This is a genomic window from Actinoplanes sp. NPDC026670 (assembly GCF_040638175.1).
Classification (GTDB): domain Bacteria; phylum Actinomycetota; class Actinomycetes; order Mycobacteriales; family Micromonosporaceae; genus Actinoplanes.
Genome location: NZ_JBEZXU010000043.1, coordinates 1 through 57671, shown reverse-complemented (window position 1 = coordinate 57671; position 57671 = coordinate 1). Strand labels below are relative to the sequence as shown.

The 57671-nt window shown below is 70.9% G+C and carries 52 protein-coding genes; 36 read left to right on the top strand and 16 right to left on the bottom strand.

Annotated elements, in window-relative coordinates:
* Positions 1 to 139 precede the first annotated feature (139 nt).
* From AB0E94_RS34070 to AB0E94_RS34045, 6 genes are read left to right on the top strand one after another with little or no spacing between them, the layout of a single operon-like run.
* Entirely contained in the window at positions 140 to 1111 is a 972-nt protein-coding gene (locus AB0E94_RS34070; protein ID WP_360335026.1) for an ABC transporter permease subunit, read from the top strand.
* Positions 1108 to 1977 carry a carbohydrate ABC transporter permease gene (locus AB0E94_RS34065; protein ID WP_360335024.1) on the top strand — a complete coding sequence of 290 codons (870 nt, stop codon included), beginning with the start codon at positions 1108 to 1110 and terminating at the stop codon, positions 1975 to 1977. Before AB0E94_RS34070 ends, AB0E94_RS34065 begins: the two co-directional genes overlap by 4 nt.
* 12 nt (positions 1978 to 1989) lie before the next feature.
* Positions 1990 to 3630: an extracellular solute-binding protein gene (locus AB0E94_RS34060; RefSeq protein ID WP_360335022.1), complete on the top strand. Its 1641-nt coding sequence runs from the start codon at positions 1990 to 1992 to the stop codon at positions 3628 to 3630.
* Complete coding sequence (locus AB0E94_RS34055; protein ID WP_360335020.1) at positions 3627 to 5099, top strand: xylan 1,4-beta-xylosidase; 1473 nt, start codon at positions 3627 to 3629, stop codon at positions 5097 to 5099. Before AB0E94_RS34060 ends, AB0E94_RS34055 begins: the two co-directional genes overlap by 4 nt.
* Complete coding sequence (locus AB0E94_RS34050) at positions 5096 to 5743, top strand: hypothetical protein (protein ID WP_360335018.1); 648 nt, start codon at positions 5096 to 5098, stop codon at positions 5741 to 5743. The genes AB0E94_RS34055 and AB0E94_RS34050 overlap by 4 nt, the downstream gene beginning before the upstream one ends.
* Positions 5740 to 7755 (top strand): beta-galactosidase, encoded by a 2016-nt coding sequence (locus AB0E94_RS34045; protein ID WP_360335016.1) that lies wholly within the window; start codon positions 5740 to 5742, stop codon positions 7753 to 7755. Before AB0E94_RS34050 ends, AB0E94_RS34045 begins: the two co-directional genes overlap by 4 nt.
* Before the next feature lie 196 nt (positions 7756 to 7951).
* Here the strand turns inward: AB0E94_RS34045 and AB0E94_RS34040 are convergent, their stop codons facing one another.
* Together AB0E94_RS34040 and AB0E94_RS34035 are read right to left on the bottom strand one after the other, a co-directional pair.
* A complete protein-coding gene (locus tag AB0E94_RS34040; RefSeq protein WP_360335014.1) occupies positions 7952 to 8638 on the bottom strand; it encodes a hypothetical protein in 687 nt (228 codons plus the stop codon).
* A gap of 51 nt (positions 8639 to 8689) precedes the next feature.
* Positions 8690 to 10768, bottom strand: a complete 2079-nt coding sequence (locus AB0E94_RS34035) for an alpha-glucuronidase (protein ID WP_360335012.1) — start codon at positions 10766 to 10768, stop codon at positions 8690 to 8692.
* Positions 10769 to 11022: 254 nt separating this feature from the next.
* On the opposite strand from AB0E94_RS34035, the gene AB0E94_RS34030 reads away from it, so the two are divergent.
* Positions 11023 to 13194 (top strand): rhamnogalacturonan lyase, encoded by a 2172-nt coding sequence (locus AB0E94_RS34030; protein ID WP_360335010.1) that lies wholly within the window; start codon positions 11023 to 11025, stop codon positions 13192 to 13194.
* Here the strand turns inward: AB0E94_RS34030 and AB0E94_RS34025 are convergent.
* Positions 13137 to 14345, bottom strand: coding sequence for an NAD(P)-binding domain-containing protein (locus AB0E94_RS34025; protein ID WP_360335008.1), 1209 nt, complete (start codon positions 14343 to 14345; stop codon positions 13137 to 13139). The two genes, AB0E94_RS34030 and AB0E94_RS34025, sit on opposite strands and share 58 nt — an antisense overlap.
* Before the next feature lie 2 nt (positions 14346 to 14347).
* Positions 14348 to 14893: an OsmC family protein gene (locus AB0E94_RS34020; RefSeq protein WP_360335006.1), complete on the bottom strand. Its 546-nt coding sequence runs from the start codon at positions 14891 to 14893 to the stop codon at positions 14348 to 14350.
* Between the two features lie 88 nt (positions 14894 to 14981).
* Between AB0E94_RS34020 and AB0E94_RS34015 the strand changes: the two genes are divergently transcribed.
* The 13 genes from AB0E94_RS34015 (at position 14982) to AB0E94_RS33955 (ending at position 27636) form a co-directional block, all read left to right on the top strand.
* A complete protein-coding gene (locus AB0E94_RS34015; protein WP_360335004.1) occupies positions 14982 to 16097 on the top strand; it encodes a homoserine O-acetyltransferase in 1116 nt (371 codons plus the stop codon).
* The gene (locus AB0E94_RS34010; RefSeq protein ID WP_360335002.1) at positions 16094 to 17392 is read left to right on the top strand and encodes an O-acetylhomoserine aminocarboxypropyltransferase/cysteine synthase family protein; all 1299 of its coding nucleotides are present in this window, start codon (positions 16094 to 16096) and stop codon (positions 17390 to 17392) included. Before AB0E94_RS34015 ends, AB0E94_RS34010 begins: the two co-directional genes overlap by 4 nt.
* Complete coding sequence (locus AB0E94_RS34005; protein WP_360335000.1) at positions 17389 to 17862, top strand: CoA-binding protein; 474 nt, start codon at positions 17389 to 17391, stop codon at positions 17860 to 17862. Before AB0E94_RS34010 ends, AB0E94_RS34005 begins: the two co-directional genes overlap by 4 nt.
* 91 nt (positions 17863 to 17953) lie before the next feature.
* Positions 17954 to 18790 carry an SGNH/GDSL hydrolase family protein gene (locus tag AB0E94_RS34000; protein WP_360334998.1) on the top strand — a complete coding sequence of 279 codons (837 nt, stop codon included), beginning with the start codon at positions 17954 to 17956 and terminating at the stop codon, positions 18788 to 18790.
* 133 nt (positions 18791 to 18923) lie between these two features.
* Complete coding sequence (glnT, locus tag AB0E94_RS33995; protein WP_360334996.1) at positions 18924 to 20252, top strand: type III glutamate--ammonia ligase; 1329 nt, start codon at positions 18924 to 18926, stop codon at positions 20250 to 20252.
* A gap of 16 nt (positions 20253 to 20268) precedes the next feature.
* Positions 20269 to 21120, top strand: a complete 852-nt coding sequence (locus AB0E94_RS33990) for a hypothetical protein (protein WP_360334994.1) — start codon at positions 20269 to 20271, stop codon at positions 21118 to 21120.
* The gene (locus AB0E94_RS33985; protein ID WP_360334992.1) at positions 21108 to 21770 is read left to right on the top strand and encodes a hypothetical protein; all 663 of its coding nucleotides are present in this window, start codon (positions 21108 to 21110) and stop codon (positions 21768 to 21770) included. Before AB0E94_RS33990 ends, AB0E94_RS33985 begins: the two co-directional genes overlap by 13 nt.
* Positions 21770 to 23089: an FMN-binding glutamate synthase family protein gene (locus AB0E94_RS33980; RefSeq protein ID WP_360334990.1), complete on the top strand. Its 1320-nt coding sequence runs from the start codon at positions 21770 to 21772 to the stop codon at positions 23087 to 23089. The genes AB0E94_RS33985 and AB0E94_RS33980 overlap by 1 nt, the downstream gene beginning before the upstream one ends.
* A 40-nt stretch (positions 23090 to 23129) precedes the next feature.
* Positions 23130 to 24233 (top strand): FAD-dependent oxidoreductase, encoded by a 1104-nt coding sequence (locus AB0E94_RS33975; protein WP_360334988.1) that lies wholly within the window; start codon positions 23130 to 23132, stop codon positions 24231 to 24233.
* 56 nt (positions 24234 to 24289) lie between these two features.
* Positions 24290 to 24943 carry a hypothetical protein gene (locus AB0E94_RS33970; RefSeq protein WP_360334986.1) on the top strand — a complete coding sequence of 218 codons (654 nt, stop codon included), beginning with the start codon at positions 24290 to 24292 and terminating at the stop codon, positions 24941 to 24943.
* Positions 24940 to 25605, top strand: a complete 666-nt coding sequence (locus tag AB0E94_RS33965) for a DUF4166 domain-containing protein (protein ID WP_360334984.1) — start codon at positions 24940 to 24942, stop codon at positions 25603 to 25605. Before AB0E94_RS33970 ends, AB0E94_RS33965 begins: the two co-directional genes overlap by 4 nt.
* On the top strand, positions 25606 to 26253 hold the full coding sequence (locus AB0E94_RS33960; RefSeq protein ID WP_360334982.1) for an XRE family transcriptional regulator: 648 nt from the start codon (positions 25606 to 25608) through the stop codon (positions 26251 to 26253). It begins immediately after the preceding gene.
* Positions 26254 to 26328: 75 nt separating this feature from the next.
* The gene (locus tag AB0E94_RS33955) at positions 26329 to 27636 is read left to right on the top strand and encodes an ammonium transporter (RefSeq protein WP_360334980.1); all 1308 of its coding nucleotides are present in this window, start codon (positions 26329 to 26331) and stop codon (positions 27634 to 27636) included.
* On the opposite strand, the gene AB0E94_RS33950 is transcribed toward AB0E94_RS33955, so the two are convergent.
* From AB0E94_RS33950 to AB0E94_RS33940, 3 genes are all read right to left on the bottom strand, one after another.
* The gene (locus tag AB0E94_RS33950; RefSeq protein WP_360334978.1) at positions 27561 to 28466 is read right to left on the bottom strand and encodes a helix-turn-helix transcriptional regulator; all 906 of its coding nucleotides are present in this window, start codon (positions 28464 to 28466) and stop codon (positions 27561 to 27563) included. The two genes, AB0E94_RS33955 and AB0E94_RS33950, sit on opposite strands and share 76 nt — an antisense overlap.
* Positions 28467 to 28536: 70 nt before the next feature.
* Positions 28537 to 29310 (bottom strand): SDR family oxidoreductase, encoded by a 774-nt coding sequence (locus AB0E94_RS33945; RefSeq protein ID WP_360334976.1) that lies wholly within the window; start codon positions 29308 to 29310, stop codon positions 28537 to 28539.
* Between the two features lie 104 nt (positions 29311 to 29414).
* A complete protein-coding gene (locus AB0E94_RS33940) occupies positions 29415 to 30431 on the bottom strand; it encodes a zinc-binding dehydrogenase (RefSeq protein ID WP_360334974.1) in 1017 nt (338 codons plus the stop codon).
* A 57-nt stretch (positions 30432 to 30488) separates the two neighbouring features.
* Between AB0E94_RS33940 and AB0E94_RS33935 the strand changes: the two genes are divergently transcribed.
* From AB0E94_RS33935 to AB0E94_RS33925, 3 genes are all read left to right on the top strand, one after another.
* A complete protein-coding gene (locus tag AB0E94_RS33935; RefSeq protein WP_360334972.1) occupies positions 30489 to 31376 on the top strand; it encodes a LacI family DNA-binding transcriptional regulator in 888 nt (295 codons plus the stop codon).
* Between the two features lie 221 nt (positions 31377 to 31597).
* Positions 31598 to 32464 (top strand): helix-turn-helix transcriptional regulator, encoded by an 867-nt coding sequence (locus AB0E94_RS33930; protein WP_360334970.1) that lies wholly within the window; start codon positions 31598 to 31600, stop codon positions 32462 to 32464.
* Positions 32461 to 33006, top strand: coding sequence for an isochorismatase family cysteine hydrolase (locus AB0E94_RS33925; protein WP_360334968.1), 546 nt, complete (start codon positions 32461 to 32463; stop codon positions 33004 to 33006). The genes AB0E94_RS33930 and AB0E94_RS33925 overlap by 4 nt, the downstream gene beginning before the upstream one ends.
* On the opposite strand, the gene AB0E94_RS33920 is transcribed toward AB0E94_RS33925, so the two are convergent.
* Positions 32969 to 33781, bottom strand: a complete 813-nt coding sequence (locus AB0E94_RS33920; RefSeq protein WP_360334966.1) for a hypothetical protein — start codon at positions 33779 to 33781, stop codon at positions 32969 to 32971. The two genes, AB0E94_RS33925 and AB0E94_RS33920, sit on opposite strands and share 38 nt — an antisense overlap.
* On the bottom strand, positions 33778 to 33948 hold the full coding sequence (locus tag AB0E94_RS33915) for a hypothetical protein (protein ID WP_360334964.1): 171 nt from the start codon (positions 33946 to 33948) through the stop codon (positions 33778 to 33780). The genes AB0E94_RS33920 and AB0E94_RS33915 overlap by 4 nt, the downstream gene beginning before the upstream one ends.
* Positions 33949 to 34104: 156 nt before the next feature.
* Between AB0E94_RS33915 and AB0E94_RS33910 the strand changes: the two genes are divergently transcribed.
* Both AB0E94_RS33910 and AB0E94_RS33905 read left to right on the top strand, forming a co-directional pair.
* Positions 34105 to 34410 carry a hypothetical protein gene (locus AB0E94_RS33910; protein WP_360334962.1) on the top strand — a complete coding sequence of 102 codons (306 nt, stop codon included), beginning with the start codon at positions 34105 to 34107 and terminating at the stop codon, positions 34408 to 34410.
* A gap of 158 nt (positions 34411 to 34568) precedes the next feature.
* Positions 34569 to 36050, top strand: a complete 1482-nt coding sequence (locus AB0E94_RS33905) for a glycosyl hydrolase (protein WP_360334960.1) — start codon at positions 34569 to 34571, stop codon at positions 36048 to 36050.
* Positions 36051 to 36055: 5 nt separating this feature from the next.
* On the opposite strand, the gene AB0E94_RS33900 is transcribed toward AB0E94_RS33905, so the two are convergent.
* Positions 36056 to 36910 (bottom strand): LysR family transcriptional regulator, encoded by an 855-nt coding sequence (locus AB0E94_RS33900; RefSeq protein ID WP_360334958.1) that lies wholly within the window; start codon positions 36908 to 36910, stop codon positions 36056 to 36058.
* 71 nt (positions 36911 to 36981) lie between these two features.
* On the opposite strand from AB0E94_RS33900, the gene AB0E94_RS33895 reads away from it, so the two are divergent.
* The 6 genes from AB0E94_RS33895 (at position 36982) to AB0E94_RS33870 (ending at position 42829) form a co-directional block, all read left to right on the top strand.
* On the top strand, positions 36982 to 37872 hold the full coding sequence (locus tag AB0E94_RS33895) for an EamA family transporter (RefSeq protein WP_360334956.1): 891 nt from the start codon (positions 36982 to 36984) through the stop codon (positions 37870 to 37872).
* Positions 37873 to 38414: 542 nt separating this feature from the next.
* Positions 38415 to 38855 (top strand): hypothetical protein, encoded by a 441-nt coding sequence (locus AB0E94_RS33890; RefSeq protein ID WP_360334954.1) that lies wholly within the window; start codon positions 38415 to 38417, stop codon positions 38853 to 38855.
* Positions 38856 to 39064: 209 nt separating this feature from the next.
* The gene (locus AB0E94_RS33885) at positions 39065 to 39484 is read left to right on the top strand and encodes an SHOCT domain-containing protein (protein WP_360334952.1); all 420 of its coding nucleotides are present in this window, start codon (positions 39065 to 39067) and stop codon (positions 39482 to 39484) included.
* A gap of 921 nt (positions 39485 to 40405) precedes the next feature.
* Entirely contained in the window at positions 40406 to 41248 is an 843-nt protein-coding gene (locus AB0E94_RS33880; protein WP_360334950.1) for an oxidoreductase, read from the top strand.
* Between the two features lie 28 nt (positions 41249 to 41276).
* Positions 41277 to 41867 carry a TetR/AcrR family transcriptional regulator gene (locus tag AB0E94_RS33875; RefSeq protein ID WP_360334948.1) on the top strand — a complete coding sequence of 197 codons (591 nt, stop codon included), beginning with the start codon at positions 41277 to 41279 and terminating at the stop codon, positions 41865 to 41867.
* Between the two features lie 311 nt (positions 41868 to 42178).
* Entirely contained in the window at positions 42179 to 42829 is a 651-nt protein-coding gene (locus tag AB0E94_RS33870) for a hypothetical protein (protein WP_360334946.1), read from the top strand.
* A gap of 1 nt (position 42830) precedes the next feature.
* On the opposite strand, the gene AB0E94_RS33865 is transcribed toward AB0E94_RS33870, so the two are convergent.
* From AB0E94_RS33865 to AB0E94_RS33855, 3 genes are all read right to left on the bottom strand, one after another.
* A complete protein-coding gene (locus AB0E94_RS33865) occupies positions 42831 to 43433 on the bottom strand; it encodes a helix-turn-helix domain-containing protein (RefSeq protein WP_360334944.1) in 603 nt (200 codons plus the stop codon).
* 616 nt (positions 43434 to 44049) lie between these two features.
* The gene (locus tag AB0E94_RS33860) at positions 44050 to 44631 is read right to left on the bottom strand and encodes a hypothetical protein (RefSeq protein WP_360334942.1); all 582 of its coding nucleotides are present in this window, start codon (positions 44629 to 44631) and stop codon (positions 44050 to 44052) included.
* Positions 44632 to 44710: 79 nt separating this feature from the next.
* Positions 44711 to 44908 (bottom strand): ferredoxin, encoded by a 198-nt coding sequence (locus AB0E94_RS33855; protein ID WP_360334940.1) that lies wholly within the window; start codon positions 44906 to 44908, stop codon positions 44711 to 44713.
* A 92-nt stretch (positions 44909 to 45000) separates the two neighbouring features.
* Here AB0E94_RS33855 and AB0E94_RS33850 point away from each other — a divergent pair, with 92 nt between their 5' ends.
* The gene (locus AB0E94_RS33850) at positions 45001 to 46179 is read left to right on the top strand and encodes a cytochrome P450 (RefSeq protein ID WP_360334938.1); all 1179 of its coding nucleotides are present in this window, start codon (positions 45001 to 45003) and stop codon (positions 46177 to 46179) included.
* A 43-nt stretch (positions 46180 to 46222) separates the two neighbouring features.
* Entirely contained in the window at positions 46223 to 50137 is a 3915-nt protein-coding gene (locus AB0E94_RS33845; RefSeq protein WP_360334935.1) for a PAS domain S-box protein, read from the top strand.
* Positions 50138 to 50859: 722 nt separating this feature from the next.
* Here AB0E94_RS33845 and AB0E94_RS33840 read toward each other — a convergent pair.
* Complete coding sequence (locus AB0E94_RS33840) at positions 50860 to 52179, bottom strand: ROK family transcriptional regulator (RefSeq protein ID WP_360334933.1); 1320 nt, start codon at positions 52177 to 52179, stop codon at positions 50860 to 50862.
* 46 nt (positions 52180 to 52225) lie between these two features.
* Here AB0E94_RS33840 and AB0E94_RS33835 point away from each other — a divergent pair, with 46 nt between their 5' ends.
* Positions 52226 to 53458 (top strand): MFS transporter, encoded by a 1233-nt coding sequence (locus tag AB0E94_RS33835; RefSeq protein ID WP_360334931.1) that lies wholly within the window; start codon positions 52226 to 52228, stop codon positions 53456 to 53458.
* A gap of 512 nt (positions 53459 to 53970) precedes the next feature.
* Here AB0E94_RS33835 and AB0E94_RS33830 read toward each other — a convergent pair.
* Positions 53971 to 55056, bottom strand: a complete 1086-nt coding sequence (locus AB0E94_RS33830) for a nucleotide disphospho-sugar-binding domain-containing protein (RefSeq protein WP_360334929.1) — start codon at positions 55054 to 55056, stop codon at positions 53971 to 53973.
* A gap of 80 nt (positions 55057 to 55136) precedes the next feature.
* Here AB0E94_RS33830 and AB0E94_RS33825 point away from each other — a divergent pair, with 80 nt between their 5' ends.
* Entirely contained in the window at positions 55137 to 55394 is a 258-nt protein-coding gene (locus tag AB0E94_RS33825; RefSeq protein WP_360334927.1) for a DNA-binding protein, read from the top strand.
* Here AB0E94_RS33825 and AB0E94_RS33820 read toward each other — a convergent pair.
* Positions 55342 to 56199, bottom strand: coding sequence for a Clp protease N-terminal domain-containing protein (locus AB0E94_RS33820; RefSeq protein WP_360334925.1), 858 nt, complete (start codon positions 56197 to 56199; stop codon positions 55342 to 55344). The genes AB0E94_RS33825 and AB0E94_RS33820 overlap by 53 nt on opposite strands.
* A 419-nt stretch (positions 56200 to 56618) precedes the next feature.
* Here AB0E94_RS33820 and AB0E94_RS33815 point away from each other — a divergent pair.
* Positions 56619 to 57671 (top strand): non-reducing end alpha-L-arabinofuranosidase family hydrolase (locus tag AB0E94_RS33815; protein ID WP_360334923.1); only part of this gene is annotated, 1053 nt, incomplete at its 3' end.

Genomic DNA, 57671 nt, shown 5'->3' with positions numbered 1-57671 from the left:
AACCACAAGAGATCGATGTAGTCCACTGTTGATCGCCATCCGAGGAGCGCCCTCAGCAGGCTTGACATCGATTCGTAACGGACTTAGGTTCGCCGCCATACATCCCGGTCGTTCGATGAAAGTTTCGGAAGGCTGGCTCATGCTGACAGCCCAGGCAAGCCCGTCCCGTTCCACTGAGGATCCACCCGACACCCCGATGCGGCCGCGTCGCCGCTCCTGGGCGCAGGCTCTGCGCCGGGACTGGCAGCTGTACTCGCTGGCCGTACTCCCGCTGCTGTTCTTCCTCGTTTTTCGCTATCTGCCGATGCTCGGGAACGTGATCGCGTTCCGGCGGTACGAGCCCGGCGGTGACCTGCTCGGCGAGTACTGGGTGGGGCTCCGGTATTTCCGGATGTTCCTCGCCGATCCGACGTTCTGGCAGGTCTTCACGAACACCGTGGTGATCGGCGCTCTCACGCTGCTGTTCTGTTTCCCGCTGCCGATCATGCTGGCCCTGCTGCTCAACGAGGTCCGTACCCGCTGGCTGAAGGGTTTCGTGCAGACCGTCTCCTACCTGCCGCACTTCCTGTCGATCGTGGTGGTGGCCGGCCTGATCCTGCAGACCGTCTCGATCGACGGCGTGGTCAATCAGGGTCTGCGGGCGATCGGTCAGGATCCGGTCGCGTTCATCCAGGAACCGGGCTGGTTCCGGACCATCTACGTGTCGTCGGAGGTGTGGCAGACCGTCGGCTGGGGCACGATCCTGTACCTGGCCGCGCTGACCACGATCGACAGCGACCTGTACGACCAGGCCAAGGTCGACGGCGCGAACCGCTGGCGGCAGACCTGGCACGTGACGCTGCCGGGCATCCGGCCGACCATGATCACGCTGCTGATCCTGAACATCGGCACGTTCCTGGCGGTCGGGTTCGAGAAGATCCTGCTGCTCTACAACCCGCTGACCTACGTGACCGCGGATGTCGTCGCCACGTACCTGTATCGCGTCGGCATCGTGTCGGGAAGTTTCAGTTACGCCGCCGCGATCGGACTGTTCGAGTCGCTGATCGGGCTGGCGCTGGTGCTCGGCGCGAACTCGCTGTCGCGCCGCGTGGCGGGGACGAGCCTGTGGTGACCGCGACCCGGGGCTACCGGGCGTTCCAGCTGGTCAACGGGTTCGTGCTGACTCTCGTGGTGCTGGTGACCCTTTTCCCGTTCGTCAACATCGTGGCCCGCTCGTTCAGCGGCGAGCAGGAGATCCGGTCCGGCCAGGTGAGCATCTGGCCGAAAGGCTTCAACCTCACCACGTACGAACGTGTCATGTCCGACGCCATGTTCTGGACCAACTACCGCAACACCGTGTTCTACACCGTCGTGGCCACCGCCATCGCGCTGGTCCTGACCACCTGTTACGCGTACGTGCTGTCGAAGAAGAACCTGAAGGGACGCGGCCTGCTCGTCGGGATCGCGGTGTTCACGATGTTCTTCAACGGCGGCCTCATCCCCAACTACGTGCTGGTCAGCTCCCTGGGCCTGCGCAACACGCTGTGGGCGATCGTGCTGCCCAACGCGATCAGTGTCTTCAACCTGCTCGTGATGAAGGCGTTCTTCGAGAGCCTGCCGACCGAGTTGGAGGAGGCGGCCGCGGTCGACGGCACCGGCACGTACGGCACGCTGCTGCGGATCGTGCTGCCGCTGTCCAAGGCGGTGCTCGCCACCATGCTGCTGTTCTACGCGGTGAGTTTCTGGAACTCCTGGTTCGCCGGGTTCCTCTACATGGACCGGCAGGAGCTGTTCCCGGTCACCGTCTACCTGCGCAACCTTATCGCCGGCGCGACCTCGGGCACCGACAACACCGCCACCAGCGAGGCCGCGCTGCAGATCGCCGCGAGCATCCAGGCCGTCACGATCGTCCTGATCATGCTGCCGATCATGCTCGTCTACCCCTTCATCCAGCGATATTTCGTCTCCGGCGTCATGCTCGGCGCCGTCAAAGGCTAGGAGCCCTCCCCCATGATCCAGCTGACCAGACGTCATCTCCTGACCGCCGCGGGCGCCGCGGCCGTGGCCGGGCTCGCCGGTTGCAGCGACGACGGCGGCGACACGTCGACCGAGGACAAGCGGGCCGGCGCCATGGACGGTTTCAAGGTCGGCGATCAGTTCAAGGCCACCGAGCCGCTGACCTTCCCGATCATGATGCTGAGCAACGCGGCCTACCCGTACAAGGCGGACTGGCCGTTCTTCAAGGAGCTGGCCGCGCGTACCAATGTGACGCTGGAATCGACGGCCGTGCCCGGCAGTGACTACAACCAGAAGCGCAGCGTGATGGTGAGCGCCGGGGACGCGCCGTTCATCATCCCGAAGACCTACCACCCGGACGAGGAGGCGTTCATCGCCGGTGGGGCGATCCTGCCGGTCAGTGACTACGTCGACCTGATGCCGCATTTCCAGGACAAGGTCTCCCGCTGGAACCTGCAGGGCAACCTGGACGGGTTCAAGGCCCAGGACGGCAAGTTCTACCTGCTCCCCGGCCTGCACGAGAACGCCTGGCAGGACTACACGCTGGCGGTCCGCACCGACATCATGACCAAGCTCGGCCTGACCGCGCCGGAGACCTGGGACGACCTGACCGGCGTGCTGCGCGAGATGAAGAAGGCCTACCCCGACCAATACCCGTTGTCCGACCGCTGGAGCACGCCACCGTTGCCGGGAGGCAACAACCTTCTCAATCTCATCGGTACGGCGTACGGCACCAAAGCCGCATGGGGCTGGAACCCGGTCTACTGGGACGCCACCGCGAGCCGGTTCGTCTACACCGGGGCGATGGACCAGTACCGGCAGATGCTGGAGTACGTGCACACGCTGGTGAAGGAGGGCCTGCTCGACCCGGAGAGCTTCACCCAGACCGACGACGTGGCCCGGCAGAAGTTCGCCACCGGCAAGTCTTTTGTGATCAGCGCGAACGCGCAGACCGTGGTGAACGAGGCCCGCAAGGACATCGCGAAGCTGCCCGGCGCCACGGTGGCCAAGATGATCCTCCCGATCGGGCCGGCCGGCGCCACCCTGCCCGGCGAGACCCGCCTCGAGAACGGCATCATGATCTCGAAGAAGGCACTGGAGTCGAAGAACTTCGTGGCCATGATGCAGTTCATCGACTGGCTCTGGTATTCCGACGCGGGCCTGATGTTCAGCAAGTGGGGCATCGAGGGCCAGACCTACTCCGGCAAGGTCGACGACGGCACGTTCAAACTGGACCCGGGCATCAAGTGGGCCGGCCTCAACCCGGACGCCACCAAGGATCTGCAGGTCGACTTCGGATTCTTCAACGGCGTCTTCGCGTACGGCGGCAGCACCGCCATGCTCAATTCGCAGTTCTCCGACGAGGAGAAGGCATTCCAGGCCGAGATGAACAAACGGCAGGTCCGGCCGGTGCCGCCGCCCGCGCCGCTGACCATCGAGGAACGCGAGCAGGTCACTCTCTGGGACTCCGGGCTGAAGGACCACGTCTTCCAGAACACGCTGAAGTTCGCGCTCGGGCAGCGCCCGTTGTCGGAGTGGGACGCCTACGTCAAGGAGCTGGAGGGCAAGAACTCCGGCAAGTACGTGGACACCGTGAACAAGGCGTACGACCGCTACAAGAAAGAGCACGGGTGAGCCGGTTGCCGGCCGCCTGGCGCGCGTGTGTCGGAACCGGCCGGATGGAACTCGCGCTGCGCCGGGACTATCAGGATTCGCTCGCCCTCGTCCAGCGGGAGATCGGGTTCCGGCACATTCGCGGGCACGGCCTGTTCAGCGACGGAATGGGCATCCACCGGCCGTTCCCGCACCTCGGCCACGAGCACGTGCGGCACTCGTTCACCTATCTGGACCAGGTCGTCGACGCGTACCTGGAACTGGGCGTCAGGCCGTTCCTGGAGCTCGGTTTCATGCCGGACGGCCTGGCCTCGGGCGATCAGACGGTGTTCTGGTGGAAGGGCAACATCACCCCGCCGCGGTCCTGGTCGGCCTGGGCCGATCTGGTCCGCGACACGGTCACCCACCTGGTCGACCGATACGGGCTGGCCGAGGTCCGGCAATGGCCGATCGAGGTGTGGAACGAGCCGAATCTGACCCAGTTCTGGCTCGGCGCGGACGCCTATCACCGCCTCTACGAGATCAGCGCGACCACGATCAAGGATGTGGACGCGGATCTCCAGGTCGGCGGCCCGGCCATCTCCCCCGGTTCGGACAAATGGCTGGAGACGTTCGCCGAATTCGTGATCGCCCGGGACGTGCCGATCGATTTCGTGAGCCGGCACGCGTACACCTCCGGCCCGGCCCAGCACGTGCCGTTCGGAACGCATCAGACGCTGGCCCCGGCCGCCCGTCTGCTGGAACAGTTCGCGCTGCCGCGCAAACAGCTGGCCGGCACGCCGCTGGCCGGGCTTCCGGTGCACATCACCGAATTCAACTCGTCCTACCGGCCGGACAACCCGATCCACGACACCGCTTTCCACGCCGCCTATCTGGCGCCTGTCGTCGCCTCCGGCGGCGATCACGCCGACTCGTTCTCCTACTGGACGTTCAGCGACATGTTCGAGGAGGAGGGCATTCCGGTCGCGTTGTTCCACGGCGGTTTCGGCCTGCTCACCCATCGGCAGATCAAAAAGCCGACCTTCCATCTGTACGCGTTCCTGGCGCGCATGGCCGACGAACTGCTGTCGCGCGGCCCGCACCACCTGATGACGACCGATTCCACCGGGCGGGTGACCGTTCTCGCCTGGGCGCCGGTCGACCACCAGGATCTGCGGAATTCGCCGTCCTCACATTCGTTGCGGCTGTCGGCGCCGATGACCGGGTCGTCGGCCTTCCTGATGCGCTCGTCGGTCGACGAGGACCGTGGCAACGCGTGGACGGCGTGGCGGGAGATGGGCCGCCCGGCGTCACCGGCGCACCGGCAGCTCGACGCGCTGCGGGAGGCCGCCGAGCCGGTCCGCAGCCATCGCGGGCTGCCTGTCGTCAACGGGCGCATCACGCTCGACCTGACGCTGGCCCGGCACGAGGTGACCCTGCTGGAGATCACCCCGGTGTGCGACCAGACACCGTCCTGGTGGGACGACAGCCGCCTGCTGGGGGCGTCGTGAACACCGCGCTCGGCGAACGGTTCGGAACCGGGCTGCTGTCCCAGGCCGCCGCGATGATCTACACCCTGCTCGCCGTCGGGCTGCTGACCCTGGTGACGGCCGGGCCGGGCCTGGTCCTGCTGGTGTTCCTCGACCGGGACGCGTCGAACCTGCCGCTCGCGGCTCTCGGCGTGCTCCCGGCCGGGCCGGCGCTGTCGGCGGCGATCTACGCGCTGGACCGGCGGCGGCTCGACCTGACCGATCTTCATCCGGGCGCGGCGTTCCTCCGCGGCTACTGGCTGAACGCGGCGGGCGCGTTGAAGGTGTGGGGGCTGTGGCTGCTCGTGGTCACCCCGAACCTGGCCGATCCCGGGGTTCCGCAGCTGATCGTGATCGCCGGGGCCACCCTGTGGATGCTGAACGCTCTGGTGATCACGTCACTGTTCGTGTTCCGTTTCCGTGATGTCGCGCGGCTTTCGGCGTACCTGATGATCCGCCTTTTTGGGGTGACGGTGAGTAACGCCTGCCTGATCGTGGTCGCTCTCGCCGTGGTCTGGCTGTGGTCCGAGGCCGCGCTTGCGCTGGCCGTGTCGCTGCTGGTCGTGGCGCTGCTGGGCAATGCCCGGCCGCTGGTCGCCGTGGTCCGGAAGGAGTTCGTGGCGTGAAGATCCCATATGGGGGCGACTACAACCCGGAGCAGTGGCCGAAGGATGTGTGGGAGGACGATCATCGGCTGTTCGACGCCGCACACATCGACACGCTCACGGTGGGTGTGTTCACGTGGGCGCTGACGCAGCCCGGCCCGGACGCCTACGACTTCAGCGTCCTGGACGCGATCCTCGAGCGGGCGGCGGCCGCCGGCCGGCGGATCTGTCTCGCCACCGGCACCGGCGCGCATCCGGCGTGGATGGCCCGCCGTTTCCCGTCGGTCACCCGGACCGATTTCGAGGGGCGGAAGCATCGGTTCGGGCAGCGGCACAACTCGTGCCCGAGCTCGCCGGACTTCCGGCGCTTCGCCGTGGAGGTCGCCCGGCGGATCGCCCAGCGTTACGCCGGCAATCCGGCGATCGTCGCGTGGCACGTCGGCAACGAGTACGGCGGGGCCTGCTACTGCGACCTCTGCGCCGCCGGTTTCCGGGAGTGGCTGCGGGCGCGGTACGGTTCCCTCGCCGGGCTGAACGCCGCCTGGTACACCACCTTCTGGTCGCACACGTTCACCGACTGGGACGAGATCGAACCGCCGTCGGCTCTCACCGAACACTGGCGCGGCCCCGACCACACCGCCTTCCAGGGCATCACCCTCGACTATCTGCGGTTCATGTCGGACGCGATGCTGGCGAACTACCGGGACGAGAAGGCGGCGATCCGGCGATCAGATCCGGACACGCCTGTGACGACCAACTTCATGGGGCTCTACCGGCCGATCGACTACCACCGGTGGGCGGCCGACCTCGACCTCGTCTCCTGGGACAACTATCCGCCCGATGACCGGTCGGCGGCCCGGATGGCGCTGGCCCACGACCTGATGCGCGGGATCAAGGGCGGGCAGCCGTTCTGGCTCATGGAACAGACACCCAGCGTCACCGCGTGCCGGGACGTCAACCCGCTCAAACGGCCCGGCGTGATGCGGCTGTGGAGCTGGCAGGCGGTCGCGCACGGGGCCGACGCGGTGCTGTTCTTCCAGATGCGCGCCGGTCGCGGGGCCAGCGAGAAGTACCACGGCGCGGTGATCGGGCACGCCGGCCGGTCCGACACCCGGGTGTTCCGGGAGGTCGCCGATCTCGGCGCGGAGCTCTCGGCCCTGGGCGGGATCACCCTGGGCGCGCGGACGCCGGCGCGGGTGGCGCTGCTGTTCGACTGGGACAGCTGGTGGGCGCTGGAGATCTCGGACGGGCCGTCCCGGCTGGTCCGCTACCTGGACGTGGTCACCGCGTACCACCGGGCGCTGTGGCAGCTCGGCGCCGACCTCGACGTGCTCCCGGTGACCGCCGCTCTGGACGACTACGACGTGGTGGTGGCGCCCGCCCTCCACATGATCAAGAACGACCTCGCGGACCGGCTCGCGGCGGTCGCGTTCCGCGGCGGGACGGTGCTCACCACCTTCCTGTCCGGCCGGGTCGACGAGGACGACAACGCCTTCCTGACCGACCCGCTCGGCCCGCTCCTCGGGATCCGGGTCGACGAGTGGGACGCCCGCGAAGCCGCCTACGTCAACCCGGTGACCATGAACGGCTCGACGTTCGAGTCGCGGCTGCTGTTCGAGCTGGTCATCCCGCAGGGCGCGGAGGTCGTCGGAACCTACGGGGCGGACTTCTACGCGGGGACGGCGGCCGTCACCCGTAACGCCTGGGGCGCCGGTCATGCCTGGTATGTGGGGGCCGCCCTCGACGACGCCGGGGTGACCGCGGTGGTCCGCCCGGTGCTGGCCCGGCACGGGCTGCTCGGGCCGTGCGCCGATCTGCCGGACGTGGAGACGGCCGTGCGCGTCACCCCGGACGGCGACCGTCTCCTGTTCGTCCTCAACCACGGGCCGTCACCCGTCGACCTGCCGGCCACCTGCGACGGCGTCGACCTGCTGTCCGGCCATCCCGTCCGTACCCTCGGCCCGAACGGGGTCGCCGTGTTCCCGGGGCGCGACCGCCAGCCGTCGCCCACCCCTGGAATCCGTACCCGATAACCGCCGTACGCGACGGCCGGACCTCCCGGCCGTCGCCCACCACGGGAATCCGCACCCCGAAACCACCGTGAACGACGGCCGGCGGGCTCAGCCGTCGCCCACCGCGGGAAAACGCACCCCGAAACCACCGTCAGCGACGGCCGGCGGCCTCGGCCGTCGCTCACCGCGGGAATCCGCACCGCGAGACCGCGGTGGGCTACGGCTGGTGGTCGTGCGCCAGCCGGGCCGCCTCGGATTCGGTGCCGATCGCGTCCCGGCGGGCCGGATCGGTCTGGTAGGTCTGGAGCGTGAACCCCAGGAACTTCGGGGCGATGTGCAGGCCGCCACCAGGGACCTTGATCTCCCGCAGGTCGGCCGGAACCTCATCCCAGGGAGTCCTGGTCACCCTGATCAGCCGTTTGATCGTCACGGCCTCCCGGTCGGGTTCCAGCCACGGCCACCGGCCCACGACCAGCCAGAGCGCGAACACCAGCACCAGCACCGCGAGCACCGTCATGACCGTGGTGAAGGCGCCGAGCTCGGCGATCCGTTTCTGATCCTCGCCGGGCACCCGTTCGGTCGGGACGAGGCCACCCGCCATCCACCCGATGATCACCGCCGACGCGCCCATTCCCGCCGGGGACGACCCGGCCACGAAGCGCCGGCCGTCGGGCGAGATCTCCCAGGCCGCCGGCCGTTTGCGCGCCTGCCTGGTCACCAGTAGATAGCCGGCCAGCGGGGCGCCGAGGGTGACGCCGAGCACGGCGAACGCGACGAGCAGCCCGGCCCAGCCAGGCTCGATGCCCCAGGTGAGCGTTTGCAGCCAGAGATCCTCGGCGAAACGTAGCGCGCAGGCGAGGAGAACGAACGGAACCGCCAGCAGCCGGGCGGCACGAGCAGACATCGACGCAGCCTAGAGCATGATCGTCGATTCGGACAGTGAGCCGGGCCGGGGTCAGTGGATGGGGCGGCCCTTCGCGTCGGGGATGCCGGACTTGCGGTGGAAATAGGTGTTGAGCTGGTCGCGCCACTCCTCGGCGCTGCGGCGCTGCTCGGCCAGGCGCTCGGTCACCCGGGCATGCAGGGCCGGGGCGACCAGCCCGTCCGCCTCCGCCCACCTGGACTGCATCTCGGCCACCCGCTGGGCCCCGGCGAAGTGGGTGTCGTAGATGTGCTGAATCACCGTCGAGCCGCTGTGCAGCACGTGGGCGTACGGGACGTGGTGGAAGAACAGCAGCAGCTCGTCGGGGCAGGTGCCCGGGTGCTCGAAACGCTCCGACCACGGGACCGGGTACTGGGTGGTGAAACCCGTTCCGGTGGCGGCGGTCCGGTCGACGCCCACGCCGTCCCGGTCGGCGAAGTGGTAGGTCCCCCACGGGGTGTACTCGTAGCCATCCACATCAGGGCCGTAATGGTGGCCGGGCCGGACCATGAAACCCACCCCGAGCGGGGCGGTGTACTGCTCGTACGTCTCCCACGAGTCGTCCATCAGTGCGTGCAGGACGTGCCGCAGGGCGGCCGGGGCGGCCGGGAACGTCAGCGTGATCCACTCGTCGAGGATCGCGGCCGGGGCGCGGTCCGGGGTCCAGGCCAGGCGGCCGACCGCGTAGAGGTTGGCCTGCGCCAGCGGATGCCCGGTCCAGAACGGGTCATCACCCACGTTGGCAACGGCCGACAGGACACCCCCCGCCGCGGTACGGACGGAGGCGCGCCCACCGGTGCCGACGCCGGCCGGCGACCGCCCAGGGCCGGACCGGGAGGCAGAGCCGGCCGGCCCGGCGGACACGCGCTCCGCCAAGGTCGGGGCGTCGTCGCCGGTGGGGTGGAAGCCGAGCACCCCGCTCCACATCGGCGGCAGGTAGCAGACGTGTCTCTGCTGGCCGGTGTACTCCTGGGTGACCTGCAGTTCGACGGCCAGGCGGGTGTTCGGCATGGCGAGCAGGACCGGCGACACCGGCTCGCGGGTCTGGAAGTCCATCGGCCCGTGCTTGACCTGGAGGATCACGTTGTCCCGGAATTGTCCGTCGAGCGGCGCGAAGTGGTCGTGGGCGGCGCGGGCCCGGTCGGTGCTGCGGTCGCGCCAGTCCTGACGGTGGTTGTAGACGAACGCCCGCCACCGGACCGGGGCGCCGTGCGGGGCCAGCGCGTCGGCCAGCATGTTGGCGCCGTCGGCGTGGGTCCGGCCGTAGCTGAACGGGCCGGGCTGGCCTTCGGAGTCGGCTTTCACCAGGTAGCCACCGAAGTCGGGGATCGTCTCGAACACCCGGTCGGTGGTGTCCGACCACCAGCGGCGGACGTCCGGGTCGAGGGGGTCGGCGGTCGGCAGGTCCCCCAGGATGACGGGGGCGGCGAAGTTGATCGACAGGTGCAGGCGGATCCCGTACGGCCGCAGGGTTGACGCGATCGTCGCGACCTCGCCGAGCCGGTCGGTGAGCAGGTGGGTCTCGCCGGCGTGGACGTTGACGTTGTTGACGGTGACCGCGTTGATGCCGGACGCCGCTAGCAACCGTGCGTAGTCGCCGACCCGGGTGAGGTCGTCGCGGAGACGGCCGTCCTGCCAGAAGATCGAGCCGCCGGAGTAGCCCCGCTCGACCTGGCCCATCACCCGGTGCACGAACACGTTGTCCCAGTGGTCCAGGACGCGCAGGCCGAAGGCGGGTTCCTGACGTTCGTCGGCGAGCGTCTGATCGAAAGCGGCCTCGCCGCGGCGGACCACCTCGAACAGGCCGTAGAGCAGTCCGGAGGCCCCGTCGGCGACGACCACCGTCACCGCCCCGCGCCGCCCCAGGCGGAAGCCGTCACCGGAACGGCCCGGGTCGAGTGCCAGAATCAGGTCGGCCGGTGCGCCCGTCGGTTGCACGGTTCCGCCGAAGAGGTCGCAGGCCCGGGACACCTCGGCGCGGACGGTGTCGGCGAGCGGACCGGTGGCGTCGACCCGGATCCGGCGCGAACCCAGAGCGCGGAACGACTCCGGCGGCAGCCAGGCCGGGTGGATCGCGGGCGACGGTGTCGAGTTCACGGCGACTGGGATCACGAATCCATTGAAACCATCCGATGTCTTGCCGTCGAGCACATCGCACGGCGCGCCGAGTCCGCAGATTTGAACTGTTCCAAGTCGATCTTGCAAGGAGCGATGCCAGGATATCTGAAACGATCCACGACTTTACTTACCGGAAACGTTGACGGCCGCCGATGGCCGTTGCAGACTCCCTGGAAAGCGCTTTCCTACAGCACCTTCCCTCGGGAGGAACGAAGAGCATGTGGCTCCGTACCGGAAGATTGTGCGTCGTGGCAGCCGTCCTGGCCGCCGCCCTGCCCGCGTCGCCCGTCGCCGCGCATCCCCGCGGCGGTCCGTTGATGGAACGCCTGGATCGGGGCCTGGTCGCGGCCTCGACCGGCGAGGGCGTCTTCCTGAGCTGGCGGCTGCTGGCGAACGAGGCCACCGGCTCCTCGGCGACCGGCCTGACCGGCGCGAACTTCGCGGTCTACCGGGATGGCCGGCGGATCGCGACGGTCACCGACAGCACCAACTTCCTGGACCGCGAGGGTACGGCCACCTCCCGCTACCGGGTCAGCGGATCAGGAACGGTCACCCCGTGGGCGACGAACTACACCGAGCTGCCGCTGCAGAAGCCGGCCGACGGTGTGACCCCGGCCGGCGAGGCGTACACCTACTCGGCGAACGACATGAGCGTCGGCGACGTGGACGGCGACGGGCGGTACGAGTACATCGTCAAGTGGGACCCGTCGAACTCGAAGGACGTCTCCCAGCTCGGGTACACCGGGCCGGTCTACGTCGACACCTACCGGGCCGACGGCACCCTGCTGCACCGCATCGACCTGGGCGTGAACATCCGGGCGGGCGCGCACTACACCCAGTTCCTGGTGTACGACTTCGACGGCGACGGCCGCTCGGAGATGATGATGAAGACCGCCCCCGGCACGAAGACGATCCGTAACGGGCGCGAGCGGTTCATCACCACCCCCGGCCACGCGCCGACCGAGGACCACCGGCTGAGCGCGGCCGGATACCACGAACACGTCGTGCAGATGTTCCTCGGCTGGGACAAGCACCCGGAGGTGATGGCGGGGCACTGGCCGGCGACGCTGGAGCAGGCGTTCGGCATCGCGCCGCAGTACCCGTACCCGCTGAGCCGCGCCGACGCCGAGAAACTGACCGACTACTTCATGGACGTCTACGCCCCGTCCCGCAGCACCCGTAACAACCTGCGCGCGTTCGAGGGGTTCATCGTCGACGGCCCGGAGTATCTGACCGTCTTCGAAGGCGCCACCGGACGTGAGTTGCAGACCATCGACTACAAGCCGGGCCGCCACGACGACGGCCTGATGTGGGGCGACTATGCGATGGCCCGGATCGAGCCGGCCAACCGGGTGGACCGGTTCCTGGCCGGGGTGGCCTATCTGGACGGCAGGCACCCGTCGGCGGTGTTCGCCCGTGGCTACTACACCCGCACGACCCTGGTCTCCTACCGCTGGACCGGCCGCAAGCTGGTCGAGGACTGGTATGTCGATTCGGGCTGGACGCCGATGACGAACCCGTTCAACGACTCCCCGCACGGCCGGGACGGTACTTCCGACAAATACGGAAATATAACTACTCAGGGCTTCCATTCGCTGAGCGCGGCGGATGTCGATCAAGATGGCAGGCAGGAGATCGTCTACGGCTCGGCGACGATAGACGACAACGGTGAGGTGCTCTACTCCTCGTTCGATGCGCTCCCGACCGGTGAAAACCAAAGGCTCGGGCACGGCGACGCCATGCACGTGACCGACATCGACCCGGACCGCCCCGGGCTGGAGATCTTCACCGTGCACGAGGGCGCCACGTCGGCCCCGTACGGCATGGCGATGCGGGACGCGAAGACCGGCGAGGTGCTGTTCGGGACGTACTCGGGCCGGGACACCGGCCGGGGCATGGTCGGTGACGTGCTGCCCGGCACGCGGGGTGTCGAGTCGTGGGCGAGCATGCCCGGCGGATCCGAGGCGCTCGGCCTGCACAGCGCCACCGGCGAGGTGCTGACCAGCACGATCCCCGGCACGAACGCGAGCATCAGGTGGTCGGCCGACCTGACCACGCAGATCGTCAACGGCGCGCAGGAGGTGACGCCGACGATCGACGACTGGATCCGGGGGCGGCTGCTGACCGCCGACGGGACCCGGGCCAACAACGGCACGAAGGGCAACCCGGGCCTGGTCGCCGACGTCCTCGGCGACTGGCGGGAGGAGCTGCTGGTCCGGACGGTGGACAGCTCGGCGATCCGGATCCACCTGAGCACCGAGGTGACGAACCACAAGCTGTACACGCTGATGCAGGATCCGCAGTACCGGGTCGAGGTGGCCCGCCAGCAGACCACCTACAACCAGCCGTCCTACCCGAGCTTCTACCTGGCCTCGGACACCGACTGGTCGAAGGTGCCGCGCAACGTACGGATCAGGTGATCCACGACGTAGCGGGCGTCGTCCTCGATCCCGTGCAGGAAGGTCGACCGGCGGCGGCGTAGCACCGGCAGGCCCAGGGCGTACAGCCCGGGGATGCCGGTCACGCCGCCGTCGTGGCGCAGCCGGCCCTTGTCGTCGAGGACCGGCAGGTCGAGCCACGAGTAGTCGGGCCGGAACCCGGTCGCCCACACGATCGTGCTGATCTCGCCGCTGCCCAGGTCGATCCGCAGCCGTGGCTTCTCCGGAACCCGGGTGGGCGGGAGAACGACCCGGTCGGCCAGCCCGGCCCATTCGTCGAAGCCGGCGAGCATCCGGTTCGCCTTCAGGTCGGCGAGCGAGCACACGTTGCGCAGCCCGCCGGAGAACAGCGCCACCCCGTCACGGACCGCGGCCAGCCGTCCGACCAGCTCCACCCCGGCGCCGGTCAGCGTGTTGAGGTCGACGTCGGCCCCACCGGCGAGCTGCGGCGACGGCAGCCGGCGGGCCCGGTCGAGGTCGTCCACCTCGTCGTAGCGCTGCGCCCACAGGCCGGTCTCGTGCATCCACCACAGCACGTCCCGGCCGCGGTGCCGTCGCGGCATCCGGGTGTGCTCCCCCACCGAGAGCACCACGTGCCGGCCGGACGCCCGCAACTCGGCGGCCAGCTGCACGCCGGTCGCCGAGGCGCCGACCACGAGCACCCCACCGTCCGGCAGCTTGTCCGGATTGTGGTAGTCGAACGGCGTGACCTGATGGACGCCGAGGTCCCCGAAGCCGGGCACGACCGGCACGTTGCACGCGCCACTGGCGATCACCACCGACCGGCAGCGAAGATCACCGACGGCAAACCCTTCGCCGGTACGCCGTACCGACGTCACGTTCACCCCGGTCCGGACGGGCGCCCCGGCGGCGAAACGCTCGATGAACGCGACCACCTCCGCCATCGTCATGTACCCGTCCGGGTCGTCGCCGTCGTAGTCCTGTCCGGGCAGCCGGCTCAGCCAGTTGGGGGTGAGCAGCCGCAACGAGTCCCAGCGTTCGGTGCGCCACGAGTTCGCGACCAGCCCTCGTTCCAGGACGACGTGGTCGACGCCCCGCTCGCGCAGGAAGTGGCTGGCGGCCAGCCCGGCGTGCCCCGCCCCGACGACGACCGTGGTGACGCTGCCGCCCAAGGTCAGGCGACCTGTACCGTCACGTCGGTCGGGTTGGTGAGCGCGTCGAAGACGGCCGACCGCTTCTGCGACTGGGCCACGATCGCCTCGATGTCCTCCTTGGAGGCGTCGGCGTCGATGTCGAAGGTGACCTTGATGTCGTTGTAGCCGTTACGGACGTCGGGGTCGCCGAGGATGCCGCGGATGTCGTGGTTGCCCTCGACGACAGCGGTGACCGAGCGCAGCTGGACGCCCCGGTTCTGGGCGACCGACGCGACGCCGGCGGTGAGGCAGCTGGCCAGGCCGACCAGCAGGTACTCGATCGGGGTGATGCCGTTGTCCTCGGCGGCGAACACCTCGGGGTGGTCGGCGGCGAACTCGGTCCTCGCCTTGTGCGACTGTTCGGCGCCGAGGCCGTAGAAGTTCTCGATGGTGGTGGTGCTGTGCACGCCCTTGTCCCACTTGGCGGTGGCCCGCCAGGTGAACTGGGCGGCCTCTGGGGCGCCCTTGAGGGCCTCGCGCGCGTCGAGCAGCGCCTGAACGTTGACTCCGTTATCGGTGACCGTCATGGCTGGCATCCTCCCTGGTGAAGCCTTGATCTACAACACCCATCGGGACACTAGACAATGATCTTGTCCACGCCTAGCGTTGGAGTCCGTGAAGAGTGTCGGAGTCGTCGAGACCCGTTTCCTCGACCTCCCCCAGCCGCTGTCCCTGGACTGTGGACGGGACCTTACCGGTGTCCGGGTCGCCTACGAGACGTACGGAACGCTGTCCCCCGATCGGGACAACGTGATCCTGGTGTGCCACGCGCTGTCCGGTGACGCGCACGCGGCAGGCATCGCCGCGAGCCCGCCCGAGGAGGGCACCCGGGAGGGTTACGCCAAGGGTCTGGGCTGGTGGGACGGCATGATCGGGCCGGGCAAGGCGTTCGACACGGACAGGTGGTTCGTGGTGTCGACCAACCTGCTGGGCGGCTGCCGGGGCACCACCGGGCCGTCGTCGGCCGACCCGGCGACGGGTGAGCCGTACGGGCCGGACTTCCCGGTGATCACGGTGGCCGACATGGTCCGGTGCGAGCGCGCGTTCCTCGACGAGCTCGGCATCGAACGGCTCGCCGCGGTGGCCGGCGGCTCGCTCGGCGGGATGCAGGCACTCGAATGGGCGGTCCGGTATCCGACTCAGGTCGACGCGATCGTGGTGATCGCGTCCACCCACGCGCTGCAGCCGCAGGGCGTGGCCTGGAACGCGATCGCCCGCGAGTCGATCATGCGGGACCCGGACTGGCAGGGCGGGCGCTACTACGGGACCGGCCGCTCGCCGGACGCCGGGATGGGGGTGGCCCGGATGGTCGGCCACATCACCTACCTGTCCGCGCCGGGGCTGGCCGAGAAGTTCGGGCGGCGTTTCCAGAACGGGCTCAACTACACGCTCACCGAGCCCGAGTTCGAGGTGGAGAGCTACCTGCGGCACCAGGCGGCCGCGTTCGTCAGGCGGTTCGATGCGAACACCTACCTCTACCTGTCCCGGGCGCTGACCTATTTCGAGCTGGGGCCACTCGACGAGGTGCGGGCCCGGACCCTGCTGATCTCGTTCAGCTCGGACTGGCTGTACCCGCCGGCCGCGTCCCAGGAGATCGCCGACACGCTGACGAAACTCGGCAAATCGGTGGAGAACCACGTGATCGACGCGCCGTACGGGCACGATTGTTTCCTGCTGGAAGAGGCCCGGCAGACCCCGATCGTCCGGCGATTCCTGGAAGGCGAGGCATGAGCAGAGAAGAACCGCCGCACGAGTTCGGGTTCGAGACCCGGCAACTGCACGCCGGGCAGCGGCCCGACCCGAACACCGGCGCCCGGGCGGTGCCGATCTTCCAGACCACCAGCTACGTCTTCGAGGATCCGGAGTCGGCCGCCGCCTACTTCAACCTCCAGGAGTACGGGAACACGTACTCCCGGATCATGAATCCGACGACCGCGGTCTTCGAGGAGCGGGTGGCGAACCTGGAGGGCGGCAGCGGGGCGGTGGCGTTCGCCAGCGGCATCGCGGCCCAGGCGGCGGCGCTGTTCACGCTGCTGGAGCCGGGTGACCACGTGGTCGCCTCGCAGGCGCTCTACGGCGGCACCGTCAACCAGCTCAAACACCTGCTGCGCAAGCTGAACGTGGAGCTGTCCTGGGTGGATCCGGACGACACCTCGGCGTGGCGCAAGGCGGTGCGGGAGAACACGAAGGCGTTCTTCGGCGAGACGATCGGCAACCCGGGCGGGAACGTGCTCGACATCGAGACGATCGCCACGATCGCGCACGAGCGCGAACTGCCGCTGGTCGTGGACAACACGTTCGCCACGCCGTACCTGTGCCGGCCGATCGAGTGGGGCGCGGACATCGTGGTGCACTCGGCGACCAAGTTCATCGGCGGGCACGGGACCAGCATCGGCGGGGTGGTCGTGGAGGCGGGCACGTTCGACTGGTCGAACGGGCGGTTCCCGGTGGTGGCGGAGCCGTCTCCGGCGTACCACGGCCTGAAGTTCCATGAGACGTTCGGGACCTACGGCTATCTGATGAAGCTGCGCGCGGAGACACTGCGCGACCTGGGCGGGGCGCTGTCGCCGTTCAACGCGTTCCTGTTCCTCCAGGGGCTGGAGACGCTGTCGCTGCGGATGGACCGGCACGTGGCCAACGCCCGCCGGATCGCTTCCTTTCTGGCGGAGCACCCGCTCGCCTCGAACATCACCTGGGCCGGGCTACCGGACAGCCGGTACCGGCCGCTGGTGGAGAAGTACCTGCCGCTCGGGCCGGGCGCGGTGTTCTCGTTCGACGTGGCCGGCGGGCGCGACGGCGGCCAGGACCTGATCCGCGGCGTGCAGCTGTGGTCGCACCTGGCCAACGTGGGTGACGCCAAGAGCCTGATCATCCACCCCGCCAGCACCACGCACCGGCAGCTCAGCGACGACGAGCTGCGGGCCGCCGGGGTGGGGCCGGGCACGGTCCGGCTGTCGGTCGGCACGGAGAGCGTGGACGACCTGATCTGGGACCTGACCCGGGCGTTCGAAGGGGTGACGGGATGAGCGGCTACCAGGACGCGCTGACCATCCAGCGGGTGCTCAACACGGCGAAGACGATCGCGATCGTCGGGCTGTCCGGCAACGAGCTGCGGGCCAGCTATTTCGTCGGCTACTACATGAAACGGCACGGCTATCGGGTGATCCCGGTCAATCCGCGGGAGTCGTCGATCCTCGGTGAGGTGTCGTACCCGTCGCTGGCCGAGGTGCCGGTGCCGATCGACGTGGTGAACGTGTTCCGGGCGCCGAGCGCGCTGCCGCAGATCGCGACGGACGCGGCAGCGGCCGGGGCGGGCACGCTGTGGACCCAGTTCGGGGTGGTCAACCAGGAGGGCGCGGACATCGCCGAGCAGGGCGGGCTGACCGTGATCATGGACCGCTGCCTCAAGGTCGAGCACGCCCGGTACGTGGGCCGGATGCACTGGCTGGGCTTCAACACGTCGCGGATCACCTCGGTGCGGGCAGGTCTCCAATAGGGGTGACTTTTCGGATTTTGGGGCGTTTGTCCGTTTGTGAACCCTCCCCGGTTCACCGCGCACACCACCGCACCGAATACGGAGACCCGCAATGCCCTATCCCACCGCGATCTACCAGCGTGTCGTCGCCGTCTGCGCGACCGTCGCGCTGACCGCCACCGCCTGGGCCGCCCCCGCGACCGCCGTGGCCGTGTCCATCGCGCCGGCCCCGCTCCAGTACGTCGCGCTCGGCGACTCCTACGCCGCCGGGTTCGGCGCCGAGGCGACGAGCGACCCGTGCGGCCGGACCGCGGCCGGCTACCCGGCGCTGCTCGCGCGCGAGGCGCACGGCGGCATCTCGGTGCGCAACGCCTCGTGTGCCGGAGCGACGACCGCCGACGTGATCCGGCAGACGTCCGCGCTCAGCCCGCGCACCCAGCTCGTCACCATCACCGCGGGCGCCAACGACCTCGAACTCAAGCGGCTGCTGGTCTCGTGCCTGAACCGGTTCGCGGCGGCCGCCTGCCAGAACGACGGCCTGGCCGTGCACCGGAAGCTCACCGCCGCCCTGCCGCGTGACCTGAACCGGATGCTGCGCGCGGTCGTCACCGCCGCCCCGAACGCCCGCGTGGTCATCACCGGCTACCCGCTGCCGTTCGCGCGGAGCCGGCAGTGCCCGGGCCTGCCGGTGACCGCCCGGATGCGGGCCCGCGCCAACCAGGTGGTCACCGGCCTGAACGCCGCCATCGCCGCGGCCGCGGCCCGCAACCGGGTCCGCTATGTCGACGTCGAGCCGGGCTTCGCCCGGCACGGGCTGTGCAGCCACAAGCCGTGGCTGGTCGGCGTGGAGGGCCTGCGCGACAACCGGGTGCTGCACCCGACCGCGACCGGCCAGGCCCGCGGCTACCTGCCGGCGATCGCCGGCAGCGGGCTGACCGACCGCGCCTGACGCTAGCGCCTGGACCGTCCCCGGCACCGCCGTGCCGGGGACGTAACAGATCCGGCAGCCTCCCGTAACAGAGATTCTGTTCACTCTTGCGAAACAGAGTTTCTTGTGAAGAATCTTCTTCAGGGGAGGTCACGTGTCACAGGCACCGTCACAGGCATCCGAGCTCGCGCAACTGGCCGAAGCCGCGAACGTCCGTTTCATCCTGGCGCTCTTCGTCGACCTGCGCGGCAAGCCGTGCGCCAAGCTCGTCCCGGTCGAGGCGGTCGAGACCCTGGCCCGCGAGGGGGTCGGCTTCGCCGGCTACGCGGTCGGCGCGATCGGCCAGCAGCCCCGCGACCCCGACCTGATGGCGATCCCCGACCCGTCGTCGTTCACCCCGGTGCCGTTCCTCAAGCCCGGCCTGGCCATCGTGCACTGCGACCCGCACGTCGGCGGCGAGCCGTGGCGGTTCGCGCCCCGCAACATCCTCAAGGCCGTGCTGGCCCGCGCCGCCGACGCCGGATACACCCCGTGGGTGGGCGCCGAGGTCGAATACTTCCTGGTCGAGCGGGACGGCAACGGCGGCATCCGGCCGGCCGACGCGCTCGACACCGCCGCGCAGCCCTGCTATGACGCGCGGGGCGTGACCCGGATGTACGAGCACCTCACCGCGATCTCCACCGCGATGAACGAGCTGGGCTGGGGCAACTACGCCAACGATCACGAGGACGGCAACGGGCAGTTCGAGCAGAACTTCGAGTACGCCGACGCGCTCACCACCGCCGACCGGGTGATCACCCTGCGCTATCTGCTGACCATGCTCGCCGAACAGCGCGGGATGACCGCCACCTTCATGCCCAAGCCGTTCGCCGACCGTACCGGCAACGGGTTGCACCTGCACATGTCGCTCACCGAGGGTGAGCGGCGGATCTTTCCCGCCGCGGACGACGATCGGGGTCTGGGGTTGTCGCCGGCGGCCTACGCGTTCGTGGCCGGGGTGCTCGAACACGCCTGCGCCCTGCAGGCGCTGCTCGCGCCCACGGTCAACTCCTACAAGCGGACCGGGGCGGTGGCCACGGCATCCGGCGCGTCCTGGTCGCCGCGCTGCGCCACCTACGGCGGCAACGACCGGACCCATTACGTACGGGTGCCCGACGACCAGCGTGTCGAGCTGCGTGGTGGTGACGGGTCGGCGAATCCGTACCTGGCCATCGCCGGCGCCCTGGGCGCGGGCCTGGACGGGATCGCCCGCTCGCTGGATCCGGGCCGTCCGGGCGCGGGCGAGGCCAAGGGCGACCCGCTGCCGCTGACCCTGCTCGACGCGGTGAGCGCGTTCGAGGCCGACGACCTGCTGACCGGGGTGCTGGACGCCGCCGGCAGCGGGGTGGCCGCCTACTTCGCCCAGCTCAAGCGGGAGGAGTTCTTCGCCTGGCACAGCGCCGTGTCGCCCTGGGAGATCGACAGGTACCTGCAAGCGTTCTGAAAGGGGAATCTCCTCGATGTGTGGAATCGTCGGTCTCCATCTGCGAGACCCCGACCTGTATCCACGGCTCGGCTCGCTGCTGACCGGCATGCTGTGCGAGATGTCCGAGCGGGGCGCCGACTCGGCCGGGGTGGCCGTCTACGGCGATCCGGTCTGGTCGCCGCCGGGCCACGCCACGGTGACCGTGCTGGCCCCGTCGGTCCCGCCGATCGACGGCGCGACGGTCGTCGACCTCGGCGAGGTCCAGGTGGTGCACGCGCCGGCGCCGGTCGCCGAGCTGCTGGCGAAGCTGGCCGGACTGCCGATCGCCGGGTTCGGTGCAGAGCTGACCGTGCTCAAGGGCGTCGGCCACCCCCGCGACCTGGCCGCCACGTTCCGGCTCGAACAGGCGCAGGGCTGGCAGGGCGTCGGGCACACCCGGATGGCCACCGAGTCGGCGGTCACCCCGGCCGGCGCGCACCCCTACGCGGTCGGCCCGGACCAGTGCCTGGTGCACAACGGCTCGTTCGCCAACCACGCCACCATCCGCCGCCACCTGAGAGCGCGTGGCGTGGTGTTCGACAGCGAGAACGACACCGAGGTCGGCGCCCGGTACGTGGCCCAGGCGCTCGCCGACGGCCGGGACATCGAGTCGGCCCTGAAGAGCCTGTGCGCCGAGTTCGACGGTTTCTACACGCTGCTCGTGTCGAATCGGGACTCGTTCGCCGTGGTCCGCGACGCGATCGCCTGCAAACCCGCGGTGATCGCCGAAACGGACGCGTGGGTGGCGATGGCGTCGGAGTACCGGGCGCTCGTCGGCCTGCCCGGCATCGAACAGGCCCGCATCTTCGAACCCGAGCCGGAACGGATCTACGCATGGACACGCTGACCTACGCCATGGCGAGCGGCGTCAACCGCGCCCTGCACCGCCTGGACTCCGGGACGGTGACGATCACCGCGCCGAACGGCAAGCACAGCGTCGCGGCCGGGCTGCGCACCCCGCTGCACGTGACGATCGACGGGCACTGCGGCTACTACGCGGCCGGGATGAACCAGCTCGCCGACGTGGTGATCAACGGCAATGCCGGGGTCGGCGTCGCCGAGAACATGATGAGCGGCAGCGTGCGGGTCAACGGCAACGCCTCCCAGTCGGCCGGCGCCACCGCGCACGGCGGGCTGCTGGTGATCACCGGCGACGCCGCCGCCAGGTGCGGGATCTCGATGAAGGGCGTGGACATCGTGGTCGGCGGCAGCATCGGGCACATGAGCGCGTTCATGGCCCAGGCCGGCCGGCTCGTGGTGCGCGGCGACGCCGGGGAGGCGCTCGGCGACTCGATCTACGAGGCGCGGCTCTACGTGCGGGGCAAGGTGTCGTCGCTGGGCGCCGACTGCATCGCCAAGGACATGCGCCCCGAGCACCACGCCGAGCTGCGCAGACTGCTCGACCGGGCGGGCTGGCCGGACGACGACACCGCCGCCTACACGCGTTACGGATCGGCCCGGCAGCTCTACCACTTCCACACGGGGAACGAATACTGATGAGCCATCTCCGCGAATCGGCGACCTTCGACCGGGCGACCATCCACGCCATCCAGCGGGCCGCCGCCACGGGCGTCTACGACATCCGCGGCTGGGGCGCCAAACGGCCGCTGCCGCACTTCGACGACCTGCTGTTCCTCGGCGCGAGCATGTCCCGCTACCCGCTCGAGGGCTACCGGGAGGCGTGCGGCACCGACGTGGTCCTCGGCGGGCGCAATGCCGAGTACCCGCTGCACCTGGACATCCCGGTGACCATCGCCGGGATGAGTTTCGGGGCGCTGTCGGCGCAGGCCAAGGAGGCGCTCGGCCGGGGCGCGTCGGAGGTGGGCACCAGCACCACCACCGGCGACGGCGGCATGACACCCGAGGAGCGCGGCCAGTCCAAGCACCTGGTCTACCAGTACCTGCCGTCGCGGTACGGGATGAACCCGGACGACCTGCGGCGGGCCGACGCCATCGAGATCGTCCTCGGCCAGGGCGCCAAACCCGGTGGCGGTGGCATGCTGCTCGGCCAGAAGATCAACTCCCGGGTGGCGGCGATGCGGACCCTGCCCGAGGGCATCGACCAGCGCAGCGCCTGCCGGCACCCGGACTGGACCGGCCCGGACGACCTGACCATCAAGATCCAGGAGCTGCGGGAGATCACCGACCATGAGAAGCCGATCTACGTGAAGGTCGGCGCCACCCGCACCTACTACGACGTCAAGCTGGCCGTGCACGCCGGGGCGGACGTCGTGGTGGTCGACGGGATGCAGGGCGGGACCGCGGCCACCCAGGACGTGTTCATCGAGCACGTCGGCATCCCGACCCTCGCCGCGCTCCCCCAGGCCGTGCAGGCGCTGCAGGAACTCGGCGTGCACCGGCAGGGGGCGACGGGGGTCCAGCTGATCGTGTCGGGCGGGATCCGGACCGGCGCCGACGTCGCCAAGGCCCTCGCCCTCGGCGCGGACGCGGTCGCCATCGGCACGGCGGCGCTGATCGCGCTCGGCGACAACGATCCGCGCTGGTCGGCCGAGTACGAGGCGCTCGGCTCGGCGGCCGGCTTCTACGACGACTTCCAGGACGGGCGCGACCCGGCCGGCATCACCACCCAGGACCCGGAGCTGGCCGCGCGGCTCGATCCGGTCGAGGGCGGCCGGCGGCTCGCCAACTACCTGCGGGTGCTCACCATGGAGGCGCAGACCATCGCGCGCGCCTGCGGCAAGGCCCACGTCACCCACCTGGAGCCGGAGGACCTGGTCGCGGTGACCATCGAGGCGGCCGCGATGGCCCGGGTGCCGCTGGCCGGCACCGACTGGATCCCGGGGGCGGCGCGGTGACGCGCACATCGACCGCCGGCCGGACTCCGGGGGCCGTGCGGTGAGCCGCGAGTTCGCCGTCGTCGGGGCCGGGCTCGCCGGAGCGGCGACGGCCTGGCGGCTGGCTCAGCGCGGCGAGCGGGTCACGGTTCTCGAGCGGGCGGCGCCCGCCAACCGGCAGGGCAGTTCACACGGCTCGGCGAGAATCTTCCGGTACGCCTACCCGGACCCGTTCTACGCGAACCTGGCAGCCGAGGCCCGTGACCACTGGGACGAACTCTCCCAGGCAGCCGACGTCCCACTGATCCGCTACGTCGGGGCGCTCGACTTCGGCACGCGGCGCGACCCCGCCCACCTGGCCGGCGTCCTCACGTCGATCGGTGTCGAGAACGAGCTGCTCACCGCGTCGCAGGCGGCCCGCCGATGGCCGGGCATGCACATCGACGGGCCGGTGCTGTGGCAGCCGGGCGCCGGTGTGCTCGACGCCGAGTCGTCGGTGAACGCCATGATCGCGCTGGCCCGGTCGGCCGGCGCGGCGGTCCGGGAGGACTGGACGGTCACCCGGCTCGTGCCCGACGGCGCCCGCGTGTCGATCCGTTCCGCGCACGGTGACGAGCTGACCGTGGACCACGTCGTCGTGGCCGCGGGTGGCTGGCTGCCGTCGCTCGCCGCCGACCTGCCGTTCCAGCTCCCGCCGCTACATGTCAGCAAGGAGCAGGCGTTCCACTTCCCCTATCGGGACCCGGTCGCCGACTGGCCCACGACGGTGCACAAGCAGGCGGACATCGCGACCTACTCGTTGCCGGGCGGGCGGGACGCCGGTCACCGCGGGCACAAGGTCGCCGAGTATCTGGGCGGCACCGGCATCCCGTCAGCGGCCGGCAACGACGGCATCGTCGACCCGGACAACCGGCGGCGGGTCGTCGAGTACGTCGAGAAGTACCTGCCCGGCCTGGTCCCCGAGCCGTACGCGGAAACCACCTGCGTCTTCACCATGACACCGACCGAGGACTTCGTCATCGACACGGCCGGGCCGTTCACCGTCGCCTCCCCGTGCTCGGGTCACGGCGCCAAGTTCGCCCCACTGCTCGGCGCCCTGATCGCGGACTCCGCCCTGGGCGTCGCCCCGGCGGCCGATCGTTTCCGGGTCCCGCGCAGGGGTTGAGCGGTCGCTTAAAAGACGCTAGGTTTGAGCGGGTGCTCAAACCCTTGGGAGGCGTCGTGGGCAGGGTCTACGTGGAGACGGTGATCGCTGCTCCGCTGGAGCGTGTCTGGGGAGCGACGCAGGATCACCGGGAGCACGTGCGGTGGGATGTGCGGTTCGGGCGGATCGATCCGGTTCCGGGGACGGCGCCGGCCGAGTTCACCTATGCCACGGCGGTGCTGCCCGGCGTCGAGATCGCCGGGTTCGGGGTGCACGGCGGGGAGCGGCGCAGCGACGGCGGGGCGGTGTCGTCGCTGCGGTTCGGGTCCGGTGACCGGCGGTCACCGATCCGCGAGGGGTCCGGCTACTGGCGGTATGTGCCGGTCGGCGGCGGCGTGCGCTTCCTCACCGGCTACGGCTACCGCACCCGGTGGGGACGGTTCGGGCGGGTGTTCGACGTCGGGTTCGCGCCGGTGTTCGGGTGGGCCACGGCCTGGTCGTTCGACCGTCTGCGGATCTGGCTCGAGCACGGTGTGCCACCCGAGCGGGCCCGGCTGCACGCCGTGGGCGAACTGATCCTGCGCGGTGGGCTGATCGCCGCCGCCACCGCCTGGGGACGGCCGTGGAGCCTCCTGCTGGCCACGGCTTTTGCCGTGGCCGTACCGCCGCATCGAAAAACACCTGCCGCCCGGCGATGCCGGCGGCGGCCGGGAAAGGGTGACCAGCGATGACCTCGGTCTTTCAACAGGCTCTCGGTGCCGGCTTCGACCGCCTGCACCCGAACATGCAGCGGCGTTTCGGGGTCGACGGCGAGCGCGACCAGGGGTGCGTCGGCACCGGGACGATGGACCGGGTCTGGCGGGGGCGGGCGTTCACCGCGCCGTTCCTGCACGTCGGGACGCTGCGGCACATCCTGTTCCCGGAGACTGGGGCCGACGTGCCGTTCACCATCGAGAACTACGCCTACCAGGACAGTTTCCGGCGGCCGACGCTCACGTTCGTGCGGACCTTCCAGGTGCGGCCGCACCGGCGCCGCCGTTTCGACGCCACGATGGTCTACGACCCGGACCGGCAGGTGCTGGTCGACTATCTCGGCACCACCCAGCATCTCGCCGTCGATCTCGACGTGTCCGCCGACGGCCGGGGCGGGCTGCGGATCCGTAGCGGCGCGCAGTTGTTCCGTGGCGGGGTCGGCTGTCCGGCGCTGATCCGCGGCGACGCCGAGGTGCATGAGATCTGGGACGCCTGGGCGCAGTGTTTCCGGATCCGGGTGACCGTCACGAACCGTCGTTTCGGGCCGCTCTTCGGCTATCACGGCAGTTTCACGGCGCAGTACGTGCCGGCGGGAGCACCGGTTCCGGCCGCGGTCCGGCCGCTGCGGGAGACTGTGTAGGTGACACTCCTTCGCAATGACACCGGGACGGCCCGGGAGCGGGCCTCCGGCGAGCCGGTCGGCGGCCTCGACCTCGAGACGGCGATCGGGCGCAACGTCCGCGAGCTGCGCATTCAGTACGGCCTGACGGTCGCCGAGCTGGCTGCCCGGGTCGGCATCTCCAAGGCGATGCTGTCCAAGATCGAGAATGCGCAGACGTCGTGCAGCCTGGGCACGCTCGGCGCGCTGGCCGACGGGCTGGACGTGCCGGTGACCAGCCTGTTCCGCGGGGCCGACCGGGAGCGGCCGTCGTCGTTCGTGCCGGCCGGGGGTGGCACCGCGATCGTCCGGGACGGGTCGCAGGCCGGGCACGAGTACCACCTGCTCGGCTCGCTGCGCGGGGAGCACCGGCGGCTGGAGTGCCTGCATGTCACGCTGACCGCGAAGAGCGAGACGTATCCGCTGTTCCAGCACCCGGGCACGGAGTTCATCTACATGCTCGAAGGGGTGATGGACTACGCGCACGGGCGGTCGGTGCACCGGCTCACCCCGGGTGACTCGCTCCAGATGGACGGGGAGGGCGCGCACGGCCCGGCCGACCTGATCGAGCTGCCGATCCGCTTCCTGTCGGTGATCGCCTTCCCGGACACCGTCGCGCCGCACCGCTGACATTGAACGGCAACACTTGTTAAGTCTACTGAGAGTGTCCGTTGTTTTATCTCAGTAGACAAAGGATCGCTTCTCTTGGACGTCGGCAGCACCGCATTCATCCTCGCGGCCTCGATGGCCGTCGCGCTCATGATCCCCGGCCTGGCCCTGTTCTACGGCGGCATGGTCGGCGCCCGGTCCGTACTCAATATGATCATGATGGTTTTCGGCAGTGTCGCCGTCGTCGGCGTCCTCTGGACCCTCTTCGGCTTCTCCGCCGTCTTCGGCGACTCCTACGGCGGCCTCGGCCTGCTCGGCGACCTGACCGAGCACGCCGGGCTCAGCGCCATGGTCGCCGGAGACGAGGCGGCCACCCTGCCACCCGCGCTGGTCGCCATCTTCCAGGCGCTGTTCGCGGTGATCACCACCGCCCTGATCGCCGGCGCGGTCGCCGACCGGGTCCGGTTCGGGCCGTGGCTGATCTTCGCCGGGCTGTGGGCGACGCTGGTCTACTTCCCGGTCGCGCACTGGGTGTTCGCGTTCGACTCGGCCGACGGCGGCGTGACCGGCGGCTGGATCGCCAACAAGCTGGCCGCCGTCGACTTCGCGGGCGGGACGGCCGTACACATCAATGCCGGTGTCGCCGCCCTGGCGCTGGTCCTGGTGGCCGGCAAGCGCACCGGCTGGCCGTCGCAGGCCCGCCCCAACGGCCTGCCACTGGTGGCGCTCGGCGCCGGGATGCTCTGGTTCGGGTGGTTCGGCTTCAACGGCGGCTCGGCGCTGGCCGCCGGCAACAGCGCCTCCATCGTCATGCTGACCACCTTCAACGCCACCTGCGCGGCCATCCTGGCCTGGCTGTTCGTGGAGAAGCTGCGCGACGGGCACGCCACCACGCTGGGCGGCATGTCCGGGGCGATCGCCGGTCTGGTCGCGATCACCCCGGCCTGCGGCGCGGTCAGCCCGCTCGGCGCGCTCGCCATCGGCGCGATCGCCGGTGCGGTGTGCCCGCTCGCGGTCGCCCTCAAGTACCGGTTCGGCTACGACGACTCCCTCGACGTCGTCGGCGTGCACCTGGCCGGCGGCCTGATCGGCACCATCCTGATCGGCCTGTTCGGCATCGCGGACGCCCCCAGCGGCCAGGCCGGCCTGTTCTACGGCGGCGGGTTCACCCTGCTCGGCAAGCAGACCGTGGCGGCGCTGGCGGTGCTCGCCTACTCGTTCGCGGTCACCTGGGTGATCGCGTTCGCCCTGCAGAAGACGATCGGCCTGCGGCTGTCCACGGCGAAGGAGGCCGAAGGCGTCGACCTGGTCGAGCACGCCGAGGTCGCCTACGACCTGGAGGGCAAGCCGGGCGCCCCGGAGACCACGCCCGCCCCGGCGCCCTCCCTGGCCCCGGTCTCCTGAGCGCTCCAGCTGGCCAGCAACCGCAACGCCTCGTGCGACGGGGACCCGGACCGGGCCGTGTAGACGAACAGCGTCTGGTCCGGGTCCTCCGGCAGTTGGAGCGCCTGGAAGTCGATGGTCAGCTCGCCGACCACCGGATGCCGGTACAGCTTGCTGCCCGACGTGCGGACCAGCACCTGATGGTCGGACCACCAGCGCCGGAACTCCTCGGACTTGACCGACAGCTCGTCGACCAGCGCGGCCAGTTTCGGGTCGTCGGGGTGCCGGCCGGCCTCCACCCGCAGCACCGCGACCGTCTCGGCGGCCACCTTCGCCCACTGCACGTAGAGGTCGCGTGCCCGCGGGTCGAGGAAAATGAAACGCGCCTTGTTGCGCTGCGCGGCCGGCAGCAGGTTGAAGTCGCAGATCAGGGCGCGGGCCATCCGGTTGGCGGCGAGCAGGTCCATCCGCCGGCCCAGCACGAACGCCGGGGACGCGGCGTCGTCGAGCGTCTCCAGCATCTGGTACATCCCGGGGCGTACCCGCTGAGGCCGGGGCGCCGACCGGCCGGGCCGGGCCTTGACCAGGTCGAACAGGTGCGCCCGCTCGGTGTCGTCGAGCTGCAGCGCCCGGGCGATCGCCTCGATCACGGTGCTCGACGGGTTGAGGTCGCGGCCCTGCTCCAGCCGTACGTAGTAGTCGACGCTGACCCCGGCGAGCGCGGCGATCTCCTCCCGCCGCAGCCCCGGCACCCGCCGCCCCGGGAAGGCGTCGGTGATGCCCGCGTCGCGCGGGGTGAGCCGGGCCCGGCGGGTCCGCAGGAAGTCCTTGAGCTCGGCGTTCTTCTCCACGCACCCAGTCTCCCCCGCCGGACGGGCCCGGCAGCACCGCTGACTGGTACTGCCGGACCCACTCAACGGATCAGGCGGCCTGCCGGGTCGGCATGATCGTCACCTGCTGAAGGTTGACCCGCTTCGGCAGGGCCGCCGCGAACGCGATCACCTCGGCCACGTCCTGCGGGGTCAGGAACTCGACCGACGCGGCTGCCCCGGCGAGCCAGTCCAGCGCGCCCTGGTCGGTGACGTGGCCCTGCAGCTCGGTGCCGACGATGCCCGGCTCGATCGCCGACACCCGGATGTCCCGGCCGCCCAGCTCGGCGCGCAGGTGCCGGGACAGGTGGGTGATGAACGCCTTCGTCGCCGAGTAGACGGCGAAGGTCGGGAAGATGTTCTGCGCCGCGATCGACGACGTGGTGAACAGATCGGCGGTACGCCCGGCGGCGGCCGCCGCCACGAGCAGCGGCGTCACCGCGCCGACGGTGTGCACGGCGGCCGTCACGTTCAGGTCGATCTGGGTCTGCCACTGGTCGGCGCGCTGCTGCTCGATCGGCGCCGGCAGCATGATCCCGGCGTTGTTCACCACCAGGTCCACACCACCGAACTCCGCGGCGGCCCGGGACACCGCGGCCCCGAGCGCCACGGTGTCGGTGACGTCGACCGGCACCGGGAGCGCCGTGCCACCGGCGGCGGTGATCCGGCCGGTCAGCTCGTCGAGGCGGTCCTTGCGCCGGGCCAGCAGCGCCACGGTCGCGCCACGGGCGGCGAGCAGCTCGGCGGTGGCCGCGCCGATCCCGCTGGACGCGCCGGTGATCAGCGCGGAACGGCCCTGCAACGGCTGCGGGGAGTTGACGGTCATGGGGTTCTCCTTTGCTCGGAACCCATGCAACCGCCCCGGCGGCCGGTGCGGGCGGCGCTGACCGGCCCCGCTGTGACCAGGACCGGCAGACCCACCCGGGCGGCTCAGGGCAGGGTCACCACCACCTTGTCGGCGGCGCCCGGCGTGGCGGCGAGCGTCAGGGCCCGCTCCACCTCGGTGTACGGCAGCACGTCGCTGACGATCAGCGCGTACCGCTCCCAGTGCTCGATCAGGTCCTTGGTGACCTCGAAGATCTCGGTCGGGTAGCCCATCGCCAGCGCGATGGTGAGCTCGCTGGTCAGCAGCGCCCCGAAGTCGACCTCGACCGGCTTCTTGTGCACCGCCACGATGCTGAGCCGCGCCCCGTGCCGGGCCGTCGCGAGCACCGTCTCGACGACCGCCGGCGCCCCGGCCGCGTCCAGGTAGAGGTCGGTGGCCGGTTTCCCGTGCCGGCCGAAGTAGCGGGGCGCCGCACCGTGCAGCTCCAGCAGCCGGGCCGCGACGTCCTCCTCAGCCGAATCGATCACCGCGTCGGCGCCCACCTTCAGCGCCTTGGCCAGCCGGTTCGGCACCACGTCGACGACCACCACGTGCGCGGCCCCGCGCAGTTTCAGGCCGATCGCCGCGCCCAGCCCGATCGGGCCGGCACCGAACACCACGGCGGTCTGGCCCGCTCTCGGCTCGAGCCGGTTGACCGCGTGGGTGGCGACCGCCATCGGCTCGTTGAGGGCGGCCACCTCGAACGGGATGTGCTTCGGCACGGTCACCAGATGGGTGCCCACCTGCGCGTCCCGGATCAGCACGAACTCGCTGAGCCCGCCCTGCTCGCCGCCACTGCCGATGATCCCGTCGGACGACGCCATCGGGTTGAGCACCACGTGGTCGCCGACCGCCAGGCCGGTCACGCCGGCGCCGGCCGCGACGATCTCCCCGGCCGGCTCGTGGCCGAGCGGGGTGGCGCCCTGCCGGGGCGGGATGCCGCCGACCGAGATGTAGAGGCCGTCGGAGCCGCAGATCCCGCAGGCCCGGATGCGCACCAGGACGTCGGCCGGGCCGACCGTGGGGACGGGCGCGTCGACGATCTCGGTCCGGCCCGGGGCGGTCACCATCACTGTCTTCATGAGCACTACTAAATCGCTTTAGTTGAGCGGTAGGGTATCGGGCGGAAGGGGGATGTCGTGCCGCGTACCCGAGTGACCTTGAAAGACGTCGCCGCCGCCAGCGGCGTCTCGCCGACCACCGCGAGTTTCGTCCTCAACCGGGTGACCGGGCAGACGATCCCGCCGGCCACCCAGGAGCGGGTCCGCCGGGCAGCGGCCGAGCTCGGCTACGTGCCGCACGGCAGCGCCCGCGCGCTGCGCGAGGGCAGCTCCCGGCTCGTGCTGCTCAACGCCGGGCAGCTCCCGGTCGCGGGCAGCCTGCGCAGCTTCATCGACGGCCTCGACGCCGAGCTCACCGGCCACGGCTTCACCCTGCTGGTCCGGCACGGGCCGACCGACCCGGCGTCGCTGCGGCAGGCGGTGCAGACCGCCGACCCGCGGGCCGTCATCGACCTGGCCGAGCTCTACGCGACACCCGAGCCGGACCGGCTCGACGGCGGCTGGATCGACGGGCTGGCCGCGCACACCGCCACCCAGGTCGACCACCTGGCGGCCCGCGGCCACACCCGGATCGGTTTCGCGATGCCCGCCGACCCCCGGCTCCAGCGGATCGCCGGGCTGCGGCTCGACCAGGCCCGGGCGGTCGCCACGGCCCATGGGCTGCGCCCGCCGGAGCCGTTCGGCCTCGACCGGCGCGGTGCCGTCACGGCGGTCGCCGCCTTCGACGATCGCGTGGCGCTCGCCCTGCTCAGCGCCATGGCCGACGCCGGTCTCCGCGCGCCCGGCGACCTCGCGGTGATCGGATTCGACGACACCGGCTACGGGGACCTGTGGCGGCCGGCCCTGACCACCGTCCACATCGACGCCGCCGGTTACGGCCGCCGCGCGGCCCGCGCCGTGCTCGGCCTGCCCATCTCGGACGTGCCGCCGGCCCCGTCGACGGTGGTGGTCCGCGCCACCACCTGACGCCCGCCCTCCGCCGGTCACCTTCCGCGGGCGGCTGGCCGGAGACGGCGATCGGCCGTTCGGCCAGCGAAAACCCGCCGTGTGCCTACCGTCCGGGGCGGCCGGACCGGAGGATGCTTGCCTGGTCCGCCCCGAATCCCCGTGCGGGGCGGACACCCCCCAATCCGCCAGGCACTGTCCGTTCCTCCCAGGCGGTGACCAGGGCGATCTATGGTCGGGCGGTGAGCGTCCGAGACGAGATCCGGGACTTCCTGCTGTCGCGCCGGGCCCGGCTGTCGCCCGAGCAGGCCGGGCTCCCCCGCCACGGCGAACGCCGGGTCGCCGGGCTGCGCCGCGAAGAGGTGGCCCAGCTGGCCGGGGTCAGCGTCGAGTACTACACCCGCCTGGAACGCGGCAACACCCGCGGCTACTCCGACGACGTCCTCGCCGCGGTGGCCCGGGCGCTGCACCTCGACGACGCCGAACGCGAGCACCTGTTCGACCTGGTCCACGCCGCGAACACCCGGGCCCGGCCGGCCCGCGAGACCGGCGCCCTGCGGCCGGAGGTGCAGCACCTGCTGGACGCCATGACGGCCGCGCCCGCCTATGTCGGCAACACCCGGCTCGACGTCCTCGCCGCCAACCCGCTCGGCCGGGCCCTGTTCGCGCCGCTCTTCGACAGCCCGCACCAGCCGGTCAACCAGGCCCGGTTCCTGTTCCGGGACCCGGCCGCCCGCGAACTCTTCCCGGAATGGGCGGAGATGACCCACGACGCGGTGGCGGTGCTGCGCACGGCCACCGGGCGGCACCCGGACGATCAGAACCTGTCCGGCCTGGTCAGCGAGCTCCTCACGGCGAGCGACACCTTCCGGTCCCTCTGGCAGCTGTACGACGTACGCCATCGCCGGTCCGGTGTGAAGCTCTTCGACCATCCCGTGGCGGGGCGGCTGACCGTGCGGTTCGAGGCGATGACCCTGCTCTCCCACCCCGGCCTGCGGCTGCACGCCGGGACCGCCGACCCCGGCACCCCGTCCGCGGCGGCCCTCCAGTTCCTGGCCAACTGGGCCACTGCCCCAGCCGTCACTCCCACTGAAATGGATCAGCGTTGAGCCGTACCGCCCTGCTCGTGATGGACGTCCAGCCCGCCGTCGTGGCCCGTTACCCGGACCCCGGCTATCTGCCCCGGCTGCGCGGCGCGGTCGAGGCCGCCCGAGCCGCCGCCCTCCCGGTGATCTTCGTCGGGGTGGGTTTCCGGGCCGGCGCGCCCGAGGTCGACCCGGTCAACCGGATGTTCGGCGGGCTCGCCGGCCGTGACCTGCCCGCCACCGGCACCGAGTTCCATCCGGCGGTGCTGCCGCTGCCGGCCGAACCCGTGGTCACCAAGCGGCGGGTGTCCGCGTTCGCCGGCAGCGACCTGGACCTGCTGCTGCGCGCCCAGCGGATCGGCCACCTGGTCCTGGCCGGGATCGCGACCAGCGGGGTGGTGCTGTCCACCGTGCGGCAGGCGGCCGACCTCGACTACCGGCTGACCGTCCTCGCCGACGGCTGCCTCGACAACGACCCGGCCGTCCACGAGATCCTGGTCGGCAAGGTGTTCCCGGCTCAGGCCGAGGTCACGGCCACAGATACATGGTCACGTCAGCCGGTCTGACGCCGGGCGGCAGCAGGACGGGCAGGGTGTGCCGGCTGGTCCCGGCGCGGTACTCGTCGGTCTCACCCTTCGGCAGCGACTTCTCGATGTCGACCCAGTGGGCCCGGTCGACGAACCAGCCGCCGGTCAGCCGCCCCTCCGGCGTGCGGAACACCAGCACATAGTTCGGCTCCCGGATCCGCCCCCACGTGTTGTCCACATCGAACGACACGTAGTCCCACCCGCCGTTCACCGCCGGCCGCGGCAGCAACTGGTCGATCTTCGCCCGCAGCAGCACGGATCGCGAGAGGACGGGTTCGGCATACGCGTACAACACGATGCGCGCGACGCGGGCCGCCTCCTCGGCGGCGAACTGTTCGCTGCCCCCGAGCTCGACGTCCTGCCCCGGCGGCAGGTAGGCCCAGCCCGCGTTGAAGACCGACGCCCAGTCGTTGCGCTGATCGGAACGCCAGCCCCGCCCCGAGCCGTCCACGAATCGGAATTGGAGGTGGAGCTTCATCGGCTGGTTCGTCGAGTTCCGGACGACCGCCGCCGCCCCCACGATGCGCCTTGTCGCGCTGCCACCGGGCACCGGAAAAGTCGAGAAGCCACGGTCTTCGACAACGATTCCGGTGGTGATGTCATCGTGCAGGATCGAAGGATCAGCACTGGGAGAAGGCGTGGGTGGCGCCGGATCGCCGGGTGGCTTGGTGCACCCCGCGATCACACCGAGGGTCACCGCGATGACCAGAGCGGCCGAGAGCAGGCGCTGTCGTGAAGGTCGTCCGTCGTTCAACGTTCCCGATCCTTGTACTTCAGGTACAACTCGTGCCGCAGGGCCGCATGCGTGCGCCGGTGGTCCGCGCGGAGGTCGTCGGCCAGCCGTGGCAGGTCGACCCGGGCGGCCTGCCGGAGCCGTTCGAGCGGCCCGCCGAACACGACACCCCGCATCTCGTCGGCCATGACCGAACCTCCCCCGTGACGACCGGACTACGAAGCTGACTACAGCACTCGATCCGGTCCTGGTTCGATCCACCGGCCGGGTGACGAGCGATTCCGCAGATGGTGAAGGAACCGGGGACGGCGAAGACGATCGGGCGGCCGGATACGATCTGCGCCGTGAGCAACCCGATCGCGCCTCTCCGCTGGTACGCCGTACTCGCCGTGCTGTTCTTCGGTGTCCTGCCGACCGTGCTGGTGGGGCTGCTGGTGGCCGGCGGCGACACCCCCTGGCAGGTCGGTCTGCTGCTGGTCGGCGGGATTCCGCTGGTGATCTGCGCCATCATCCTGGTCGTCCGCGGTTTCCGTGCCGACGGCCCGGAGCTGGCCGAGCAGCTGCTCAAGCGCGGCATGGCGTTCGTCGCCGGCGCGGACGTGCTGCTCCTGGGCGGCAATGCGCTGATCCGGATGGCAACCGGCGCCTGACGACCGGCGACTGCCGGACCCGTACCGCAACCCTCCGATCCGGATCGCAACCGGCGACCGAACCGCAACGCCTCTGCCCTCTCCAAGCTCTGCCACCGGCGTGGAATCACGCCGATCAGTAGGCCATTCCGCATCCGCGAGAAGGGGCCTATTCCTCCATGCGCAGCGCTCGATTCCGCGCGGCCGTCCTGGCGTCCGCGCTCACCGTAAGCGTGGTCGTCCCACCGGTTCCGGCTTCGGCCGACCCGGTGGCCGGTCTGTCGTCGGCTGCCCTGCCGACGCTGGCCGGGCGGCTGGCGTCGGTGCGCGTGGCGAAGAGTCTCAACTACTACCCGACGAACGCCGCCTGGTCGTCGATGTGGACCGAGTTCGACGCGCAGCGGATCGAGACGGACCTGGCCAAGGCGGCCGCGCTGGGCGCGAACAACGTGCGGGTCATCGTCTTCCCGCAGGCTTTCGGTTACCCCAAACCCCTCAGCGGGTACGCCGAACGCCTGAGCACCTTCATCGGCATCGCCGCGAAGAACCGGATGACCGTGAAGCTGACCCTGTTCGACTGGTGGGACGGCTACACCGAGGTCTCGCGCAGCATCACCTGGGCCAAGACGGTGCTCGCGCCGTACGCCAACGATCCCCGGGTGATCGCGGTCGAGCTGAAGAACGAGTTCCAGCCGGACGACGCCGCGGCTGTGGCGTGGGTGCGCAAGCTGATCCCGGCGGTCCGGGCGGCCGCCCCGGCGATGCCGCTGACCCTGTCGGTGGACGGCGCGACCGGCGCCCCCGGCATGGCCAAGATCAAGAAGGCGCTGACCGGCACCCCGCTGGACTACTACGACTTCCACTTCTACGGCAGCTCGGAACGGTCGCTCGCGGAGATCCGCAAGGCGCAGGCCGCGGTGTCGCCGTCCCCGATCGTGATCGGGGAGACCGGGCTGAGCAGCGCCGTGGACAGTGAGGGCGAGCAGGCGGCGTTCCTGGCCCGGGTGTTCCGCGCGGCCCGCGAGGCCGGGGTGGGCTCGGTGTCGCCGTGGACGTTCACCGACTTCCTGCCCGGCGCGATCCCGGACCATTCGGCGGTGTCCGAGAAGCCGGCCCAGTACAAGTTCGGCCTGCACCGCACCGACGGCGCCCCGAAGGTGGCGGCGGCCGTGGTGAAGGCGGCGTGGACCACCGGCGCCACCCCGAACACGGTGCTCAACCTGAGTTTCGAGTCGTCCGAACGCGACTCGCCGTGGCGGCAGAACCTGCCGAAAGCCGGTGGCGCGCGGATCACCACGGGCGTCGCCCGGACCGGGCAGGCGGCGGCCCGGTTCACCGCCACCACCCGCACCGCGGCCGGCCTGCCGTCGCTGGTCACGTCACCGATCACGCCGGTGCAGGCCGGTCACCGGTGGCGGGCCGAGGCGTACGCCCGGGGCGCCGCCGCGACCGGCATCACCGAGATCACGCTGAGCTGGTTCGACGCCGAGGGCCGCTGGATCAGCCAGCACAACTCGAACCGTCTGCCGACCGGCACCACGACCTGGACGAAACTGTTCGTCGAGACGGTGGCCCCGCCCGGCGCCGCGGGCGTCCAGCTGCACCTGAAGTCGGGTGACAACACCGGCACGGTCTGGTTCGACGACGTCGCGATCTCCTGAGCGGGTCACCTGGCGAACAGCTCCCGCAGGAGCCTGATCAGGGCCGGCACCGCCGGATGGGTGGGCGGCTGCCGCCAGGCGACGTGCAGGTGCAGCGGCGGGGCATCGGTCAGCGGGACGTAGGCGACGGCCGGATGCGGGTACATCGCCGCGGTCGCGACGCTGGTTACCCCGGCCGCCCGCCCGGCGGTGATCGCGGCCAGCCAGTCGTCGGTGTTGGCCACCTCCACGGTGCGGGCCGGGCCGGCGCCGGGCGGCCACAGGTCCAGGCTGGTCGTGCCGGTCACCGTGTTGATCGCGATCGGCTGACCGGCCAGGTCGGCCAGCGTCAGGGCAGACCGGCGGGCCAGGTCGCCGTCGGCCGGGACCGCGGCCAGCCGGGCCTCGGTCACCATGCACTCGGTGTGCACTCCCGGGATCTCCCCCGGGTCACGCAGCACCGCCGCGTCGGTCCGGCCGCCGGACAGCCCGGCCGTGCGGTCGTCGATCCGCAGCAGCCGCAACGGCACGTCCGGGTACGCCTCGTCCCACGCCCGCAGCAGTGGCCCGGTGTGCTCGCCCAGCGCCGACCAGGCATGCCCGAGCCGAAGCGGCCACGTGCCCGCCCGTACCGGATCAAGAACCTCGTCGACCGCCGCGACCGCGGCGGCCGCGCGGTCCCGGAACGCGGCACCGGCCGGGGTCAGCTCCAGATGGTGGGTGGACCGGTCGGCGAGCGTCACCCCGAGATGGGTCTCCAGCTGGCGCAGGGTGCGCGACAGCGCCGGCTGGGTCACGTGCAGCCGGGCCGCCGCCCGGGTCACGCTGCCCTCGGCGGCGATGGCCAGGAAGGCCCGCAGGTGGCGCAGGTCCACGGTCATAACCGGAGAGCATAACCAGAGCTTGAAACGGCATTTCCGGTACGGCGCAGGGCCCGATTAGCGTTCGGCGTGTGACTTCGGTGGGTACGGGACTCGTCCTCGGCGCGGCCCTGTCCGTGCAGTTCGGCTCGGCGGTGGCGGCGCTGCTGTTCCCACGGGCCGGCGCCGCCGGAGTGGTCGCGCTCCGGCTGGTCATCGCGGCCATCGTGCTGCTCGCCGTGTGCCGGCCCCGGCTGCGCGGGCACCGGCGTGCCGACTGGCTCTCGGTGCTCGGGTTCGGTGTCGCCATGGCCGGCATGAACGGGCTGTTCTACCAGGCCATCGACCGGATCCCGCTCGGGCCGGCGGTCACCCTCGAGGTGCTCGGCCCGCTGACCCTCGCCGTCGTCACCGCCCGCCGCCGGTCCGGCTGGCTGTGGGCCGGGCTCGCCCTCATTGGGGTCGTCCTGCTCGGCTACCGGGGGTTCGACCTGCTCACCCCGGCCGGGGCGGCGTTCGCGTTCGGGGCGGGCGCGATGTGGGCGGGTTACATCGTGTTCAGCGCCCGCACCGGGCAGCGGCTCCCCCGGGCCGACGGGCTGGCGCTGGCCCTCGCGGTGGCGGCGCTGATCACCCTGCCGTTCGGGATCGCCGACGCCGGGGTCGCGCTGCTCGACCCGGTCACGATCGGGCTCGGGGCGGTGGTGGCGCTGATGTCGTCGATGCTGCCGTACACGATGGAGCTGCTGGCCCTGCGCCGGATCCCCACGTCCACGTTCGCGGTGCTGATGAGCCTGGGCCCGGCGGTGGCGGTGCTGGCCGGTTTCGTGGTCCTGAACCAGCGCCTGTCCCCACTGGAACTCCTGGCCGTCGCCCTGGTGATCGTGGCCAGCGCCGGCGCCGTCCAGACTCCGCGTGCCGACCCGCGGTCCGAATCGGACCGCAGGGCACCACAGCAGGGTTCTGCCGCACCCGCGCGGTGAGGTGCGGCGAGCCCCGAAGCGCGTGCCGAAACGCGGTGCGGATCGGACCGCAGGTCGCCACACGAACCGCGACCCAGACCCCCGTAGGTCGCCACACGAACCGCGACCCACACCCCGTGGCCCGGCACGGCGCGAATCGGACCGCTGGTCGCCACACGAGCCGCGGCCCACACCCGCGTGGCCCGGCACGGCGCGAATCGGACCGCAGGTCGCCACACTAACCGCGACCCACACCCGCGTGGCCCGGCACGGCACGGATCGGACCGCGGGTGGCCACATGGGCTGTGGCGGTGGGCGGGGCGAAACTTGTCATACGGGCGGGGCATGATGGCAGCCATCCTGATCGCCGTCCGCGCCTGACGGCCCGACCCGGAAAGGCCTGCCATGGTTCCCATCACCGAGCCCGTCGAACTCGTCGGCCCGCCACCATCCGGAAAGGCCGAGGCGGGCGGTGTCGTGATCCCGTTCCCCGGCCGCGCCCCACAGCCGGGCGCCGGTCCCGGTCTCCGGCCCCGCCGTCCGGAGCCAGCCGAGCGGACCGAGTGACCGCCGGCTCCCACTGGGGTCTGCGTCCGCGCGACAGCATCAAGGCCGAGTGCGACCGCCGGGGAACCGCGGCCGTGATCGCCGGCTGCATCCGTCTCGCCGATGGTGACGACGCCGACCCGGACCTGGTCCTGGCGCTGGGTGGCCCGGCCGCCGGGCGGTTCCTGACCGGGCCGCCCCGTCCGGACCGCTACTGGCTACGGGTCTGGGGGATGCGCGGGCTGCTCTGGGTGTGGGACGACAGCGCGACGCCCGCCACCGTCGCCGCACTGGCCGCCGACGCCTGGCGGGTCCGCGAGATGGCCGCTAAGGTGGCGGCGAAACACCTGGTCGGCGAGGCCCTGCCGGTCCTGGCCGAGATGCGCGGCGACCCGGTCGAGCGGGTCCGGCGGGCCACCGACCGGGCCATCCGGGTCCTGACCGGCGCGGCCGCCTGACAGCCCGGCACCTGACAGGCCGGGCACCTGACAGGCCCGGCTCTGACAGCCCGCGGATCTGATGGCGCGGGCGCCTGAAAGGCGGGGTGGCTGACGGCGCGGGCGCGCAAAGTAATCCGCTCGGGATGAGGGCCGCCGGGCCGGCACACGCTGCACTTGACGGACGAGACGCCGATCCGGGTCGGCGCTCCTTCCGGAAAGGAAATGGCGTGTTCGACGACAACGGTTCGTTCCTGCTGGCGCTGCTCGAGTTCTTCATCTTCGTCGCCTGGTTCATGTGCTTGTTCTGGGTCTTCGGCGACCTGTTCCGGAGCAAGGACCTCGGCGGGGTGGCCAAGACGTTCTGGTGCCTGTTCCTGATCTTCCTGCCGATCGTGGGCATGCTGATCTACCTCATCGCCCGGGGCAGCGGCATGACCGAGCGCGCCCTGGCCGCCCAGGCCGAGGCGGTCCGCCGGCAGGACGCGTACATCAGGCAGGTGGCCGGGCCCTCCGCCGGCAGCCCCACCGACGAGATCGCGTCCGCCAAGCAGCTCCTCGACTCCGGCGCGATCAGCGCAGCCGAATACGAGCAGCTGAAAACGAACGCCCTGGCCAAGACCAAGACCACCGCGGCCTCCGCCGCCTGACTCGGTGGCAGGCGCACCCTCGCACGGCCGGCCGGATCCCCCGCCGGCCGTACGAGGTGGCCGCTTCGGGACAGCATGGCCCACTCCGGCGCGCACCCACCCGCACAGATCTTGTTGACTTCGGTCGCACTCGAGTTCCGCCATTTGGGGATCGCTTGGGTGACGGCGCACCGGGTGTCGGTCGCAGACCTTGGTCGCCGGCCTTCCGCTGGATGCGGTCGGCGGCGCTCGGCCCGGCCCGGTCGCCAGCGCGCGGCCAGACGCGGTCGCCGGCGCTCGGCTCGGCGTGGTCTCCGGCGGCCGACGACCAGCGCACACAATGCGGCAACGTGCGATTTCACCCTCGCCGGGACGACGATAGGCGCACGCGGACGGCACAACGTGTGCGCCCGTCCCCGTCAGAGCGAAGCAGGCGCACACGGTCGGCACAACGTGTGCGCCCGTCCCCGTCAGAGCGAAGCAGGCGCACACGGACGGCACAACGTGTGCGCCCGTCCCCGTCAGAGCGAAGCAGGCGCACACGGTCGGCGAACGTGTGCGCTGACCATCGCTGCGGCCCGGCGAACGTGTGCGCCGGCCATCGCTGCGGCCGACGGTGTCAACGGTCAGGACGAAGACGGACCCGCTCTCGGCATCGCCTCTGGACGGCCGTCCAAGGCCATGAGACCTCACGGTGATCTTGCGGAGCTGGTTGGGGATGACACTGACCAGGACGAACGCAAGACTCGCTTCGGCTGTGGCCCTGACACGCAATGTCGCTGCCCATATGGCGAAACTCGAAAGGCAAACCTGTCTCGCCGAACTCCACAGGATCGGCAGGAGATCCGGACCTCGACTCCGAGCGCGAGCGCGCGAGGTCGCAAAGCAGCAAATCAAACAGGCCCTGTCGATGCCTTGCAGGTGTACGATACCGTACCGTACATGACAGTCATCATCGTGACCGGCGCATCCGGTGGCATCGGCTTTCACACCGCGCTCGAGCTGGCGCAACAGGGTCATCAGGTGGTCATCGCGGCCCGTGGGCGGGAGCGCGGCGAAGCCGCGGCGGCCCGGATCGGCGCCGAATGGCGGCACCTCGATCTCGGCGATCTCACGTCGGTGCGGCGCTTCGCGCAGGATTTCCGTCAGCGGTACGGGCGACTCGACGTCCTGATCAACAACGCCGGGGTGATGGCCGTCCCGCGGCGGGAGCTGACCACCGACGGGTTCGAGCGTCAGTTCGGCGTCAACCATCTCGGCCACTTCGCGCTCACCGGCCTGCTCCTGCCCGCCCTCGAAGCGAGCGACGACGGCCGGGTCGTCACCGTCACCAGCGGCCTGCACCGGCGCGGCCGGATCGACTTCGACGACCTGATGGGCGAGCGGCGGTACCGGCAGTTCGGCGCGTACTGCCAGTCGAAACTCGCGAACGTGCTGTTCGGGCTGGAACTCGGCCGGCGGACCGGACTGACCAGCGTCCTCGCGCATCCCGGCGTCGCGCACACCGATCTCGCCCGCACCGGCAGCCGCGCGCGTGACCTGGTCATCGCCCTGGTGCGCCGGTCGGCACAGTCCGCTGCCGCCGGCGCCCAGCCCATCCTGCGGGCCGTCAAGGGCAAGACCGGGGAGGCGTACGGTCCGGACGGCCCCGGTGAACGCCGAGGCAAACCGACCCGTATCGAGGTGTCGCCGGCCGGCCGGGACGAGACGGTGGCCCGGCGGCTGTGGGCGATCTCCGAGGAGCTGACCGGGGTGCGATACGGTACGTTGACCACCGCTCAGTGATCTTTTGCCGTTCTTGGGGAGGCCGGGGATGCCACCATCACCGGCCACCCAGCATCGGCTGGCGCCGGATCGGGAGGCGGCCATCCTCGACGCCATCCGGGAGCTGCTGGCCGAGGTCGGCTACGACCGGATGTCGATCGACGAGGTGGCCCGCCGGGCCCGGGCCAGCAAGGCCACCATCTACCGGCGCTGGTCCGGCAAACCCGACATGGTCGCCGCCGCCCTGCACGGTCTGATGATCGACCATCCGCCGCTGCCGGACACGGGCTCGCTGCGTGGCGACCTGATCGCCGCGATGACCGGTTTCTGCCGCGTCTACGAGCGCAAACAGCCGATCGTCCTGAGCCTGCTGGCGGCCATCCGCGCCGACCCGTCGCTGGGCCGCCTGCTGCACGAGCACGTCCTGTCGACGGGCGTCGCGGAGTCCGCCGAGGTCCTCGACCGCGCCGTGGCCCGGGGCGAGCTCACCGGCACCCCCGACGTGACCACCCTCGTCGAGGTCGGCAAGGCGCTGCTCTGGCACCGCCTGCTGCTGTCCGGTGAGCCCCTCGACCACCCCTGGGTGCTCCACGTCGTCGACGACGTCCTGCGCCCGTTGCTCGGGGTTGCCGACCGGTAGCGATTTCCCTCAGATCGTTCACCGGGCAGCCGATCCTCGGGCCCGTGTCGCAGCCCCGCCCACCGGAACCGAACCGCCGCCCGCCATTCGTCGACGCCTTGGCCGATGCCTGGGCCGCACGAAGCGCCGAGGCCACTCGCCCCGTCGGCGCCGCTCCCCCGACCGGCCAGCGTGGCACCACCGCGCCCCATCCACCGCCGACTACCAGCACGGCCTTCGCCCCACCGGGTAGCGCTGCGGGTCTCCCTCCATCAGGCACAGCCGCGGACTTTCCAACGCCGGGTCTCGCCGCGGCCGGTCGTTCGCGACGGTTGCCGCGCCCCGCGGTCTGGGCCGCCTGGACCGGTGGCATCACGCTCGCCGCCGTCGCTGCGCTGGGCGCGCTCGACGAACCGCGCCCCGCCGAGCGGGTGTACCGAACCGACACGACCGACGTCGCCCTCTGGCGGGGGACCCCGGCCGACCCGCTCAAAGACATGTCCTCGGCCGAGGACATGTCGCACTGGGCGCTCCCGACCAGAATGCCGGAGCCACCGAGGCCGCCCACCGAGGCGCCCATCCCGGTCGGCGGCGAACTCATCTGGAGCGACGACAAACGCATGATCTTCGAGGGTGACCACGGCGAACGCGCGCGGATCACGCTGGTCCGGGTCGGTGATCCGAAACCCGGCCGCGATCCCGCCGCCCCGGGCGTCTCCGGGATCGACCCTGCGTCCCGTGACCGGATGATCACGGTGGAGGTGAAGGTCGAGAACATCGGCCTGATCAGGCTGCGCACCGACGTCGAGGAGAACGTCTGGCTCCTCGACGACCAGTACAACGAGTACGAGTACGACCGCGACCGGACCGCATCCGCGGCGGCTGGCCAGCCCGGCCTGCTCGACCCGGGCGCAACCCTGACCAGGCTGGTCATCTTCAAAGTGGATCGGTCGGTGACCGGGCTCCGCGCCCAGGTGGGCTGAGTCAGGCGGCGCCGATGCTGGTCAGGTGGGCCTCGAACGCGGCGACCATGTCGAAATCGGGCTCCAGCAGCCACTGGGTCTGGAGGCCGTCCATCACCGCGAGCAATCCGGCGGCGAGATCGGCGGCCGGCGGCCCGAGCGGCAGACTTCCCTGCTCACGCGCAGTCTCGATGCCTTCTGTCGCGGTTCGGCGCACGTCGTCGTACCGCTGCCGGAAGAACCTGTGGGCCGGATGATCGGAAGCGGTCGCCTCAGCGGCGAGGGTGGTGAAGAGATGGACCATGCCTCGGTCCGCCGCGTTGCGGCGGACCAGGTCTCGCAGACCGGCGACAAAGCCGCCGGAGGTCGCCGCGAGCTCCAGGCTGTTGCCCAGGTCGCGCTCCTCCAGCAGGGCCACCAGCAGGCCTTCCTTGGAGCCGAAGTGGTGGATGATGTTGGCCGCGCTGACGCCGGCCCGCTCGGCGACGTCCCGCAGGACGCCGCCGCGGAAACCATGCTCGGCGAAGACGTCGCGGGCGGCGTCCAGGATGGCCCGTTGGGCTTCACGACCGGAGACGTACGGGCCACGCGGGCCACGTTTGCGGGACTCGGCGGCGTTCGTCACCCGTCGACCGTACTGGGTGCGATTCGCCGGTTCGTCCCGGGTTCGAACTTATGCCCGTGGGCCGGAACCTGTCTGAGCTACGGCTCGTGCGGTGTCCACCAACCTCACCGGGTTCCGGGCCCCCGACCTTGGCCGGTTCGCCACCGTTTAGAGGCCTTCTGCTGCGCCACCTCCGCTTGAGAAGGGCAGACCTCAGGCGGATGACATCTCCTCGGCCGCGACGCCGCCGCCAGCAACATCTCTCCACGGCTCGTCGGCCAAGGCCCGTCGTTCGCCGGTCGCCGGTCGCCGGTCGCCGGTCGCCGGTCGCCAGGTCGTGGATCTTGCACGACTTTTCACCCTCGCGCCGATCTTGCAGCCCTTTCCGCATCCCAGCAGGAAGAGGGCTGCAAGGTCTCCCCGGCGCAGTAGACCTTGCACGACAAACCATGCCCGGACATGAAAAGCCGTGCAAGATCGCCGCCAGGGTGGAGAACCGTGCAAGATCCACGAGGCCGACCGGGGCCGAATCCACTGCGAGTACGCCATTCCGCCCCGGGCCGGTGCCGTAGCTCAGACAGGTTCCGGCTCGCGGGTGTTTCCGGCGAGACCGATCGCGGGATCTGATGAATGGCCGTCAGAGCAGTCCGGTGAGCGCCTGCCGGGTGATTTCGGTGGCCTCGGCGAGCGCTTCACCGCCGCCCTCCGGATCGGTGTAGTCGACCTGGACCAGCGCGTTGGCGCTGCGGGCGTACACACGCACGCCACGTTTCGGGACCAGCCGGGCGAACGCGTTGTCGCCGAGGCCGTCGAGCGGCTCGGTCGAAGCGGCCGGCGCGGTGGATCCGGTGACCGCGGGCTGGGCGGTCGCGGTGGCGGTGGCGCGGTCCTTCTCCATGACGCCGATGGCGAGCTGCTCTGCCGTGCTGCCCCCGCTGGCGGCACGGTAGACGGTCACGCTGAGGGCGACCTTCTCCTTCTTGTTGTCGGCGGTCCGGTACTGGCAGCGGACGCTGAACAGGGTCGGGCTCCGGTAGGCGGCGGCGCTCCGCTTCCCCGGTTCCTGGCCGGGGAGGGCCGGGCACTCCTTGGCGAATCCGGACCATTTGGCGGCGGCGTCCGGGGTGTTCGCGGACTCGGGCGTTCCGCCGTTGTCGCAGGCGGAGACGGCCAGAAGAGCGGTCCCGAGCAGGATCAGTGGCCGTACGGCTATGTTCACCGCCGGAATGGTAGAGATCGGGAATCGGCAGCGCCGTCCCGGAACGCGTGTGGATCACCACATGTGAGATGCGCCCGGTTCAGTCACCGGAGAGGGCGATGGCCGCGACCGGGCAACCGGCCGCCGCCGCACGGGCCGCCGGCTGGTCCGGTTCGGCCGGGAACTCATCGAGCACGACCGCGATGGCGTCGTCGTCACGCTGGTCGAACACGTGTGGCGCGGTCAGGACGCATTGACCAGAACCGATGCACTTGTCTTCGTCGACGGCGATCTGCACCTGACCTCCCGGTGACTGTTTTGACCGTTTGCTACCTCGTCGTCCTAGCCGTACGCTACCAAGTAATCAGACGTTTACTCTAGGAGGCGGCCATGCCGGATCAGGAGAACGTGCTCGATTACCCGTTCACACCCCCGACGGCGGTGGACCCGCCCGCGGAGTGGCAGGAGCTGCGCGCGAGCTGCCCGGTGGCCCATGTGCGCACCGCCGCCGGCACCGACGCGCTGCTGCTCACCCGCTACGACGACGTCCGCACGACGATCACCGACCGCCGGTTCGTCCGCAACACCCCGGCCATGGCCAACGCCATGGGCGCCGGGCCGGGATTCCTCAACGACGAGGACGGGCACCAGCGCTGGCGGCGGCTGCTGACCCGCTCGTTCACCGCCCGGCGGATGACCGCCCTCCAGCCGGGCATCACCGGCATCGCGCACCAGCTGGTCGACGACATGGTCGCCGGCGGGGCGCCGGCCGACCTGCGGACCGCGCTCGGTTTCCCGCTGCCGGTCTACGTGATCTGCGACCTGCTCGGGGTGCCGGCGTCCGACCGGGACCGGTTCGCCCACTGGTCGGACCGGTTCCTCAACATCACCCGGTTCACCGCCGAGGAGACGCAGGCGTCCGGGCGGGAGCTGTGGGCGTACATGCAGGCCCATGTCGAGGCCAAGCGCCGGGACCCGGGCGATGACCTGCTGTCCGAGCTGGTCACCGTGGTCGACAGCGAGGACGGCCGGCTCTCCGAGCCGGAGCTGGTCTTCACCGGGCAGGCGCTGCTGGTCGCCGGGCACGAGACCACCGCCAACATGATCGGCAAGATGGTGGCCATGCTGCTGGCCCGGCGGGAGCGCTGGGAGCGGCTGCTCGCCGACCCCGGCCTGGTGCCGACCGCCGTCGAGGAGGTCCTCCGGTTCGACGCCAATCTCGGATTCGGTACGCACCGCCTGGTCACCGAACGCGTCGAGATCGCCGGCACGGTCGTCGAGGCGGGCACCACCGTGCTGTCGGCGATGCCGTCGGCCAACCGTGACGAGCGGGTCTTCACCGACCCCGGTGAGATGGACCTGGCCCGCTCCCCCAACCCGCACCTGACCTTCGGCGCCGGCCCGCACTCCTGCCTCGGCCAGTCGCTGGCCCGGGTCGAGCTGCGGACCGTGCTGAGCGTGCTGCTGGAGCGGCTGCCCACGCTGGAGCTGGCCGTCGCCGTCGAGGAGCTGCGGCGTCGTCAGGGCCTGCTGGTCGGCGGGCTGGAGGAGGTGCCGGTGCGCTGGTGAACGGCCCCCTCACGATCCGGGCGAACCGGCCGATCGTGTACATGTGCATGTCGGGATCCTCGAACGCGTCGACGGTCAGCCGTTGGAGCTGCTGGTGGGAGCATTCACCGCCAGCCCCGTGCCGAAGGTGATCCTCACGCTCGCCGAGGGCGAGGTCGGCCGGTTCGTCGCGGCCAACCAGGCGTTCGGTGACCTGCTCGGCTACGACAGGCACGAGCTGATCGGGCAGTCGTCGCAGATCGTGGTCGCCCCCGAGGACCGGGACGCGGTCAGTGACGTGTTCGAGGGCATGATCGCCGGCCGGATCCGGGAGGCCGTGGTCGAGCGGGTGCTGGTCCGCCGGGACGGCTCCCGGGTGTGGATCTCCAGCCGCAACTTCCTGGCCCACGACCGGTCCGGGGCGTCCTTCCTGATCGCCGAGATCGTCGACAGCAGCAGCCGGCAGGCGCTCGCCGACAGTGAGGCGTGGTTCCGGTCGCTGGTCGACGCGTCCCCGATCGGGATGGCCGTGCTCGACGGGGACGGCCGCTGGACCAGGGTCAACCCGGCCGTGTCGGCGCTGCTCGGCTACACCGGCGACGAGCTGGCCGGGCTCACCCTGTCCGGCGTCACCCACCCCGGCGACCGGGACGCCGACGGCCCGGTGCCCGACGACCTGGCCTCCGGAGCCGGCCGGCAGGTCACCCGGCGGCTGCTGCGCAAGGACGGGCAGGTGCTGTACTGCCTGGTCACGGTCACCGTGCTGACCGCCGAGTCAGGGGTGCCGGTCCGGTTCCTGGCCCAGATCGTCGACGTCACCGCGGGCCGGCGCAGCCAGGAACTGCTCGACGTGATGATCACCGCGAGCCCGGACCTGCTGGCGCTCACCACCCTCGACGGGACGGTGCTGCGGGTCAACGCGGCCTGGCAGCAGCTCCTCGGCTGGAGCGAGGACGAGCTGACCGGAACCCGGCTCGCCGACCTGCGCCACCCCGAGGACACCGGCGCCGGCGCCACCTCCGGCGAGGGCACCTACCGCTACCGGGCCAAGGACGGCCGATACCGGTGGGTGCAGTGGTCCGGCCGGGTGGTCCCGGACCAGCAGGTGATCATGGGGACCGGGCGGGACGTCACCGACGCGATCGTCGCCGAGCAGTCGGCCGCCCGCGAGACCGACCGGCTGCGCACCACGATCCGGGTGCAGCGGGAGATCACCGCGGTCGCCGCCGACCGGGACGCGGTACTACGGCTCATCTCCGACCGTACCCTCGAAGTGATCTCGACCGGCGAAGCCGCGGCGGTCCATCTGACCGACCCTGGCGGCCGCACCATGCGGATGGTCGCCGGCACCGGCGACCTCGCCGGCCGTGACGTGCCGGCCGTCGCCCTCTCCGGATCCATCATCGGCACCGCCGCGGCCAGCGGCGTCACCGTGCGCTGCGACGACACCGCCGTCGACCCGCGGGCCAGCCACAGCCTGTCACGAACGATCGGCATGCGCTCGCTGGTGGTGGCGCCGCTCCGGACGGCCGGCGGGGCCGTGTTCGGGGCGCTGCTGGTCGCCAGCGCCCGGCCCGGCGCGTTCGACGACGGTGACGAGCAGCTGCTCACCCTGCTGGCCGACGCCGTCACCGGCGCGCTGCGGCACGCCGAGGAGACCGCGGCCCGCGCCGCGATGACCGACGCGCAGGTCCGCCGGCTCAAGGACACCCTCCAGGTGCAGCGGGAGGTCACGGCGGCGGCCGCCGACCGGCAGGCGGCCATGCACACCGTCGCCCGGCGCGCGGTCGACCTGTTCCCGGCCGCCGACGGCTCCGCCGTCGAACTTCTCGAAGACGATCATCTGTCGTACGTGGCAGCCGCCGGCACCCTGGCCCGGTTCCCCGACTCCGCCGACAGCCCAGCCGAGAACGCCGGGCCGGGCTCCGTCCTCGAAGTTCCGCTGCACGCCGGCGGCACCCCCATCGGGTTCCTGAAGATCTCCGCCGAACGACCGGACGCGTTCGACGACAGCGACGAACAGCAACTGTCGCTGCTCGCGGACAGTCTCAGCTCGGCGCTGCGGCACGCCGACGACGCCGCGCACACCGCCCGCGCGCTGGCCGAGCTGGCGGTCAGCGAGAACCGGTTCCGGCTCACCTTCGACAACAGCCCGGTCGGGCTCACCCTGTCCAGCCTGCAACCGGGCGAACTCGGCCGGTACCTGCACGCCAACGCGGCCATGTCGGCGATCACCGGCTACTCCTCCGAGGAGCTGAGCCGGATGACGTACGCCGACCTCCAGCACCCTGACGACGTGGCCAGCACCGACGAGTACGCGCGCCGGCTCCGCTCCGGAGAGATCGACACGGTCATCCTGGAACGCCGTTACCGGCACCGGCAGGGCCACACCATCTGGGTGGCGCTGCGGGTCGCGGTGGTCCGCGACGACGACGGGAACGCCCGGTACGTGGTCAACCAGGTCGAGGACATCACCGCCCGCCGCGCCGCCGACGCCGAACTGCGCCGCCAGGCCCGCCTGCTGGAGCTCATCCCGGCCGCGGTCATCGTCCGCGACCTCGACGGCACGATCCGGTGGTGGAACGCAAGAGCGACCGAGTTGTACGGGTGGCCGCTGACCGCCGCCACCGGCAAGACCGCCGACCGTCTCCTGGCCACCGGGTATGCCGCCCACAGCACGGCCGCCGAACAGCGTGACCGTCTCGAGCACGACGGCCGCTGGGAGGGCCGGCTCCAGCACGTCACCGCCGACGGCCGGCTGCTCACCGTGATGAGCCGGCAGGTCCTGCACCAGCCCGAACCCGGCCCCGACGGCCACCTCGAACCGGTACAGGTCCTGGAGATCAACAGTGATGTGACCGCGGCCCGGGCCGCCGAGATCGCCCTCGCCGACAGTGAACAGCGGCTCCGCGCCCAGTTCGACAACTCGGCCGCCGGGCAGGTCATCCGCGCCCTCGACGGCACGCTGACCGCGGTCAACCGGGCGTACGCCGGGATGCTCGGGCACACCGCCGACGAACTCACCGGCCGCCCCGAGGCCGAACTGCTCGACCCGGCCGAGGTCGAGGAGAACCGGCACCTGCTGGCCGGGCTGTTCGCCGGGGACGCCGACTCGTACACCCGGGAGGGCCGGCTGCGGCACGCCGACGGCCACCGGGTCGACGTCGAGGCCACCGTCTCCCTGGTCCGCGACGACACCGGCCGTCCGAAACACCTGATCGGCGTGGTCACCGACATCAGTGGCCGGCGTGCCGCCGAACGCGCCCGGGACAACGCGGCCGCCTCACTCGCCGAGCGCAACACCGAACTGGAAGCGGCCAACCAGCTGAAACTCGACATCATCGGCATGCTGGGGCACGAGATCGGCAATCCGCTCACCACGATCCAGGGCCAGGCCGAGATCCTCGCCGACGACTGGGCACGCCTCGACGACAGCCGGCGCGGCCGGGCCATCGACGCGATCGGACGGCAGGCGGCCCGGCTCGACGACATCGTGCGTGAGGTGCTGGCGATGGTCACGATCGACGCCGGCAGCATCCGCGCCGACCGGCGGGAGCTGTCCGTCCGGGCCCAGATCGACAGCGCCCTGGCGTCCTTCCTCACTCCGGAACCGCTGCCCGTGCACGGGGACGACGCCCAGGTGCTGTTCGCCCCCGGCCATCTCCAGCAGATCCTGGTGAACCTTCTCTCGAACGCGGCCAAGTACGGCGGGGGCGCCACGGCCGTGCGGATCGCCCGAAGCGACGGCTGGGTGCACGTCACCGTCGAGGACAGCGGCCCGGGCGTCCCGGAACAGTTCCGCGACCGCCTGTTCGACCGCCTGACCCGCGCCGAACGCGACGCCACCACCGTCAAGGGCACCGGCCTGGGCCTTTACATCGTGCGGGGCCTGGCCCGAGCCAACCACGGCGACGTCCACCACGAGCCCAACCCGGCCGGCGGTTCCCGTTTCATCCTCGATCTGGAGGCCACCCCCTGAGCCCACCGCCCCCGGCACCCCTCCCGCGCAGCTCTCCACTGCACTTCTCCCCTGCACCTCCCCCGCGCCACACCACGCCCGCGGCCGTCATTCGGCGCCCGAACGCTTTCCCGGCAGACGGCCTTCGCGGCGCCCGAATCTCCTGCCGATCTTGTGGAGTTCCGCGAGACAGGCGTGACCGAAGTCAACAAGATCGCGGGCGGGGTGGGGCCACGGCTCTGAAGTCTCTTGCTACCTGTACAGATCTTGCACGATCCTCCTCGCCCCCGGCGATCTTGCAGGATTCTCCTCGCTGCTGGCGATCTTGCACGATTCTCCCTGCCCTGGAATGCATTACCGTGCAAGAACCACTATGCTGCGCAGATCTTGCAGCCATTTCCCGGGCGGGGCACGGAATTGCCTGCAAGATCGGCCCGAGAGTGAATATTCGTGCAAGATCTACGGAGGGCGCGGAATGCTTGCGGCCGTGATGCCCAAAAGCGAAACGAGTACTGGCAGAAAACAATAATAAAACGGGTGTAGGCAGAACGACAGTAAGCGAAAAGCGGCGAGTGAACCGGCAGAGGAAATCGGAAGCGAGCGAAACGGTGGAATACATCACCAGAGGGCTTTCGGTGTCGCGGTCAACCCCAATTATCTGCGATCCTGTTGATTTTGGGCACGCCTGTCTGCGGAACTCCACAAGATCAGCGGAAGGTTCGCATCTCGATTTCTAGAGCACTTCAGCGGAGGCCGGTGGGAGCGGGCAGGCCGTACCGGGAGTTGAGCACCTGCATCGCTGCGCCGGCCGCGATCACGTCGGTTCCGAGGCTGGTCAGGCTCACCTCGACGGTCAGCCAGTCGGCGCGGGGGACCTGGGTACGCACGGCCTGCTCGACCACGTCACGATAGAGCTCGCCGTGGGCCAGCAGGTCGGCGCCGGCCAGCACGATCTGCCCCAGGTCGAGGGTCTGCAACAGGTTGACCACGCCCACCCCGAGCACCGCGGCAGCCACCGCCGGGTCGGTGGCCTGATCGTGAACCGCTTCGAGACAGCCCCGCCGGCCGCAGGCGCATCGTGGGCCGTCGAGCTGGACGACCGCGTGCCCGAACTCGCCGGCATTGGTGTGCGCGCCCCGATGAGCCGCCCCACCGAGCCACAGGCCGGCCCCGACCCCGCTCTCCACCATGATCAGGGCCGCGTCCCGGAAGGCCGGCCCACGCCGCCAGGCCTCGGCGGTCACTGCGGCGGTGACGTCCTTGTCGACGACGACCGGCAGGCCGAGCGCCGTCGCGGCCAGGTCGGCCAGCGGGATGTCGTGCCAGTGCCGCAGCCGGTGCGCGTCCCGGACCGTGCCGGTGGCCTGGTCGAGCGGCCCGATCATGCCGATCCCCACACCCGCAAGCCGCCGCACCGGCCCCTGGCCGTCATCGGCGGGTGGGCTCGCCGCCCGCCCGGCGCCGCCATTCCGCTCGCCGCCGCCGCCATTCCGCCCGATGCTGCCCCTACTTCCGCCGTCGCCGCCGACGGCGCCGTCATTCCGCTCGCCATCGCCATCGCCATCGCCATCGCCAGGGAGGGAACCGGGCGCGCGGCGACCGGCGTCAGCGGGGTGGACCTGAGGTGCGCGGCGGGCGCGGTCGGCGGGATCCGGCACGGACAGGTCGTTCCTGGTGATCATCGTGGTGACGCCGGCCGCGAGGCGGGACAGCAACTGCGCGGGGGTGAAGTCGGCCGGGAGCGGGGTGGTCGCACGATCGTGGATGTCGCCGGCCAGGTCGGTCAGGGCCAGCCGCAGGTTACGGCGGGTGACGTGGGCGCCGATCGCCCAGCGGCTCTCCGGCACGAGGCGGTAGACGGCGGCGGGTTTGCCGAGAGCCGGACGGCGTACCCCGGCGGGCTCGATGACCCCCTCCTCCAGGAGGCGGGCCAGCACCTTGGAGGCGGCCTGCGGGGTGAGGCCGGTGAACTCGGCGACGGTGCCGCGCTCGATGACCGGCCGGGTCCGGGCCAGGGCGAGGACCTGGGCCTCGTGGTAGTCGCGGAGGAAGGCGAGGTGCACCGGCTCACACTACAACTAACGCAACAGCGTTGCTAAAGTCCGCGGCATGCCCCACATAAGCAACAGCGTTGCGGAAGTCGGTGCCCGGCGCCGCTGGCCGGCCCTGCTCGCCCTGGCCTTCGGCGCCGTCGCGATCGGCCTCACCGAGTTCGTGCCGGCCGGCCTCCTGCCGCAGATCGCCCAGGACGTGCTCGGCGCCGAATACACGACGTCACCACCCGACGCCGTCGCGCACGCCGGGTGGATGGTCACCGCGTACGCCCTCGGGGTCGTGGTCGGCGCGCCGACGATCGCCGCGCTCACCGCCCGCGTTCCCCGCCGCCGCCTGGTCCTCGCGCTGCTGGTGATGTTCGTCGCGGGCACCGTCGCGTCCGCCGTCGCGCCCAGCTTCGAGCTGGTCATCGCCGCCCGGTTCGTGGCCGGGCTGCCACACGGGGCCTACTTCGGCGCGGCCGGGCTGCTCGCCGCCTCACTCATGGGCCCCGGAAGCGAGGCCCGCGGCTTCGCCGCAGTCCTGAGCGGACTCACGGTGGCCAACGTCGTCGGCGTGCCGGCCATCACCCGGCTCGGGCAGACAGCCGGATGGCGTACGGCGTACCTGCTCATCGCCTTGGTCTTCGCCCTTGCTCTGCTGGCCGTGGCGGCGACCGTGCCCGACGCCCCGGCGACCGGCGGCTCCCCCGCCGCCGAACTGCGATCCCTGCGCCGCCCGCTGGTCTGGCTGACCGCGGTGACCGCGGCGGTCGGGTTCGCCGGATTCTTCGCCATCAATAGCTACATCGCGCCGGTCACCACCGAGGTCACCGGGCTGTCCACCGGCGCCGTCCCCTGGGTGCTCGTCGCGATGGGCCTCGGCATGACCGTCGGCAACGCGGCCGGCGGGTGGTACGCCGACCGGGACCTGCCGCGCGCGACCCTCCTCGGGTTCGGCGCCATGATCGCGACGGCGGCGCTGTTCGGGCTGACCGCCGACACCACGGCCGGGCTGTTCGCCGGCGCGTTCCTGATCGGCGGGACCAGCCTGTTCCTCGGGCCGGCGCTACAGTCGCGGCTGATCGCGGTCGCGCCGGGCGCACAGTTGATGGGCGCGGCCGTCAACCAGTCGGCCATGAACATCGCGAACAGCCTGGGCGCGGCCCTCGGCGGCGCGGTGATCGCGGCGGGGCTCGGCTATCGTGCCCCGGCCTGGGTGGGGGTCGGTCTCGGCGTGGCCGGGTTGGCCCTCGCGGCGGCCGGCTTCGCCGTCGACCGGCGCCACCGGCCGGCCACAGCGGATTAGCCGGATCAGGTGGGCAGGCTGGGCGGCGGCAGGCGGCCGGACAACGGCGAGCGTTCCGGGTCGAGGTCCGTCCCCGATCTTGCCGGGCTTCGGGCGTCGGCAACGTCGACCAGCGCACACAATCGCTGATCGTGGGCTTCTGTCGTTGTTGGAGCGGATGCGAGCGCACACGTTCGATCGATCGCGTGCGTTCGTCCGCGCCCTGGCGAGGACCGGAGCACGCACAACGTCAACGTGTGCTCCCGTCACCGCGGGGCCGTGCTCAACCTCGACCGACCGGACCCCATCCGATGCCTGAGCGACCGCCGGCGTGGTGCGGATCTCGGAAAAGGATGCTCCTCCGCGGGGACGAACTGCCCGGGGCCATGGCTTGCGGTTCGCCGGGCGCCCCGTTACCCGAAAGGTCCCGGATGGCTCCCTGACCGAAGATCACCCGTAGCCTGGGTGTGCCGGTGCGGCACGGCCGGAGAGTGTCGCGGGGAGACGTTTCGAGCAGGCGGCGGCGCGCCGCGTCACAGTAGGGATTCGACCTCGCCGGCAGCGGCGGCCGCGCCCGGCGCGGAGCGGATTCCGGCGCCCAGCCGGGCCGCCGCGGCGAGGTGCGGGCCCGGGGCGAGCATGCGATCGACGGCGGTACGGATGGCAGCCGCCCCTGCCTGCCGGGACACCACCGAGGCCACCCCGGCACGCCGGAGAACCGACCCGACCAGCGGCTGGTCGCTCCGGTCGAACGCCGGCAGGATCACCAGCGGCAGGTCGTGGGCGAGCGCCTGCATCGTCGTGCCGTGGCCGCCGTGACCGACCACGAGGGAGACCTCCGGCATCACCTCGGCGTGCGGCACGAAGCCACGGACCTCCACGTTGGCCGGCGCCCGGATCTCCGAGGGCCGCACCGAGTGCCCGGTGGTGACGACGACCGGCAGCGGCAGGTCGGCCACCGCGTCCACCACCGTCTGGAGCGTCCCGACCTGCCCCGGGTAGTGCAGCGAGCTGAGACTGACCAGCACCCGCCCGGACGAGCGGGCCGGAACGGCCGGCGGCACCACCGGCCCGACGACCCGGGTGTTGGGCGGCAGCGGCGACAGCGGCTCCAGCGACGGCAGGGTGGTGACCAGCACCCGGTCGGCCCCGTCCCAGAAGCGCCGGGGCGGCAGGCCCTTGAGCGTGGCGACCGCGTTGAGCGTTCCCGCGCCGAACTCCTCCCGGATGTACCCGTAGAAGGTGTGCACGAGTGACACGTGCCGCACCCGGGCCCGCCGGACCGCGGCGAACGCCCCGAGCAGCATGCAGTCGACGACGGCGACGTCGCAGCGGAACTCGCGGAGCAGGTCGGTGACGTCCCGGCCGGCTCCGCGGTCGACGCAGGTGGCCAGGTAGGCGAGCTCGGCCCGCCGGGTGCTGAGGCGCGCGTCCGGCTGCCAGGCACGGGCCCGCCGGTAGGCGTGGAAGAGCAGCCCGTGGGCCTCGATCCGGGCGCGCATCGACGGATGGCCGAGCACCCGGACCCGGTGGCCGCGATCGCGCAGCTCGGCCGCGATGCCGAGGGCGGGCGCGACGGCGCCGCCGCCGTCCCACGTGACGATCAGGACGTCGCTCATGTCAGGGGACCCTATCGCCGGTCCGGCCGGCGTGGACCCCCTTGCATGGGCCATCTAGTCCTCGGCCTATAGTCCCTTGCATGGCGCGGCCACCTTTGTACCTCGTGGGCAGCTACGAGATCGGCATTCTGCTCGGTAATCTCAGCCGGCAGCGGACCTACCAGATCACCCGTCGGGCGAGTTTCCCCGAGCCGGTCGCCGAACTGGCCCAGGGGCAGGTGTGGCTCGGCGACCAGGTCGAGGCGTGGATCGCGGCCCACCGCGGCGGGCCGTCACATCGAGGGGTCACACCAGGTTCTCCGCCAGGAGCCGGCCGGCCCGGTTTCCCGGATGGCTGACCAGCACGCCGAGCAGGGCGCTGGTGTCCTCCGGCCAGTCGGCTCCGGGTTTGAGGAGTTCCTTCACCGGGACCTCGTCCTCCTCGCGGTCGCGCCACCGGGCGACGTGCCGCCAGTCCACCCCGACCTCGACCAGCGCACGAACGCCCTCGTATCGTTCGTGCGCCGGGCCGAGCAGGTGGGGGTACGCGCAGACCACCTCGTATGTCATCAGCATCGCCCGGAGCACGTCGTCGGTCCGTTTCGGACCACCGCGGGCCTTGGCGATCAGGTCGGCTTCGAGCGACGCCCACAGCACCGGCGCCTCCGCGTAGTTGATGCGGACCCGCACGATCGCGGTGAGCAGGTAGTCCCGCACGCCCCGGCCGCGGAACCGGGACCGGCCGATCAGCCGGTCCCGGACGGCCACGAGGTCGGCCGGCACCCGCTCGGCCCTGGCCGGCGCCCGGCCGGAGAGCAGCGCCTCCCGCACGGTCTCCACATCGGCCCCGCACTCCCGCAGCAGCTCCCCCGCCTGCGACTGTGGGTCCTCCAGCAGCACCGCGAGCAGCTGCTCGGCGCTGGGCTCGCCGTGGACGAGCCGGGCCCGGTCGACGGCGGCCGGTCCGTCGTCGGGCGCCGGCCACCGCCCGGCCTGTGCCCGGAGGACCGCGTGCAGGACGGTCGGTGTGATGTCGTAGGCGTCGAGCACCCGCCGGACCCCGGCCCCGGCTCTCAGCGCGCCGGCCAGCAGGTGTCCGGTGCCTATCCGCTCTCCGCCGAGCGCCTTCGCGACGGTCATCACCGCGGAAACCTTGTCAGTCATGACCAGAGACTAGAAATCGACCGCCATAGTCCGCGTCGGCCTGCAGACCGATATCGCCTATGCCTCTGGTCGTACCCGGTGTCGTTCAGCTCAGGTCCGGCAGGCGGTCGCCGGGCCCTGGCGGGCGGCGGTGGTCCAGCCAGAAACCGTAGACGCGCAGGCCGGAGACGAGGTCGCCGGCCAGGTATGCGGCGTAGCCACCGAGGCCGTCGGCGTTGTCCCGCTCGTCGGCGCGCTCACTGACCGACCACCGGGCCGGAAAGGCGCCGGCCGCGCGGCTGCGTGAAAAGCGTTACGCGCGCCCGGCCGAGATAGTCAGCTTGAAGCGGCCGGTTACCTCCTGGCAACATCACAACGGCGAATGTGAACGCTCTCATTTCGCATTCGTTCCCGTTCCCAGTCATCCCCGGAGGAACCTCATGTCCAAGAGCGCCCTCACATCCGTACGAATAGCGCTGGCTCTGCTTCTCGCCGGCGCCGGATTCGTCGCGGTGACCGCGACCGCCGCGTCTGCCGCGACGATCGACACCACCGCGTCGTATGTGCTGGTCAACCGCAACAGCGGCAAGGCTCTCGACGTCTACAACCTGGCCACCGGCGACGGCGCCCGGATCGCCCAGTGGGCGCGCAACGACCAGGCACAGCAGCAATGGCAGTTCGTCGACTCGGGCGGCGGCTGGTACCGCCTGAAATCGCGGCACTCGGGGAAGGTCCTCGATGTGCAGAACCGGTCGACCGCCGACGGCGGGGCGATCGTGCAGTGGAGCGATAACAATGCCACCAGTCAGCAGTTCACGATTCAGGACATCGACGGATACGTTCAGCTGATCAATCGCAACAGCGGAAAGGCCGTCGAGGTCCAGGGCGCGTCGACCGCGGACGGGGCGAACGTGGTGCAGTACAGCGACTGGAACGGCGCCAACCAGCAGTGGCAGCTCGTCAAGCTGGGCAGCGGTTCCGGTGGCTGCACGCTGCCGTCGGCCTACCGCTGGTCGTCGACCGGTTCGCTGGCCACGCCGAGGTCGGGGTGGGTGTCGCTCAAGGACTTCACGCACGCCCCGTACAACGGGCGGCAGCTCGTCTATGCGACGACGCACGACACCGGCACGTCATGGGGCTCGATGAACTTCGGGCTGTTCACCAACTGGTCGGACATGGGTTCGGCCAGTCAGAACGGGATGAACTTCGCCGCCGTCGCGCCGTCGCTGTTCTACTTCGCGCCGAAGAACATCTGGGTGCTCACCTACCAGTGGGGCGGCCCGGCGTTCTCCTACCGCACCTCCAGCGACCCGGCCAACCCGAACGGCTGGTCGGCGGCGCAGACGCTGTTCACCGGGAGCATCTCCGGTTCCGGCACCGGCCCGATCGACCAGGCGATCATCGGTGACTCCAGCAACATGTACCTGTTCTTCGCCGGTGACAACGGCAAGATCTACCGGGCGAGCATGCCGATCGGGAACTTCCCCGGCAGC

What these genes read in the sequence shown, in the direction of transcription:
- AB0E94_RS34070 (WP_360335026.1), top strand. Translation starts at nt 140, where the DNA reads ATGCTGACAGCCCAGGCAAGCCCGTCCCGTTCCACTGAGGATCCACCC.
- AB0E94_RS34060 (WP_360335022.1), top strand. Translation starts at nt 1,990, where the DNA reads ATGATCCAGCTGACCAGACGTCATCTCCTGACCGCCGCGGGCGCCGCG.
- AB0E94_RS34040 (WP_360335014.1), bottom strand. Translation starts at nt 8,638, where the DNA reads ATGTCTGCTCGTGCCGCCCGGCTGCTGGCGGTTCCGTTCGTTCTCCTC.
- AB0E94_RS34020 (WP_360335006.1), bottom strand. Translation starts at nt 14,893, where the DNA reads ATGACGGTCACCGATAACGGAGTCAACGTTCAGGCGCTGCTCGACGCG.
- AB0E94_RS34010 (WP_360335002.1), top strand. Translation starts at nt 16,094, where the DNA reads ATGAGCAGAGAAGAACCGCCGCACGAGTTCGGGTTCGAGACCCGGCAA.
- AB0E94_RS34005 (WP_360335000.1), top strand. Translation starts at nt 17,389, where the DNA reads ATGAGCGGCTACCAGGACGCGCTGACCATCCAGCGGGTGCTCAACACG.
- AB0E94_RS34000 (WP_360334998.1), top strand. Translation starts at nt 17,954, where the DNA reads ATGCCCTATCCCACCGCGATCTACCAGCGTGTCGTCGCCGTCTGCGCG.
- AB0E94_RS33990 (WP_360334994.1), top strand. Translation starts at nt 20,269, where the DNA reads ATGTGTGGAATCGTCGGTCTCCATCTGCGAGACCCCGACCTGTATCCA.
- AB0E94_RS33985 (WP_360334992.1), top strand. Translation starts at nt 21,108, where the DNA reads ATGGACACGCTGACCTACGCCATGGCGAGCGGCGTCAACCGCGCCCTG.
- AB0E94_RS33980 (WP_360334990.1), top strand. Translation starts at nt 21,770, where the DNA reads ATGAGCCATCTCCGCGAATCGGCGACCTTCGACCGGGCGACCATCCAC.
- AB0E94_RS33965 (WP_360334984.1), top strand. Translation starts at nt 24,940, where the DNA reads ATGACCTCGGTCTTTCAACAGGCTCTCGGTGCCGGCTTCGACCGCCTG.
- AB0E94_RS33945 (WP_360334976.1), bottom strand. Translation starts at nt 29,310, where the DNA reads ATGACCGTCAACTCCCCGCAGCCGTTGCAGGGCCGTTCCGCGCTGATC.
- AB0E94_RS33940 (WP_360334974.1), bottom strand. Translation starts at nt 30,431, where the DNA reads ATGAAGACAGTGATGGTGACCGCCCCGGGCCGGACCGAGATCGTCGAC.
- AB0E94_RS33915 (WP_360334964.1), bottom strand. Translation starts at nt 33,948, where the DNA reads ATGGCCGACGAGATGCGGGGTGTCGTGTTCGGCGGGCCGCTCGAACGG.
- AB0E94_RS33905 (WP_360334960.1), top strand. Translation starts at nt 34,569, where the DNA reads ATGCGCAGCGCTCGATTCCGCGCGGCCGTCCTGGCGTCCGCGCTCACC.
- AB0E94_RS33900 (WP_360334958.1), bottom strand. Translation starts at nt 36,910, where the DNA reads ATGACCGTGGACCTGCGCCACCTGCGGGCCTTCCTGGCCATCGCCGCC.
- AB0E94_RS33880 (WP_360334950.1), top strand. Translation starts at nt 40,406, where the DNA reads ATGACAGTCATCATCGTGACCGGCGCATCCGGTGGCATCGGCTTTCAC.
- AB0E94_RS33875 (WP_360334948.1), top strand. Translation starts at nt 41,277, where the DNA reads ATGCCACCATCACCGGCCACCCAGCATCGGCTGGCGCCGGATCGGGAG.
- AB0E94_RS33850 (WP_360334938.1), top strand. Translation starts at nt 45,001, where the DNA reads ATGCCGGATCAGGAGAACGTGCTCGATTACCCGTTCACACCCCCGACG.
- AB0E94_RS33835 (WP_360334931.1), top strand. Translation starts at nt 52,226, where the DNA reads ATGCCCCACATAAGCAACAGCGTTGCGGAAGTCGGTGCCCGGCGCCGC.
- AB0E94_RS33830 (WP_360334929.1), bottom strand. Translation starts at nt 55,056, where the DNA reads ATGAGCGACGTCCTGATCGTCACGTGGGACGGCGGCGGCGCCGTCGCG.
- AB0E94_RS33825 (WP_360334927.1), top strand. Translation starts at nt 55,137, where the DNA reads ATGGCGCGGCCACCTTTGTACCTCGTGGGCAGCTACGAGATCGGCATT.
- AB0E94_RS33820 (WP_360334925.1), bottom strand. Translation starts at nt 56,199, where the DNA reads ATGACTGACAAGGTTTCCGCGGTGATGACCGTCGCGAAGGCGCTCGGC.